This is a genomic window from Limnobacter sp., from assembly GCF_036846585.1.
Lineage (GTDB): Bacteria > Pseudomonadota > Gammaproteobacteria > Burkholderiales > Burkholderiaceae_B > Limnobacter.
This window is the reverse complement of the sequence record NZ_DAIUBR010000009.1, coordinates 1-40,740: the sequence shown is the minus strand read 5'-3', so window position 1 is coordinate 40,740 and position 40,740 is coordinate 1. Positions and strand designations below refer to the sequence as shown.

30 protein-coding genes, 3 tRNA genes, 1 pseudogene and 1 CRISPR repeat array are annotated in these 40,740 nt (G+C 52.5%); of the genes and pseudogenes, 27 read left to right on the top strand and 7 right to left on the bottom strand.

The genetic code is table 11. The annotated features are described in order from the left end of the window. From V7028_RS06170 to V7028_RS06160, 3 genes are all read left to right on the top strand, one after another. On the top strand, positions 1-446 hold a 446-nt coding region (locus V7028_RS06170; RefSeq protein ID WP_442918697.1), incomplete at its 5' end, for a tRNA threonylcarbamoyladenosine biosynthesis protein TsaB. Next, complete coding sequence (gene rimI / locus V7028_RS06165; protein ID WP_334119215.1) at positions 433-891, top strand: ribosomal protein S18-alanine N-acetyltransferase; 459 nt, start codon at positions 433-435, stop codon at positions 889-891. The genes V7028_RS06170 and rimI, both read left to right, overlap by 14 nt. Further along, positions 888-1,562, top strand: a complete 675-nt coding sequence (locus V7028_RS06160; RefSeq protein ID WP_334119214.1) for a uracil-DNA glycosylase — start codon at positions 888-890, stop codon at positions 1,560-1,562. Before rimI ends, V7028_RS06160 begins: the two co-directional genes overlap by 4 nt. A gap of 9 nt (positions 1,563-1,571) precedes the next feature. Here V7028_RS06160 and lplT read toward each other — a convergent pair whose 3' ends face one another. Continuing rightward, positions 1,572-2,849, bottom strand: coding sequence for a lysophospholipid transporter LplT (lplT, locus tag V7028_RS06155; RefSeq protein ID WP_334119213.1), 1,278 nt, complete (start codon positions 2,847-2,849; stop codon positions 1,572-1,574). Between the two features lie 107 nt (positions 2,850-2,956). Here lplT and alr point away from each other — a divergent pair, with 107 nt between their 5' ends. The 4 genes from alr (at position 2,957) to V7028_RS06135 (ending at position 9,756) form a co-directional block, all read left to right on the top strand. Next, positions 2,957-4,105 carry an alanine racemase gene (alr, locus tag V7028_RS06150; protein ID WP_334119212.1) on the top strand — a complete coding sequence of 383 codons (1,149 nt, stop codon included), beginning with the start codon at positions 2,957-2,959 and terminating at the stop codon, positions 4,103-4,105. 22 nt (positions 4,106-4,127) lie between these two features. Beyond that, positions 4,128-5,507 (top strand): DNA repair protein RadA, encoded by a 1,380-nt coding sequence (gene radA, locus V7028_RS06145; protein WP_334119211.1) that lies wholly within the window; start codon positions 4,128-4,130, stop codon positions 5,505-5,507. 74 nt (positions 5,508-5,581) lie between these two features. Next, on the top strand, positions 5,582-6,682 hold the full coding sequence (locus V7028_RS06140) for an efflux RND transporter periplasmic adaptor subunit (RefSeq protein ID WP_334119210.1): 1,101 nt from the start codon (positions 5,582-5,584) through the stop codon (positions 6,680-6,682). After that, the gene (locus V7028_RS06135; RefSeq protein ID WP_334119259.1) at positions 6,682-9,756 is read left to right on the top strand and encodes an efflux RND transporter permease subunit; all 3,075 of its coding nucleotides are present in this window, start codon (positions 6,682-6,684) and stop codon (positions 9,754-9,756) included. The genes V7028_RS06140 and V7028_RS06135 overlap by 1 nt, the downstream gene beginning before the upstream one ends. 13 nt (positions 9,757-9,769) lie before the next feature. Here V7028_RS06135 and V7028_RS06130 read toward each other — a convergent pair whose 3' ends face one another. Then, complete coding sequence (locus tag V7028_RS06130) at positions 9,770-10,615, bottom strand: hypothetical protein (protein ID WP_334119209.1); 846 nt, start codon at positions 10,613-10,615, stop codon at positions 9,770-9,772. An 86-nt stretch (positions 10,616-10,701) separates the two neighbouring features. On the opposite strand from V7028_RS06130, the gene V7028_RS06125 reads away from it, so the two are divergent. From V7028_RS06125 to V7028_RS06085, 9 genes are all read left to right on the top strand, one after another. After that, positions 10,702-10,786, top strand: a tRNA-Leu gene (locus V7028_RS06125). 190 nt (positions 10,787-10,976) lie between these two features. Further along, the gene (gene tig, locus V7028_RS06120) at positions 10,977-12,281 is read left to right on the top strand and encodes a trigger factor (protein WP_334119208.1); all 1,305 of its coding nucleotides are present in this window, start codon (positions 10,977-10,979) and stop codon (positions 12,279-12,281) included. 21 nt (positions 12,282-12,302) lie between these two features. After that, positions 12,303-12,950: an ATP-dependent Clp endopeptidase proteolytic subunit ClpP gene (gene clpP, locus V7028_RS06115; protein ID WP_334119207.1), complete on the top strand. Its 648-nt coding sequence runs from the start codon at positions 12,303-12,305 to the stop codon at positions 12,948-12,950. Between the two features lie 60 nt (positions 12,951-13,010). After that, positions 13,011-14,282 (top strand): ATP-dependent Clp protease ATP-binding subunit ClpX, encoded by a 1,272-nt coding sequence (clpX, locus tag V7028_RS06110; protein ID WP_334119258.1) that lies wholly within the window; start codon positions 13,011-13,013, stop codon positions 14,280-14,282. A 162-nt stretch (positions 14,283-14,444) separates the two neighbouring features. Continuing rightward, a complete protein-coding gene (lon, locus tag V7028_RS06105; protein WP_334119206.1) occupies positions 14,445-16,853 on the top strand; it encodes an endopeptidase La in 2,409 nt (802 codons plus the stop codon). A 214-nt stretch (positions 16,854-17,067) separates the two neighbouring features. Then, positions 17,068-17,340: an HU family DNA-binding protein gene (locus tag V7028_RS06100; protein ID WP_105029303.1), complete on the top strand. Its 273-nt coding sequence runs from the start codon at positions 17,068-17,070 to the stop codon at positions 17,338-17,340. Positions 17,341-17,482: 142 nt separating this feature from the next. Further along, positions 17,483-17,558: transfer RNA gene (locus tag V7028_RS06095), tRNA-Val, on the top strand. A 25-nt stretch (positions 17,559-17,583) separates the two neighbouring features. Beyond that, positions 17,584-17,660 (top strand) — tRNA-Asp (locus V7028_RS06090). Positions 17,661-17,790: 130 nt separating this feature from the next. Next, a complete protein-coding gene (locus V7028_RS06085) occupies positions 17,791-19,695 on the top strand; it encodes a SurA N-terminal domain-containing protein (RefSeq protein WP_334119205.1) in 1,905 nt (634 codons plus the stop codon). A 482-nt stretch (positions 19,696-20,177) separates the two neighbouring features. On the opposite strand, the gene V7028_RS06080 is transcribed toward V7028_RS06085, so the two are convergent. Further along, on the bottom strand, positions 20,178-20,831 hold the full coding sequence (locus V7028_RS06080; RefSeq protein WP_334119204.1) for an arylesterase: 654 nt from the start codon (positions 20,829-20,831) through the stop codon (positions 20,178-20,180). Here V7028_RS06080 and V7028_RS06075 point away from each other — a divergent pair. Further along, a complete protein-coding gene (locus V7028_RS06075; RefSeq protein WP_442918696.1) occupies positions 20,830-21,510 on the top strand; it encodes an ABC transporter ATP-binding protein in 681 nt (226 codons plus the stop codon). The genes V7028_RS06080 and V7028_RS06075 overlap by 2 nt on opposite strands. On the opposite strand, the gene V7028_RS06070 is transcribed toward V7028_RS06075, so the two are convergent. Further along, positions 21,460-23,136 (bottom strand): NAD(P)H-hydrate dehydratase, encoded by a 1,677-nt coding sequence (locus V7028_RS06070; protein WP_334119203.1) that lies wholly within the window; start codon positions 23,134-23,136, stop codon positions 21,460-21,462. The genes V7028_RS06075 and V7028_RS06070 overlap by 51 nt on opposite strands. A 104-nt stretch (positions 23,137-23,240) precedes the next feature. On the opposite strand from V7028_RS06070, the gene purL reads away from it, so the two are divergent. From purL to V7028_RS06030, 9 genes are all read left to right on the top strand, one after another. Beyond that, positions 23,241-27,284 carry a phosphoribosylformylglycinamidine synthase gene (gene purL / locus V7028_RS06065; RefSeq protein ID WP_334119202.1) on the top strand — a complete coding sequence of 1,348 codons (4,044 nt, stop codon included), beginning with the start codon at positions 23,241-23,243 and terminating at the stop codon, positions 27,282-27,284. 18 nt (positions 27,285-27,302) lie between these two features. Then, positions 27,303-28,691 carry an AAA family ATPase gene (locus V7028_RS06060; protein WP_334119201.1) on the top strand — a complete coding sequence of 463 codons (1,389 nt, stop codon included), beginning with the start codon at positions 27,303-27,305 and terminating at the stop codon, positions 28,689-28,691. Next, on the top strand, positions 28,691-29,407 hold the full coding sequence (locus V7028_RS06055) for a retron system putative HNH endonuclease (protein WP_334119200.1): 717 nt from the start codon (positions 28,691-28,693) through the stop codon (positions 29,405-29,407). The genes V7028_RS06060 and V7028_RS06055 overlap by 1 nt, the downstream gene beginning before the upstream one ends. 40 nt (positions 29,408-29,447) lie before the next feature. Then, positions 29,448-30,587 carry a patatin-like phospholipase family protein gene (locus V7028_RS06050; protein WP_334119199.1) on the top strand — a complete coding sequence of 380 codons (1,140 nt, stop codon included), beginning with the start codon at positions 29,448-29,450 and terminating at the stop codon, positions 30,585-30,587. 69 nt (positions 30,588-30,656) lie between these two features. Further along, entirely contained in the window at positions 30,657-30,953 is a 297-nt protein-coding gene (locus V7028_RS06045; protein ID WP_334119198.1) for a helix-turn-helix transcriptional regulator, read from the top strand. Then, positions 30,943-32,199, top strand: a complete 1,257-nt coding sequence (locus V7028_RS06040; protein ID WP_334119197.1) for a type II toxin-antitoxin system HipA family toxin — start codon at positions 30,943-30,945, stop codon at positions 32,197-32,199. Before V7028_RS06045 ends, V7028_RS06040 begins: the two co-directional genes overlap by 11 nt. A gap of 304 nt (positions 32,200-32,503) precedes the next feature. After that, on the top strand, positions 32,504-33,034 hold the full coding sequence (locus V7028_RS06035) for a transposase (protein WP_334119196.1): 531 nt from the start codon (positions 32,504-32,506) through the stop codon (positions 33,032-33,034). An 88-nt stretch (positions 33,035-33,122) separates the two neighbouring features. After that, the gene (locus V7028_RS15300; RefSeq protein WP_442918695.1) at positions 33,123-33,215 is read left to right on the top strand and encodes an IS3 family transposase; all 93 of its coding nucleotides are present in this window, start codon (positions 33,123-33,125) and stop codon (positions 33,213-33,215) included. Between the two features lie 30 nt (positions 33,216-33,245). Then, positions 33,246-33,650 (top strand): DDE-type integrase/transposase/recombinase, encoded by a 405-nt coding sequence (locus tag V7028_RS06030; RefSeq protein WP_334119195.1) that lies wholly within the window; start codon positions 33,246-33,248, stop codon positions 33,648-33,650. Between the two features lie 34 nt (positions 33,651-33,684). On the opposite strand, the gene V7028_RS06025 is transcribed toward V7028_RS06030, so the two are convergent. Further along, the gene (locus tag V7028_RS06025; RefSeq protein ID WP_334119194.1) at positions 33,685-34,725 is read right to left on the bottom strand and encodes an IS481 family transposase; all 1,041 of its coding nucleotides are present in this window, start codon (positions 34,723-34,725) and stop codon (positions 33,685-33,687) included. Positions 34,726-34,841: 116 nt separating this feature from the next. Between V7028_RS06025 and V7028_RS06020 the strand changes: the two are divergent. Next, a pseudogene (locus V7028_RS06020) lies at positions 34,842-35,066 on the top strand (IS3 family transposase); the annotation flags it as partial. 90 nt (positions 35,067-35,156) lie between these two features. Next, a CRISPR array of direct repeats spans positions 35,157-38,844; the repeat unit is 28 nt; unit sequence TTTCTAAGCCGCCTGTGCGGCGGTGAAC. Between the two features lie 143 nt (positions 38,845-38,987). Here V7028_RS06020 and cas6f read toward each other — a convergent pair. After that, on the bottom strand, positions 38,988-39,641 hold the full coding sequence (gene cas6f / locus V7028_RS06015; protein WP_334119193.1) for a type I-F CRISPR-associated endoribonuclease Cas6/Csy4: 654 nt from the start codon (positions 39,639-39,641) through the stop codon (positions 38,988-38,990). A gap of 5 nt (positions 39,642-39,646) precedes the next feature. After that, the gene (gene csy3, locus V7028_RS06010; protein ID WP_334119192.1) at positions 39,647-40,678 is read right to left on the bottom strand and encodes a type I-F CRISPR-associated protein Csy3; all 1,032 of its coding nucleotides are present in this window, start codon (positions 40,676-40,678) and stop codon (positions 39,647-39,649) included. Between the last annotated feature and the right edge of the window lie 62 nt (positions 40,679-40,740).

The window sequence follows — 40,740 nt, the reverse complement described above, 5'->3', positions numbered from 1 at the left end:
GTGGTATTGCGCAGGGTTTGGCCGTGGCCTGGCAAGTGCCTGTGGTCACCATGACCAGTTTTGAATGCATGCTGCCCCAGCTTGAACAAGCCAAGCCGCTTGCGGTCTTGATTGATGCCCGCCTGAACGAAATTTACGCTGCGACACTTCAGCGAACCGCGCAGGGAACACAATGGGTTGAAAGTCCGTATTTGCTGCCCGTGAATGCATTGCCGAATGTGCAAGGCCCTGCGGTTTGTGATGCGCACTTGTTTGCCTTGCTTGCTTCGCCCGCATCGGCAATACAGCAAGGCGAAGCGTCAGCGGTTCAACTGGCATGCCTTGCCTGGCAGGAATTCAATGCGGGGCGTGTTGCCACACCATTTGATTGTCAGCCCCTGTATGTGCGCGACAAAGTGGCCCAAACCACTTCTGAACGATTGGCGTTGAAGCATGGCGCAGTTTAGTATTCGACCCATGACCGAGGCCGATGTGCCCGCCGTAATTCTGGTTGAAAACCAGATTTACGAGTTTCCGTGGACCAACCGGAATTTTCTGGATTCCATGCGGGCGGGGTATCACATGCACTGCATGTGGCTGGATGAGGAACTGGTTGGCTACATTGTCATGATGCATGTGGTGGACGAATTCCATTTGCTGAATTTGTCGATTCGCGCAGACCTGCAGGGAAAGGGCCATGGCAAGCACCTGTTACAGTGGGGAATTGGTCAGGCAAAATTGGCCGATGCCATTGGCATGCTGCTGGAAGTACGTCCCAGCAATGTGTCAGCGAAAGAATTGTATGAAAAAGAAGGATTCAAGTTGATCGGTGCACGAAAAAATTATTACCCGACCCATGCGGGCAGGGAAGATGCATTGGTCATGTTCAAACGTTTCGGAGCACTTGTATGAACCAGCCGCGCAGCAAGGCAGAACTATTTGGTGCGATGGGGTTGGGCCCCGTGTGGGAATTGAGAAACTCCACAACGGCCCCATCAAAAACCGCAGTCCGTGAGGCCGCAAGTTTAAGTGAATTGCGCCAAACCGTTTCAATTTGCACGGCGTGCAGCCTGTGTGAAAGCCGCACCCAAACCGTGTTTTCGGATGGTGTAGAGCACGCACCTTTGATGGTGGTGGGCGAAGCCCCGGGTGCGGACGAAGATGCAATGGGTTTGCCTTTTGTGGGCCGTGCGGGTGTGTTGCTCGATAAAATGCTCCACGCTGTGGGCGCCAGTCGACAAAAGAATGTGTACATCGCCAATGTGCTGAAATGCAGGCCACCTGCCAACCGAAATCCCGAAGCTGGGGAAATTCGACAGTGTTCGCCTTATCTGTTTCAGCAAATTGCAGCGAATCAACCGAAAATACTGTTGTTGGTTGGGCGATTTGCCATTCAAACTTTGTTGAACACCGACAAACCGGTTGGCGAGTTGCGTGGCAAATTGCACCATGTAACAATTGAAGGGCTCAGCATTCCGGCCGTGGTGACTTACCACCCCGCCTACCTGCTGCGCAGGCCCGGGGAAAAAGCCAAAGCGTGGGACGATTTGCTGCTGCTTAAGCAACACCAATCTGTATTGTAAAGAAACCGCTTACAGCGGCACGCCCACCGGGCGGTCTTCGCCGATGCGGGCTTCCACATCGTAAAGCCTTTGGTTTCGGCGGTGCCACAGAATGACCATGAACATGGTGCCCATCACGAAACCGCCGAACATCAAAATAACCGTGTTCACGTGCACATCAAAGCTGATCAACACCGCGTAAATTGCCAGCATGGTCAGCACCGAAATATTTTCGTTGAAGTTTTGAATGGCGATTGATCGGCCCGCGCTCATCAGCACATGGCCGCGATGTTGCAACAAAGCATTCATGGGGACCACAAAAAATCCACTTAGCGCGCCAATCACCGTGATCAGCAAGTAAGCCATGCCCTGGTTGTTCACCAACACCATGGTCATGCAGACTACGCCCATTAGGATGCCCATGGGCAACACCACCATGGATTTTTTCAGTGGAATCATTTTCGCCGCAGCCACAGCACCCGCCGCCACGCCGAATGCGCACACGCCCTGCAAAATGGCGCCTTTGTCCAAAGGCAAACCCAAGGCACTTTCAGCCCACTTCAGCACTATGAATTGAAGGGTTGCACCGGCACCCCAAAACAGGGTGGTTACCGCCAGGGAAATTTGACCCAGTTTGTCGCTCCACAACTGCTTCACGCAGCCATAAAACTTGCGGGTCATGATGATGGGGTGGTTCAGTTGCGGCTCGTAACGCGCACCCGTGTCAGGAATATTGAAATTGAAAACAGCCGCGATCAGATAACCCGATGTGATCACGAAAATGGCTGCTTCTGCCGGCGTGTCCATGTTATCGGTAACACCTGGAATGTGAAGCCGCATCAGGTACTCACTGGTACCCGGGGCAATCAAAATACCCCCCAGCACGGTGCCCATGATGATGGACAAAACCGTCAAGCCCTCGATCCAGCCGTTGGCCTCTACCAGTCTGTCGTGTGGAAGCAGCTCGGTCAGAATGCCGTATTTGGCGGGTGAATAGGCCGCAGCGCCCAAGCCAACCACTGCGTAGGAAAGCAGGGGGTGTACGCCGAAGAACATCATCAGGCAACCCACTACCTTGATTGAATTGGTGATCAGCATCACCTTGCCTTTGGGCAGGGTGTCGGCAAAACCACCCACGAACGGGGCCAGCACCACATATGACACCACAAAAAATAGTTTGAGCAATGGCGTCATCCAGTCGGGCGACTGGATCTGAAAGAGCAATGCGATTGCTGCAATCAAGAGTGCGTTGTCTGCGAGCGACGAGAAAAACTGCGCCGCCATGATGGTATAAAAGCCGGGTTTCATTCAACTGTGAATTGAGCGAAATCCATTTAGTGCGATTTCGCCGTTTCGCTGCTCGTTCAACGGTGTTGTGGCGTTATATCATATCCGGGCGCTTAGCGTGTTACGCAATGCCCGTTTTACGAAGTCAGGCCAACCCCTATAATTCCATTATCCAACCCATGCCGCGACCCATACGTGCAGTGGTCAACCCTGCAGCCATTTCAGACAACATCAATAAAATCAGGCAATTGCTGGGTGATTCCCTTGTTATGCCCGTGGTGAAAGCCAACGCCTATGGCCATGGTCTGGAGCGCGTGTACCCCGGTCTTTTGAATGCAGACGCTTTGGCACTTCTGGAAATTGAAGGCGCTGGCAAGTTGCGTACGCTGGGCTGGACCAAGCCCATCCTGTTGCTTGAAGGCTGTTTTGATCAATCCGATTTGCAACGGGCCGTTGAACTGAATTGCGATTGGGTGGTTCACACCGTTGAACAACTGGATCAACTGGAACGCTTTGCACTTCAAAGCGAGACCTGCAGGCCCAGAATTTTTTTGAAACTGAACACAGGCATGAATCGTCTGGGATTTCAGCCTGATGACGCGGGCAGTGCAATTGCCAGGCTTGAACAACTTGTTTCCCGGCATGCGTGGCCCACGCCCGTGTTGATGACCCACTTTGCCAATGCCGACGAAGCAGATCCGCGCACACGCAAGCCGTTTGCCCAGGAGCAGCATCAAAGCCTGATGCGTGTGAAGCCAACCCATTGGCACAGTTGTTTGGCCAATTCAGCAGGTTCACTGAATTTTCCGGAACTGGCCGGTGACATTGCCCGCCCCGGCATTGCCATTTATGGTGCCACGCCCGGGCCACAAGCGGCCGCAAACTACGGCCTGAAAGCAGCCATGCTGTTTGAAAGCGAGATCATTGCCATTCAACATGTCAACAAAGGTGATCGTGTGGGGTATGGCTCACGGTGGCAAGCCTCGGAAAATGGCCGTATTGCCGTGGTGGCCTGTGGCTATGCCGATGGTTATCCGCGGCATGCACCTGACGGAACACCCACCTTTGTGGAAGGTCAAGTTGCCCCCATCTCAGGGCGCGTGTCAATGGACATGTTGACCATCAACGTCAGCCACATTCCGGATGCAAAGCCCGGCAGCAAAGTTGAATTGTGGGGCGAGAACATTCCGGTGGACATTGTGGCCGATCGAAGTGGCACCATTGGCTATGAATTGTTGTGTGCCATTGCACCCCGTGTGCCGTTTTCAACGGTGTAGTTTTTAAAAGGAATGCGCCATTTTGGCCAAGAACAAAAGTCAATACCAGTGCACCGAATGTGGTTCTGTTTTCCCCAAATGGCAGGGGCAGTGCACCGATTGCAACAGCTGGAATACGCTGGTTGAATCAGCGGTCAGTGCCACACCACCCAAGCACAACCGCTTTGCCGCCCTGGCTGCCCAAAGTAACAGTGTGATCAAACTTGCCGACATTCAGGCGCAAGATCACCCGCGTTTCAGCAGTGGCGTGCCTGAATTTGATCGCGTGTTGGGCGGCGGCATGGTGCCCGGCATGGTGGTGCTGTTGGGGGGCGACCCCGGCATTGGCAAGTCCACCCTGTTGTTGCAATCCATGGTGACCTTGGCCAAAACAGCATCGGCCCTGTATGTCAGCGGCGAAGAATCAGCAGGGCAAATCGCCTTGCGCGCCCAGCGCTTGGGCCTGGAACACACCAACCTGAATGTGCTCACCGAAATTCAGCTGGAGCAAATTGTGGCCCAGCTTGAAATATTGAAGCCCGAAGTGCTGGTGATTGATTCCATTCAAACCATGTACACCAGTGAATTGAGTGCCGCGCCCGGATCGGTCAGCCAGGTGCGCGAATGCGCAAGCCAGCTTACCCGGCTTGCCAAAGCCATGGGCATCACCACCATTCTTGTGGGGCACGTGACCAAAGAAGGAACCTTGGCTGGCCCGCGCGTTCTGGAACACATTGTGGACACCGTGCTGTATTTCGAAGGCGATTCGCAGTCGTCTTTCCGCCTGGTGCGTGCATTCAAAAACCGCTTTGGTGCCGTGAATGAACTGGGCGTGTTCGCCATGACCGACCGTGGCCTTAAAGGTGTCAACAACCCATCGGCCTTGTTTTTATCGCAACAGGCCGAGTGGGTGGCGGGTTCCTGTGTCATGTGCACCCAGGAAGGTGCACGGCCGTTGCTGGTTGAAATTCAGGCGCTTGTGGATTCATCCCACTCGCCCGCCCCACGCAGGTTGTCTGTGGGCCTTGATCAAAACCGCCTGGCCATGTTGTTGGCCGTGATGCATCGCCACGCAGGCCTGCAGTTTTTTGACCAGGACATTTTCATCAACGCCGTGGGTGGTGTCCGAATTTCAGAACCCGCCGCCGACCTGGCCATTGTGCTGGCCATGGTGTCTTCTTTGCGAAACAAACGTTTGCCCAAGGAATTGGTGGTGTTCGGTGAAATTGGTTTGTCAGGCGAACTGCGCCCGGCCCCCCGCGGGCAGGAACGCTTGCGCGAGGCAGCCAAGCTGGGCTTCACCCATGCCATTGTTCCCGCCAGCAATGCGCCAAAGCAGCCTATTGAAGGCATTGAAGTGATTGGCGTGGACCGGGTTGAAAAAGCACTTGCCGCCCTGCGGGACCGGCTGGATTGTTTTTGACTCAATTTTGACTTGGCGTTTGATTGCACCGACAATTGCGCTGATTACAATAAATTCACTCTCTAGAGCGATCCATGTCAAAAAGCCGTTTGTATTTGCCTGCTGTGTGGGCTGCCCTTGCTTTGCTTCTGCTAGCCGCCTGCTCTCGCCCTGAAATCGACACCACCGAGTTGGTTCGACCCGTCCGCGTGATGGAACTTCAAGCCAGTGGCAGCACCTTTGAAGAAAGTTTTTCCGGTCAAATTGAGCCACGCTTTCAGGCCGACTTGAGCTTTCAGGTGGGTGGCAAGTTGATCAGCCGGCTGGTGGATGTGGGCGACAGGGTGAAAAAAGGCCAGGTGCTGGCCAGGCTGGATCCCCAGGATTTAAGCTTTGCGCTGCAGGCCGCGCAGGCCGGTTTTGATGCAGCCAACACTGAACACGCCCAGCTGAAAACAGACCTTGAGCGGGCAAAAACCCTGAAACAACAAAATTTCATCAGTCAGGCTGAACTGGACCGCAGGCAGCTGGCACTTGATGCCGCAGCCAGCCGCCTCAGCCAGGCGCGCGCGCAGCTCAGCACCCAATCAAACCAAAAGCAATATGGCGACTTGCGCGCCCCAAACAATGGTGTGGTGTCGGCCGTGTATGCCCAGGCGGGGCAGGTGGTGCCCCCGGGGCAGCCTGTGGTGCAGTGGGCCGATGAAAATGAAGTACAGGTCAGCATGGCGGTGCCGGAAAGCCGCGTGGCAGACATCAAGGTGGGCGAAGTTGCAACTGTGCTGCTGTGGTCGGGCAAGGAAAGCTTGAAGGCCAAAGTACGGGAAGTGTCGCCAGTTGCCAACCCGCTTACCCGAACATTCGATGTGATGTTGAATGTGAACGACGCAAACAAGGTTGCGCGTTTCGGCATGAGCGCCACCGTTCAATTCAGCAAGGCCGCGCAGCCCGATGTATTCAAACTGCCAATCTCGGCACTGGTGGCACAGCACACCGGCGCGTTTGTCTGGGTGTTTGATGAAGCACAAGGCCTGGTCAGCAAACGTGTGGTGCAACCCTACGATGTATCCGAAAGCGAATTTCTGGTCAAAGACGGATTGAAAAACGGTGAACTGATTGTGACCGCCGGCACGCATGTGCTTAATGAGGGGCAGAAAGTGCGCCGGTTTGTCGAAACAGGCGACCTGACCCGATGATGAGAAAAATCAACCTGTCGCGCTGGGCGCTCGAGAACCAGCCATTGGTTCGTTACCTGTTGGCCGTGTTCATTTTCGCGGGTGTGGCCGCATTTTTCTCGCTGGGGCAAGAAGAGGACCCACCCTTTGTGTTTCGGGGCATGGTGGTTCGCGCCTACTGGCCAGGGGCCACGGCCATGCAAATGGGCCAGCAGGTTGCAGACCCCATCGAGAAGGTGATTCAGGAAATTCCCTACGCCTACAAAATTCGCTCGTATTCCAAGCCAGGCGAAACAGTTATTTTTCTGCAGCTCGATGACAGTGCACCCCCAAAGCAAGTTGCCGACATTTGGTACACCACCCGCAAGCGCGTCAGCGACATGACTGGCAACTTGCCGCGCGGAGTTGCCGGGCCGTTTTTCAATGATGAATTCGGCGACACCTTTGGTGTGTTGCTGGCTTTTTCTGCGGATGGTTTCAAATACGCAGAACTGAAAGACTTTGTCATTCAGGTTCGTCAGGAAATGCTGAAAATACCCGACGTGGGCAAGGTGCAAATGTTCGGTGTTCAACCCGAGAAGGTGTTCATCGATGTCTCGCACTACAAACTGGCGCAACTTGGTATTTCCGCGCAAGACGTGTTCCATCAAATCAACAGCCAGAATGCGGTCACATCGCAAGGTGTGCTCAGTCTGGAAAATCAGAAAGTCTGGTCGCGCGTGCAAGGGCAGTTCGAATCGATTGACGACATTGCCAACAGCCCCGTTCGCGCTGGCAAGAACACCCTGTTGCTCAAAGACATTGCCAAAGTGTACCGGGGCTACCAGGATCCGCCTGTGTCGAAAATGCGGTTCAACGGCAAAGAGGTCATTGGACTGGGCATTTCCATGGTCAATGGTGGCGACATCATTCGACTGGGCGAGCAACTGGAGCAGGTGGAGAAGCGGATTCTGGCCGATCTGCCCTTGGGCATTGAATTGCAGCGCGTGGCCGATCAACCCAAGTCTGTTCGCACCTCGATCAGTGAATTTGTGAAAGTGTTGATTGAAGCGATTGTCATTGTGCTGGCCGTCAGCTTTCTCAGTCTGGGTTTGCACAGCAAACCCTTTCGCATTGACACCCGGCCAGGGCTGGTCGTGGGGTTGACCATTCCGCTGGTGTTGGCGCTCACCTTTCTTGCCATGTCATTTTTCAACATCAACCTGCACAAAATTTCGCTGGGTGCGCTCATCATTGCCCTGGGATTGCTGGTCGACGACGCAATCATTGCCGTGGAAATGATGGTGCGCAAGCTCGAAGAAGGTTATTCCCGTTTTGATGCAGCAATTTTTGCTTACGACTCCACGGCCATTCCCATGTTGACCGGCACGCTGATCACCGCAGCGGGTTTCTTGCCCATTGCTCTGGCGCAATCCGCCGCAGGCGAATACACCTATTCCATTTTTGCGGTCACGGCCATTGCGCTGATTCTGTCCTGGTTTGTGGCGGTCATTTTTGTGCCGTACATCGGTTATTGGTTGCTGAAAAAACCCAAGGACGGGCAGGGGCACGCCGAAGTGTTTGACACACCGTTTTATCAGCGTTTTCGCCGCTGGATTGAAGCCTGTGTAAACCACCGCTGGATCACGATTGGCGTCACCGTGATTGCCTTTGTTGGTGGTACTTATTCTTTCAAGTTCATTGAGCAACAATTTTTTCCGGATTCAAATCGCCTGGAGATCATGGTGAACCTGTGGTTGCCTGAAGGCACTGCTTTCAAGGAAACCGAGAAACAGGCCATCGCGCTTGAAAAGTGGCTGGCCCAGCAAGACGAAGTGGAGGGTTATGCCAGTTTTGTGGGCGATGGTGCGCCACGTTTTTACCTGTCGCTTGATCAAAAGTTTGTGCAAAGCAACCTGGCTGAATTGATCGTGATCCCGAAAAGTTTCGAGGATCGCGAGTTGTTGCGCGTCAAGCTGAAAGAGCACCTCAATACCAACTTTCCGGATATTCGCCCGCGCGTTACCCTGCTGCCCAACGGCCCACCGGTTACCTATCCAGTGCAGTTCGTGGTGCAGGGGCCAGACCCGCGCGTGGTGCGTGCAGTGGCTGACAAGGTGAAAGAGGTAGTGGCCTCCAGTGAGTACACCCGGGGGACCCATGACAATTGGAACGAAAATGTCAAGGTCATGAAAGTGGAGGTGGATCAAGCCCGTGCGCGTGCGCTGGGCGTGAGCAGCCAAAGCATCGCCGAGTCATCGCACGTTATATTGTCGGGCGCCACAATTGGCCAGTACCGTGAAAACAACCGCCTGATTGACATTGTGTTCCGCAATCCCGAAAGCGAGCGCGACACGCTTGCCGAACTGATGAATGCGAATGTGCCCACGGCAAGTGGGGCCTACGTGCCTTTGTCCCAGGTGGGCAAGGTAAACATGAATTTCGAACCGGGTGTTATTTGGCGGCAAGGTGGTGAATTTGCCATCACGGTGCAGGCCGATGTGGTGTCGGGTATTCAGGGCACCACAGTGGCCTTGGCCATGAATGAGTATTTAAAGCCCTTGCGGGCAGAATTGCCTTTCGGCGTCAGCGTGAAACTGGATGGTTTGGCTGCCGATTCCGGCAGGGCACAACAGTCCATCATGGCCAATGTGCCCTTGATGCTGTTCATCGTGCTGACTCTCTTGATGTTGCAGCTTAAAAGCTTTGGTCGAACCCTCTTGGTGTATTTCACAGGCCCGTTGGGCATTATTGGCGCTGCCCTGGCTTTGATCATCACAGCACGGCCTTTTGGTTTCGTGGCGCAACTGGGAGTGATCGCCCTGTTTGGCATGATCATCCGGAATTCAGTGATTCTGGTGGATCAAATTGAACAAGATCGTGATGCCGGGGTTGACCCTTTTGAATCCATCGTGGGTTCCACCATACGCCGTTCGCGCCCCATCTTGCTGACTGCGGCTGCTGCCGTGCTGGCCATGATCCCGCTGATGCGTTCCCAATTCTGGGGTCCCATGGCGGTGGCCATCATGGGTGGCCTGATTGTGGCAACCCTGCTGACCCTGTTCTTCCTGCCGGCTTTGTACGCAGCCGCCTATCGAATTCACAAGCCGAAGTAGCGCAACGCGGTACTTACCACCTCAGCACTTGCGTGGTCCACGCGGTGCTGAATTTTTTCAGTGGCGTAATTCTTTTTTCCTCGGTCAGCAATTTGTAACCGCTTTTTTTGTGCAGGTGCAGTTCAGCCACCCGCATGCGGAACAGGGCCCGCAAGGGGCGTGCAAACAAACGCTGCTCCAGCGGCACAGTTTTCCAGGCCTGCCTGGCCAGCTCAACCAGTTGCCCCGTTGCTTCTGAAAACAAAGCTTGTGTCGAATCGCTGTGTTCGCGCCGCTTTATTTGCTCTGCGGTTACACCGTGTTTGGCCAGCAACTCAACCGGCAAGGGCTGAAAGCCCTGGTCCAGGTACTTGGCCAGCCGCAGCACCTGGCACAGGCGGGTGGTTTCTGTCCAGAAAGTCAGCAGGCCGTTGAAATCGGTGCCAGCGTCGCCAAAACGCGCCTGAACCAGTTTCACCCACGGTTCCATTTCACCGCGCAAGTCCTTGTGCCAGTCCGCCATGCCGTTGTAGCGCTTTGGCTCGCAGCCGCTGGCCACGCGGTTGATTAGCTCACCCCATTGCTCAGCGGGTACTTTGGCCAATACGGGCTTTGAAATGGCCGTCACAACAGGGTGTGGGTTGGTGTTGCTGGCCGCGTCCACCAGGGCACTGTGCCACCAGCCCAGTTTCACCTGGGTCAGGCCAGCGTCCAGCTGTTTCAGGCAAGCCTGGCGCAGTTCATGGTTCAGGGCAAAACAACCCAGCCAATAGGCCTTGAACTCGTCAGTCAGAAACAGGGTGGCGTAGTGCAGGGAAGAGACTTCGCCACACACTTTTTCGCGGCAATACACCAGTGGGTTTTCCAGAGAAACAGCCATGTCACCTTCAATTTTGGGTAATGCGAACAATAAATGACATTGTAAGGGCTTGCGCGTTAAAATCGGGCTATAATGCGCGCCTGCATGCGGATGTGGCGAAATTGGTAGACGCACCAGATTTAGGTTCTGGCGTAGCAATACGTGAAGGTTCGAGTCCTTTCATCCGCACCACCATTCTTGTGCCCCGGGTATATCGCCTGCAGGGCGGTCCAGTTTTACCAACCCCCCGCCAAAGCAGCTTCATACTTGTGTAAGATATCGGCAATTGTAGAACCTTTATGTCATTCACATGGCGACGGTCTCTCACCCATTAACCACCCCTTGGCAAACCCCGCCCAGGCAACCAGTTCAAGAGTTCCAAATGACTGAAACAACCACCACTGCCAGCGCTCTCGAGAAAACCATTTCCTTGAAGCTTTCAGTTGAAAAAATCAATGCTGAGGTTGAAAAGCGCCTTAAAAAGGTGGCTAGCACAGCCCGCATGCCCGGTTTCCGCCCTGGTAAAGTGCCCATGAAAATGGTTGTACAGAACTACGGCCCGCAAGTTCATTCTGAAGTGTTGAGCGACGAAATCGGCCGCACATTCAGCGAAGAAGTTCAAAAGCAGGACCTGCGTGTGGCTGGTCAGCCCCGCATTGAAGCCGCCAAAGACGCCGGTGACGACGCTTTCGAATTCAACGCCACTTTTGAAGTGTTTCCTGAAGTGAAGTTTGGTGAATTCGCTACGCTGGAAATCGAGAAAACAGTGGTTGAAGTGTCGGATGCTGAAGTGGACAAAACCATTGAAATCCTACGCAAGCAACGCGCAAGCTTTGCTGAAACTGACCGTGGCTCTGCTGAAGAAGACAAGGTGACCCTGGATTTCGTGGGCAAAATTGACGATGTACCCTTCGATGGCGGCACAGCAGAAGACTTTTCCTTCGTGATCGGCAAGGGTCAAATGCTGCCCGAATTCGAAGCTGCGGCCAAAGGCCTGAAGAAAGGCGAAGAAAAGACCTTCGACCTGGCCTTCCCTGAGGACTACCATGGCAAAGACGTGGCAGGCAAAACAGCCCAGTTCACCATCACCATCAAGAAAGTGGAAGGCCCACAGTTGCCCGAACTGAACGATGAATTTGCCAGGACCATGGGCATTGCCGATGGTTCACTGGAAAAGCTGCGTGAAGATGTGCGCGTTAACCTGAGCCGTGAAGTGAGCAACCGCACCAAGGCGCAAACCAAAGAAGCCGTGATGAACGCGCTGTTGAAAGTGACTGAATTTGATGTGCCCAAGGCTCTGATCCAGTCCGAAACAACCGAGTTGGCCACCCGTGCCCGTCAGGATCTGAAGGCCCGCGGCATGCAGAACGTGGAAGAAATCCAGTTGCCCGAAGACATCTTCGCTGCACAGGCGGATCGTCGCGTTCGCTTGGGCCTGATCGTGTCAGACTTGGTAAAACAGCACAACCTGCAGGCCAAGCCTGAGCAAGTGCGTGCCTTTATCGAAGAGCAGGCGCAAAGCTATGAAAACCCGGCTGAAGTAATGCAGTGGTATTTTCAGGATCGCGCCCGTTTGGCGGATGTGGAAGCGGTTATTCTGGAAGACAATGTGGTTGAATTCACCTTGGGCAAATCCAAAGTGGTTGAAAAGAAATTGTCCTTTGACGAACTGATGGGAAATAAGTAAATGATCTGGAACCCTCGCTCTATGACGAACAACATGAACAATTCAGGTGCATTGGACACGCAAAGCAATATGTACGTGCCCATGGTGATTGAACAAAGTGGTCGGGGCGAGCGGGCCTATGACATTTATTCACGTCTGCTCAAAGAGCGCGTGATTTTCCTGGTCGGTCCAATCAATGACCAAATGGCCAACGTGATCGTGGCGCAAATGTTGTTCCTTGAAAGCGAAAACCCCGACAAAGACATCGCGCTGTACATCAACAGCCCCGGTGGTTCAGTGTCGGCTGGCATGGCCATTTATGACACCATGCAGTTCATCAAGCCCGATGTGTCTACTTTGTGCACAGGTTTGGCCGCCAGTATGGGTGCATTTTTGTTGTCTTCCGGCACCAAAGGCAAGCGTTTTTCCTTGCCCAACAGCCGCATCATGATTCACCAACCACTGGGTGGCGTACAGGGTCAGGCTTCCGATATTGAAATTCATGCCCGGGAAATCCTGTATTTGCGTGAAAAATTGAACGGCGTGCTGGCTGAGAACACCGGTAAGACGATCGAAGAGATTGCGCGTGACACAGATCGTGATAACTTTATGGGTGCAGACTCAGCGAAAGACTACGGTTTGATCGACGATGTGTTGAAGCACCGCGTGTCGCCGACAGAGAAGAAGTAACGGTAGTAACCAACCTGGATTGCTTGATTGCCCCCTTGGGGGCTTTCCAGAGGATAAATGATGTCAGAAAAGAAAGGCTCCAGCGAAAAGCTGCTCTATTGCTCCTTTTGCGGCAAAAGCCAGCACGAGGTTAAAAAATTGATAGCAGGGCCCTCTGTGTTCATCTGCGATGAATGTATTGAGTTATGCAACGACATCATTCGTGATGAAGCAGCCGAGGCCACGGCCACTGGCGGTGGCGACAAGTTGCCAACCCCCCAGGAAATTCGTGCCATTCTTGACCAGTATGTGATTGGGCAAGACAAAGCCAAGCGCGTGTTGGCTGTAGCGGAATACAACCACTACAAACGCTTGCGCCACATGAGCAAGAAAGACGACATTGAGCTGACGAAAAGCAATATTTTGCTGGTGGGCCCCACAGGTTCAGGCAAAACACTGCTGGCCCAAACACTGGCCCGCCTGTTGAATGTGCCGTTTGTTATTGCAGATGCCACCACGCTGACCGAAGCCGGTTATGTGGGTGAAGACGTTGAAAACATCATTCAGAAGCTGTTGCAGAGCTGCAACTACGAGGTTGAGAAGGCGCAGCGTGGCATCGTTTACATTGATGAAATTGACAAGATTTCCCGCAAATCCGACAACCCCTCCATTACGCGTGATGTGTCGGGTGAAGGCGTGCAGCAAGCCTTGCTGAAATTGATTGAGGGCACGGTTGCTTCCGTTCCCCCACAGGGCGGCCGCAAGCACCCCAACCAGGACTTTGTTCAAATCGACACCACCAATGTACTGTTTATCGTGGGTGGCGCGTTTGAAGGTCTGGACAAGGTTATACGCAATCGTTCCGAGCGTTCCGGTATCGGCTTTGGTGCCACGGTGAAAAGCAAGGAAGAGGGCAACGTGGGCACATTGCTGGCTGAAGTCGAGCCAGAAGATTTGATCAAATTCGGTATCATTCCCGAATTGGTGGGGCGTCTGCCCGTTATCGCCACGCTCGAAGAGCTCGATGAGCCAGCGTTGATTGAAATTCTGACCAAGCCCAAAAATGCCATGGTCAAGCAGTTTGAAAAGCTGCTGGAAATGGACGGTGCAGAACTTGAAGTGCGTCCCTCAGCCTTGAGTGCAATCGCTAAAAAAGCGATTCAGCGGAAAACTGGTGCACGTGGCCTTCGGACTATTCTGGAGCAGGCCTTGCTTGGCATTATGTACGACTTGCCGGGCGACACCAATGTGAAAAAGGTGGTGATTGACGAGAACGCCATCACCGGTGTGGGGCAGCCCTTGTTGATCTACGAAGACCAACCGAAAGTGGCTGGCAGCAAAGACAAATCCTGATACTGCAAACCACCCCAAAACAGATTGCAAAATGATTAAAAAAGCCCAACTTAACGGTTGGGCTTTTTCTTTTCAGTGGTATTGTTTATTTGTCGTGAAATAAAGCTTGAATAAGCGCGTTTTAACCCCACTGTAGGGTTATGCATTTAATAGGTGATTCATATGTCAGCAACTAACGTGCTTCCGGAACAACCCATCGAATTGTCATTGCTCCCTTTGCGAGATGTAGTGGTGTTCCCGCACATGGTCATTCCGCTTTTCGTGGGCCGTCCAAAATCCATCAAAGCGCTGGAAATCGCGATGGAAACAGGCAAAAGCATTCTTCTGGTGGCGCAAAAATCTGCCACCAAAGACGAACCCAGCGACAAAGACATTTACAACATTGGCTGCGTGGCCAATGTGTTGCAAATGCTGAAGCTGCCCGATGGCACCGTGAAGGTGTTGGTCGAAGGTGTTCAGCGTGCCCGCTTGACCAAGGTAACGGATGAAGGAACCCATTTTGCGGCCACAGCCATGCCGCTGTTGCCCGACCCGTCACAAAGCCCCGAAACTGAAGCGATGAAGCGCGCGGTGATGGCGCAGTTCGATTCCTACGTGAAATTGAACAAGAAAATTCCGCCAGAAATTTTGACATCGCTGGCCAGCATTGAAGACATTGGTCGCCTGGCCGACACCATTGTCAGCCACCTGCCGCTGAAGCTGGAACAGAAGCAATCCATTCTGGAAACCTTCAGCATTGCGCAGCGTCTGGAAGCCTTGTTGTCGCAGCTTGAAACCGAGATCGATATTCTTCAGGTTGAAAAGCGTATTCGTGGTCGCGTGAAGCGTCAGATGGAAAAAAGCCAGCGAGAGTACTACCTGAACGAGCAAGTCAAGGCCATCCAGAAAGAACTGGGCGAGGGCGAAGACGGCGCTGACATGGAAGAGCTGGAAAAACGCATCAAGGCAGCACGCATGTCCAAGGAAGCGTTGAAAAAAGCCGAGGCCGAGTTAAAGAAGCTCAAGCTGATGTCGCCCATGTCGGCAGAAGCCACTGTGATTCGCAACTACATTGATGTGCTGGTGGGCTTGCCCTGGAAGAAGAAAACGAAAATCAACAATGATTTGGCCAACGCCGAGAAGGTGCTGGACGAAGACCATTACGGATTGGAAAAAGTCAAAGAGCGCATTGTTGAATACCTCGCGGTGCAACAGCGTGTCGACAAACTGAAAGCGCCCATTCTGTGTCTGGTGGGCCCTCCAGGTGTGGGCAAAACATCGCTGGGTCAGTCAGTGGCCAAGGCAACCAACCGCAAGTTTGTTCGCATGGCCTTGGGTGGTGTGCGCGATGAAGCTGAAATTCGGGGACACAGAAAAACCTACATCGGTTCCATGCCAGGCAAGGTGTTGAACAGCATCACCAAGGTGGGCGTTCGCAACCCGCTGTTCCTGCTCGACGAGATCGACAAGATGGGTCAGGATTTCCGTGGCGATCCGTCTTCTGCATTGCTTGAGGTGCTCGATCCTGAACAGAACAGCACATTTGTAGACCACTACGTGGAAGTGGAATACGACCTGAGCGACGTGATGTTTGTGGCAACCGCCAATTCGCTGAACATTCCACACGCGCTGCTTGATCGCATGGAAGTGATTCGTTTGAGCGGTTACACCGAGGACGAAAAAGTAAGCATTACCTTGAAGTATTTGTTGCCCAAACAGTTGAAGAACAACGGCGTAAAAGACGAAGAATTGAGCGTGTCTGAAGCGGCTGTTCGCGACGTGGTTCGTTACTACACCCGCGAGGCAGGTGTGCGCGGGCTAGAGCGCGAAATGTCCAAGATTTGCCGCAAGGTTGTGCGACAAATGGTGTTGGGCAAAAACGAAAAGAAAGTGTTGGTTACACCGAAAAACCTGGACAAGTTTCTGGGTGTGCGCCGTTTCAGTTTTGGCCTGGCGGAAAAAGAAAACCAGGTGGGGCAGGTTACAGGTTTGGCTTGGACAGAGGTGGGTGGCGAATTGCTCACCATTGAAACTGTGTCCATGCCGGGCAAAGGCAACATTATTCGTACCGGCTCACTTGGCGATGTCATGAAGGAATCGGTTGAGGCGGCGCGTTCTGTTGTTCGTGCCCGCGCAAACCGTTTGGGTATTCGCAATGATGCGTTCGAGAAACGCGACATTCACGTGCACGTGCCCGAGGGTGCAACACCGAAAGACGGCCCCTCTGCGGGCATTGCGATGACCACTGCCCTGGTGTCGACTTTGACCAATATGCCAGTGCGATCCGATGTTGCAATGACAGGTGAAATTACGCTTCGCGGTGAAGTGTTGGGCATCGGCGGCTTGAAAGAAAAGCTGCTTGCTGCCCACCGTGGCGGCATTAAAACAGTGCTGATTCCCGAAGAAAACGTGAAGGATTTGGCTGAAATTCCTGCCAACGTGAAGAACAGTTTGGAGATTATTCCGGTGAGATGGATCGATCAGGTGCTGCAACATGCGCTGGAATCGCTTCCAGAGCCAGTCTCCGAGCCGGCAGAGGTGATTGCGGGAAAAGCTGATGAGTCTGCTGCAAACCCAAGTGTAAAGCACTGATATCAATCGATATTTTAAAGAAGCCTCCGCATGAAAATGTGGAGGCTTTTTTTTGTGCATCGCGGAAAGCCTTTGCTGGCTTGAAAAATAAGGGTTATCCACCCGCAAAATGTGTTGACAGCTAGCTTTCAGGCGTGTCTAAATTAAGTACTGGAAGCAACGTGGTGCCTGAATTCGGGCACTTTTTATTTGTCACCATGAGGGGGCTTTTTACATGAATAAAACTGAACTAATCGATCAAATTGCTGAGTCAGCAGAAATTTCCAAAGCGGCCGCTGGCCGTGCACTGGACGCAATGATTGCTGCTGTTAAAACTACCTTGAAAAAAGGCGGTTCAGTAACTTTGGTTGGTTTTGGAACCTTTGCCGTAGGCAAGCGCGCCGCACGCAGTGGCCGTAACCCACGCACTGGTGCAACCATCAAAATCAAGGCAGCCAAGGTGCCAAAGTTCCGTCCAGGCAAAGCCCTGAAAGACGCTGTAAATTAAATTTAAAATTTTTTTGACAAAAGGTATTGCAGGGTCGCTTAATTTGTATATAATTGCGGTCTTGGCTGATTCGCAACACGACAGTCACTAAGAAAAAGAGCAAAGCTTCACAGCAAAATTCTTCAGAAATAGTGAATACGTCGGGTGCTTAGCTCAGTTGGTAGAGCGGAGCCCTTACAAGGCTTAGGTCGGGAGTTCGAGCCTCTCAGCACCCACCAACATTGCGGAACAGCAACCAACTCTGGAGTGGTAGTTCAGTTGGTTAGAATACCGGCCTGTCACGCCGGGGGTCGCGGGTTCGAGCCCCGTCCACTCCGCCAAACAAAAAAGGGAATCTTCGGATTCCCTTTTTTCATTTCCCGCCTCTCGCCGGGCCGTGCACGGTTTTCCGGTGTGCACCTTCAGGTATAGTATTCGCTTGTCGTTCAACGCTTACACCACTTACAAAACATGTTTGAATTCATTCGCAACAATCAAAAGATCATGCAGTTCGTTTTGCTGCTGTTTATTGCCCCCGCATTTGCCTTGTTTGGCCTTGAGGGCTACAACACGGTCAGCGCCGATGCGAACGCGCTGGCCATTGTTGGCGACCACGCAATCAGTCAGGAAGAATTTGATCAGGTGAAGCGGGAGCGCATTGAAGAAGCACGTGCGCAGTCTGGTGAGAATTTTGATCCCAAGGTGTTTGAGTCCCCTGAGGTTAATCGCCAGCTGCTTGATACACTGGTGCTGCAATACCTGTTGCAGCAGTCTGTTCAGAAGCAGTATTTGACTGCCTCAGACAAAGCCTTGGCCAACGACATTGCCAACACACCACTGTTTCAGGTGGATGGCAAATTTGACCTGGAAACGTATAAGCGTGAGCTGGCTGCGCGTGGTTTGACGCCGACCCAGCACGAGGCCAATGTGCGTTTTGGCTTGGCCCGCAACCAGGTGCTTGATCCGGTGCTGCGTGCATCGTTTTTCCCGAACACACTGAAAACACAGCTGGACGATGTGCAGTTGGCCGGCCGGGTTGTGCGTGTGAAGAACATTGACCTGGCACCGTATGTCGCGAAGGTGAATATTACGGATGAACAGATTTCCGCGTATTACGAACAAAACAAGGCGCAGTTCATGGCGCCGCAGAAAGCAGATGTGGAATATGTGGTGTTGTCGCCCGACACCATCAAATCAAAAATTGAAGTAAGCGACGCAGATGTGGCTGCTTACTACGAACAAAACAAGGCGCGTTTTTCAACGCCTGAGGAGCGCCGTGCGCGCCACATTTTGCTGGATGCAGAGAAGGAAGGTGCTTCCGCGGATGACTTGAAAGCCAAGGCCGACAAAGTGCTTGCTGAACTGAAAGCAAACCCGGGCAAATTTGCCGAACTGGCCAAGCAGCATTCCACTGACACGGGTTCTGCCACGCAAGGCGGCGACCTGGGTTTTTTTGGCAAGGGCGCGATGGTTCCTGAGTTCGAGGAGGCCGTGTTCTCTCAAAAGAAAGGCGAGCTAAGTGGGTTGGTAAAAAGCCAGTTTGGTTATCACATTGTTGAAGTAACAGATGTTCGCGGTGGTGAAGTGCAAACACTTGATGAAGTGAAGGCACAAATTTCCGATGAAATAAAAGGCCAGAAAATGACGGCGCTGTACGCGGATGCGCAGGGTCGGTTTGCTGAGTTGGTGTATGAAGGTGGTCAATCGTTTGACAATGTTGTGAAGGAGCTGGGTGTTACCACGGAAACATTCAAAGGGCTCACGCAGGCAGCACCCAATGCGCCTGCTGCATTGAAAGATGGCAAGGTGATGGCCGAAATTTTTTCAAGCGATTCAATTGACAGCAAGAACAACACCAAAGCTGTGCCGGTGGGTGACGCCATGGTGTCTGCCCGCATTGTGAACTACACCGCTGCCGCAGCGCGTCCTCTTGATGAAGTGAAAGCGGCAATTCAGGCACGCTTGACGCAGGAAGAAGCAAGCAAGGCAGCCATGAAAGATGCAGAGGCGTTGGCTGCGAAACTGGATACTGAAAAACCCAAGGCGGGCTCAGAATTGCTGCTTGAATTCGCAGATGCAAAAACCGTGTCTGCCCTGGGCGCAGAAGGCTTGTCTGGTTTGGTAGCGCAGTCGGTATTGAATACGGGTGTTTCTGAATTACCCAAGGCCAAGGTAATTGGTTTGGGCAACACTGGTTATGCAGTGGCTTGGGTAGAAAGCAGTGCGCCTTCTTCTGATATCAAGGCGAAGGCTGATCCTCAAGTGGTGCAGTACTACGAGAACATTGCAGGGCAGGTGTATCAGGAAGCTTTGTTGCTGGCTGCACGGGATGCGATGAAGAAGCGGGTGGAAGTAGAGATCAAGAAGACATTCTGATTCTGATTCTGGTTCTGGTTTGCAGATTGTCATTCATTCTGCCTTGATCAAGTCGAATTCCCCGTATTGATTCTGGCTCAGGGTATGCGAAACGCAATGGCGTGTTCGCATTGACCTGGCGGTCGCCCCTCGCTGCGAATCAAGCCTGGCGCCTTGATCTTGAATCGGCAGAATGATGCGACAATTCTGCAAACCCTGATGAATCAACTCGCATCCTCGCCAAGTCACCAGCGGTTTTCTGCATGTGCGAAGTTCGCACTGCCGTCATTCCGCCTTCAAGAAAGCCTGCCCGTTTGAGTTCACATGCCACGTTCGGCTGCAAGCCGACACCGAGCCCGGCCATCTGTTTTGCCGGGATCGGTGAGTCAGTGTGAACTTCAAAAAGGGAAATACAGGCTTTCTGGCGGAGGAGGGCATGTAGCCACGTACATGCCAGGCAATAAATAATGTGACTTCGCCAACAACACGAAGTCGCGCATCAGTCACTTCAACGTCGCAGAAAATATCGGCCAGATGTTTTCCAGTATCTTCGGTTGCGCCCCGGCATTTGGATGAATGCCATCGGCCTGAAATGCGTTCGGGTCAAGCGCAAACCCGTCCAGCATAAAAGGCACCAAAGGCACTTTCTGTTTGCGGGCAACTTCCGTGAATGTATTGCCGAACCGGCGTGCATAGGCCGGGCCGTAGTTCGACGGAATCTGCATGCCGATCAACACCGCTTGTGTTTCATTTCTGCGTGCGGCGACCATCATGTTGGTCAGGTTGTCTTTCATGGTGTCAAGCGACAACCCCCGCAACCCGTCGTTTGCGCCCAGTTCCAGAATCATGTGTGTGGGTTGGTGTTGTTTCAGCAGCGCAGGCAAGCGTGTTTTTCCGCCAGCAGTGGTTTCACCTGAAACAGATGCATTCACTACCACGCAGTGCGGGAACTTTTTTTCCAATCGCTTATCCATCAATGCAACCCAGCCTTGCTCCTTGGCCAGACCATAGGCTGCAGACAAGCTGTCACCCATCACCAGAATTTTGCATTCTCCAGATGTCGCCGCTGCAAAGCTGGATACACTGGTGAGCATCCCGAGTGCGATCAGGCCCAGTGTCAAAGCATTTTTAATTTTTTGAGTTGTAAAGGCAATCATGAATCGTGTGATCCTCGATGTCGAAGGTTTAAATCAATTGGTTCAGGACGGGCAAAACAGTCTGTCCATCCTGGACAATATTTCATTCACTATAAATCAAGGCGAAGCGGTTGCCATTGTCGGTGCTTCTGGTTCGGGCAAGTCCACCTTGTTGGGCATGCTTGCAGGTTTGGACATTCCATCTGGCGGTGCGGTTCGCTTTTTGGGTCAAGACTTAACACAACTTAACGAAGACAGGCGTGCAACGCTGCGCGCAGAACATGTAGGCTTTGTTTTTCAGTCGTTTCAACTGCTCGATCATTTGAGTGCCTTGGAAAATGTGATGTTGGCGACCGAACTGACCCCCATGCCCAATCGCGAGAAAGCGTGCCGGGACATGCTTGAACGGGTGGGTTTGGGTGATCGTTTGCGCCACACGCCCAAAACGCTTTCCGGCGGTGAACAACAGCGTGTGGCATTGGCCCGCGCTTTTGTGCGCAAGCCTACCATTGTGTTTGCCGATGAACCTACCGGCAGCCTGGACTATGTGACCGGGCAACGCATTATCGATTTGATGTTTGATCTTCAAAATGAGCAAGGCACCACGCTGATTCTGGTAACCCATGATGAAAAACTGGCCGCCCGTTGCTTACGGCAATTGACCATTGCGGCGGGCGCTTTGGTTCAAGAGGTGGTTTAAACAAACTTTCATGCGCTGGGCAATTTCGCTGGCGTGTGAAATCAGCAGGCCTTCGCGCTCACCTGTTTGCTGTTCAACGGCCAGCCCGTGTAAATGTACTGCCAGCGCTGCGGCATGGAATTCGCCCAGGCCTTGGCCCAACAGTGCGGCTATCGCACCTGCCAGCACATCGCCGCTGCCTGCTGTGCCCAAAGCGGGGCCACCCGTGGTGTTTATTTCCATGTGCTGCGCCTTGCAGATCAGGCTGCCGGTGCCTTTGAGTACCACGGTGCAGTCAAACTGTTTTGAAATGGCTTGCGCCGCGGCAGGGCGATCCATCTGCACCATGTCGGTGGTACTTTGCAACAAGCGCGCTGCTTCCAGCGGGTGCGGGGTGAACACCATGGCCCGCCCGGCATGCTTTTCCCGGTAATGTTTGAAACGGGCCCGCAGTGCGGAACTGGATGCCAGCAAATTCAATGCATCCGCGTCCCACACCATGTGCAGGCCTTTGTCATGTTCAAGCAAGGCGAGAAGCATGTTCACCGCGTCTTCACTTTGCCCAAGCCCGGGGCCAACCACGGCAACATCGGCAAAGGTCAGGTTGTCTTCAATGCCTTTGTTCATGATTTCTGGAAACAACACGTCCAGAAATGGCGTTTGCCCCTGCAGCTGGACATCGGGCAGGTGCAGGTCGGTTTCCGTCAGCAAGCTCAGGGCAACTCGCCCACAGCCCAGCATCAGGGCAGTTCTCGCACTCAGCAGGCAGGCGCCCACCATGCCGCGCTGGCCGCCAAGCACCGCGATGCCTCCAAAGCTGCCTTTGTGGTGCTGGTGGTGTCGCGCGGGTAGTCGATGCGTTAATTCCTGCCTGGAGCGGGCGTGAATGACCGCTCCAAGTTGCGCCGCTTCAAGAAGTTGATGCAACACGGCTTCACAGCCAAGTGCATCAACCCACACATTGCCTGCAAGTGTTTTGCCGTGGCCGGTAAGCAAACCGTGTTTGCACGCCATGTAGCTGAAGGTGGTGTGGGCTTGTATGGCTGCGCCGGGTGCAAGGCCGGTGTCGCAGTTCAGGCCACTGGGGCAGTCCAGGGCGTACACACGCACCGGCTGGCGTTGGGCGTTGACGTGTTTGATCAGTTTTTCAAACAAACCCGATGGGGCGCGGTCGCAGCCAATGCCCAGCAAACCGTCAATCACGATGGTGTTGGGTGCAATGTCGGGCAGTTTGCTGTGTGAATCAAATTCCTGGGGCTGAACGCCATGGGCCAACGCCCACAGCACGGCTTGCATGCGGTCTTTGCTGGCGGCCTTGCCCTCGGTCAGTTGCAGCAGTTCCACCTGCATGCCCTGGCGTTTCAGCTCGCCCGCCACAATGCAGGCATCGCCCCCGTTGTTGCCGGGGCCGGCCAACACCAGGCAGCGCATGGAGCGGGGCTCGCTGTGAACAATTTGATCCACGATTTTCAGGGCAGAACGAATACCGGCAGCTTGCATCAGCAGAAATGAGTCAATCTGGCTGAAGGCGGTTTGCTCGAACATCCGCACCTGCGCCACCGACAATACTGGCAGGGTGTTCAGCCCCGGTTGCTGCCAATTGGCGTGTGTCAGGTTTTCAGGGTGAAGCTTGATCAGTTCAGGCATGCGTATTCCATGGAAATTCAGGGTGGTTTATCAAGGCTTTGGCCTCAGAAAGTGGGCTGTAGCACTTATAATTCAAGATTACCTCAACCACCCCCTCTGCTGTCATGTCTCTTGCCCTGTCTTCGGCTGATCAATTCGATGTTTCTACCTTCCACGGCGCGTCTGCCCTGTCCGCATTCCGTGCCGAAGGCCTGTTGAAGAGGCTGCAAGCCATTGATTCGAATGTGTCGGCTGTTCGCGCCCATTTTGTTCATTTTGTGGCCACACGTGGTGCACTGCAAGGGCAGCAGCGCGATGTAATGGAAGGCCTGCTGGATTACGGCCACGCCGCACTGGCACTGGATCGGGTTGATTCGAGTTGTGTGGTGGTTCCCCGCTTGGGTACGGTCAGCCCATGGGCTTCGAAAGCCACCGACATTGCACACAACGCAGGCTTGGCCAGTGTTGTGCGCATGGAACGCGGCATTGAGTTTCAACTGACTTTCAAGAAAGGTTTGCTGGGTGGAAGCAAATTGCCCGAAGGCCAGGCTTTGCAAGCGCTGAAGGCTGCCCTGTACGACCGAATGACCGAAACCGTGCTACCCGATGAATTCGATGCGAAAAGCCTGTTTTTGCCCCTGCAGGGCAAAAGCCTGCAAATTGTGGAACTCCGCGAGGGCCGCAATTCACTTGTGAAAGCCAACAGCGAACTGGGCTTGGCATTGAGTGAAGATGAAATTGATTACCTGCTGGAAGCCTACACCGCCATGGGCCGTTCGCCTACCGATGTGGAATTGATGATGTTTGCGCAGGCCAACAGCGAGCACTGCCGCCACAAAATTTTCAATGCCACCTGGACCATTGATGGGCAGGCCCAAAGCGAAACCCTGTTCGGCATGATTCGCAACACCCACAAAACCACGCCGCAAGGCACGGTGGTTGCGTATTCCGACAATGCCGCTGTTATTGCCGGTGGCAAGGCGGAACGCTTTTTTGCTGATGCAGATGGTGTTTATCGCCGGCACGAGGAAACCACGCATTTCGTGATCAAGGTTGAAACGCACAACCACCCCACTGCCATTTCGCCCTACGCAGGTGCGGCCACAGGTTCGGGTGGTGAAATTCGCGACGAAGGTGCCACTGGCCGTGGTGCCAAGCCCAAGGCTGGCCTGTGTGGTTTCACCACCTCGCATTTGCGTTTTGAGGGTGGCAAGGAAAGCTGGGAAAGCGGGCAAGACGCTTTGGTGCCGCTGGAACAGCGTGGCGACAAGCCGCAGCCTGTCGGTATTCCCACGCGCATTGCCACACCGGAACAAATCATGATCGATGGCCCCATTGGTGCGGCTGCGTTCAACAATGAATTTGGGCGCCCGAACCTGGGTGGTTATTTCCGTACATTCGAGCAACGCGTGGGTGACCGGATTTATGGTTATCACAAGCCCATCATGATCGCAGGTGGCTTGGGCAATATTCGTGAAGTGCACACCCACAAATGTGATTTGCCTGCGGGCAGTTTGTTGATTCAACTGGGTGGCCCTGGCATGCGCATTGGCATGGGTGGTGGTGCAGCTTCATCGATGAATGCGGGCACCAACACCGAGTCGCTTGACTATGATTCCGTGCAGCGTGCCAACCCTGAAATGGAACGCCGCGCACAGGAAGTGCTTGACCGTTGCTGGACCTTGGGCGTTGCCAATCCGATTTTGAGCATTCACGACGTGGGTGCTGGTGGTATTTCCAATGCCTTCCCAGAATTGGCCGATGCATCGAACAAAGGCGCGGAATTCGATTTGCGCAAAGTAAACCTGGATGAAAGTGGCCTAAGCCCTGCTGAAATTTGGTGCAATGAATCGCAAGAACGGTATGTGATGGGCATTGCCCCTGAATCGCTGGAACTGTTCACGCAACTTTGCGAACGCGAGCGTTGCCCCTTCTGCGTGGTGGGCTTTGTGACTGACGAGCGTCAGCTGAAAGTGCTGGACGCGGAAAGCGCAAGCAGCCCCGTGGACATGCCTATGGAGGTGTTGCTGGGCAAGCCGCCGCGCATGGAACGCAACGACAATCGCGTAGAAACCGTGAAAGCGGAAATGGACATGACCCAAACCGAATTGGGGCAAGCCATTGAGCAAGTGTTGAAATTCCCGGCTGTGGCTTCCAAGCGGTTCCTGATTACGATTGGCGACCGCACCGTGGGTGGCTTCACAGCGCGCGACCAAATGGTAGGCCCGCACCAGGTGCCTGTGGCCGATGTGGCCGTGACCATCGACGATTACACCGGCTACGCAGGCCAAGCCATGGCGATGGGCGAACGCACGCCGCTGGCCATGTTGAATGCACCGGCTTCAGGCCGCATGGCAATTGCTGAAAGCATTACCAACTTGTTGGCTTCGCCTGTTGAAAAACTGGAAGACGTGAAGCTGAGTGCGAACTGGATGGCCGCTTGCGGCACACCGGGGCAAGACGCTGCGCTGTTTGACACAGTAAAAGCCATTGGCATGGACCTGTGCCCGCAATTGGGCTTGGGCATTCCTGTGGGCAAAGATTCGCTTTCCATGCGCACTCGCTGGAACGAGGGCGATGTGCAGAAGGAAGTGTTGTCACCGGTCAGTTTGATTGTTACAGCGTTCTCGAAAATCAATGATGTGCGCGGCACGCTAACGCCTGTGTTGAACACGGCTGAAGACACCGTGCTGGTGCTGGTGGATTTGGCACGCGGCAAAATGCGCATGGGTGCCAGCGTGTTGGCGCAGGTGACCAACCAGTTGGGTACTGATGTGCCCGACGTGGAAGACGCAAGCGACATCAAGAACTTTGCACAGGCTTTGAATGCACTGCGCGAGAAAGGCTTGGTGCACGCTTACCACGACCGTTCCGATGGTGGACTGTTGGCAGCTCTGGCAGAAATGAGTTTTGCAAGCCGCTGTGGTTTGTCGATCAACCTGGATTTGATCACCATCGACCCTTATTCGGCCGATTGGGGCGACTTCAAGATTCGCCCCGAGCAGGTCAGCGTGCAGCGCGGTGAACTGACATTGAAAGCCCTGTTCAACGAAGAACTGGGTGTGGTGTTGCAAGTGCCCGCAGCGCAAAAAAGCGAAGCCATGCAGGTGCTGCGCGACTTCAATTTGAGCAAGCACAGCAATATTATTGGCAAGCCCAATGACCGCGATGTAGTTGAGTTTTACCGCGACGCCAAGTGCATTTATTCCGAAAGCCGCGCCAAGCTGCAAAGCATTTGGGACGACACCAGCTACCAAATTGCCAAGCGCCGCGACAACCCGGCCTGTGCGGAAAGTGAACACAAAGCCGCAGCCGAATTGCCCAATGCCTTGGTGTGGCACCCCGGCTTCAATATCACTGAAAACCCGGCAGCGCCTTTCATTGCCACCGGTGTAAAACCCCGCGTTGCGGTGCTTAGGGAGCAGGGCGTGAACGGTCAGCTTGAAATGGCGGGCGCATTCACCTTGGCAGGTTTTGAAGCAGTGGATGTGCACATGAGCGACCTGCTTACCGGCAAACGCAAGCTTTCTGATTTCCAGGGCTTGGCTGCGTGTGGTGGCTTTAGCTACGGCGACGTGCTGGGTGCCGGCGAAGGTTGGGCCAAAACCATTCGATACAACAGCGTGCTGGCCGATCAGTTTGCAGAATTTTTTGGCCGCAACGACGTGTTCGGTCTGGGCGTGTGCAATGGCTGCCAAATGATGGCCACCCTGGCGGATTTGATTCCCGGTGCGGCGCATTGGCCCAAGCTGATGCGCAATGAAAGTGAGCAGTATGAAGCGCGCTTGGTGAATGTGAAAATCAACAAAACCCCATCGATATTGTTGAGCGGCATGGAAGGGTCGGTCGTGCCCGTGGTGGTTGCGCACGGTGAAGGCCGCGCCGACTTTTCACGCCAGGGCAACCACAGCCAATTGACTACTGAAAGTTTGGTGGCTGTGCAATATGTGAATTCGCAAGGCGAGGCCACACAACAGTACCCGTTCAACCCCAACGGCAGCCCCGAGGCACTGGCTGGTTTCACCACGCCAGACGGCCGCTTTACCATCATGATGCCGCACCCTGAACGTGTGTTCCGCAACGTGCAAATGAGCTGGGCGCCGAAAGACGCTGGCGAGTTTTCGCCGTGGATGCGCCTGTTCTACAACGCACGCAAGGCTTTGGGTTAATTTAAACGAGGGTTCAAAATGAGCGAAGAACCGAGGGTTAGCCTTGTCATACAAAAGCTACGGCTGCGGGATTACCGTTGTTTTGAAAGTATTGATATCGATTTTCACAAACAGCTCACCGTTCTTGTCGCTTCCAACGGTGCGGGTAAAACCTCGATTCTTGATGCCATCGCCGTTGCGTTTGGCCCTTACATCGGCGCATTCGATGAAAGTGTCGGAAAAGGTTTTGAGTCTAGCGATATACGTTTAACAAGAGTTCGCAATACCAAAACCAATGAAATGGAGTATGCAGCGCGCGGAGTAGGACTTGAAGCGACAGGCGTAATTCCTTATAGCCAAATGGACTTGGGTTTTGGTGAGGAGCTCTTTTCTGTTTCTTGGGAAAGAAGCCTTGCGGGTCCAAACAAGAAAACGACAATCAAAGATGCCAAACAATTAATTGATGCGGCTAAGAAATTTCAGAGCGCTGTGCGTACTTCAGGTAGCAATGTGACACTCCCCTTGTTGGCGTACTACGGCACAGGTCGATTGTGGCAGCAAAAAAATCTTACCCAGGCAACTCTGCTCGGAAAATCCCGCACCATTGGATATACAAACTGTCTTGAACCTGGCTCAAGCTACAAATCGTTCGTCGCCTGGTTCAAGTACTGGAGTGAAAACGCTTTCAACGAGCGCTACAAAGCGAATGAGTCCAGCCTTGTTTATGAGCCAACTGAATTTGATCATTTTATTGAAGCTGTAAGCGGTGCGGTGAATATTTGCCTTGAGCCTGCTGAATGGAAAAATATTTCTTACTCACCTTCTCGCAAAGAATTGGTTGTAGACCATGATCAACACGGTCAATTGCCTGTATCGCTGTTGAGCGACGGGATTCGTAACATGATAGGTATGGTGGCTGACATTGCGTTTCGCGCGACCAAGTTAAACCCACACCTTGGTGCAGCGGCAGCGAAAAAAACCGATGGTATTGTGTTGATTGATGAAGTGGATATGCATCTGCATCCGAAGTGGCAACAATGTGTGCTGCAAAGTTTGATGTCGGCTTTTCCTAGCGTGCAATTCATTGTGAGCACCCATAGTCCCCAAGTGTTAAGCACAGTTTCACGCGAAAATATCCGTGTGATCGGGCCTGATATCAGTGGTGAAACTATTGCTGTACCGCCGTTGGCCATGACTTACGGCGAGCCTAGTGGCGATGTAATGTATAGCGTAATGGATGTTGATCCACAACCACCAGTTAAAGAGAAAGTCGACCTTATGCGATTAACCGAATTGGTTGATCAGGGCGACTATCAAAGTGTTCATGCCACCCAGTTGATGCAGAGTTTGCTTACCTCTTTGGGTGACAAGCATCCGCAATTGCTCAAACTCCAACGCAGTATTCAACGCCAAAAGGCGTTGAAATAATGAGGACTATCACCAAGCAAGGCAGCGGTGGTTATCAACTTGGTAAATCCCACGCCAATCCGCCATTGACTGGCGGGCAGGCTACCAGTCGCTGGAGTAGTTTCGTTGACAAAGTCAATGTATTACAGAGCTTGCTTGACGAGCAATACCAACTTTGCTGCTACAGCGAATTGCGTGCAGATGAACTTGGTTTGGGGTACCACATTGAGCATGTTGAAAACAAATCACAGAATCCACTACGCACATTTGATTACATGAATCTTGCTGCCAGTGCACTTGATAGTGAGAACGATTTGAGGGTGTTCGGTTCAGACGCTTTCGGTGGGCACGCACTGGGTAAAAAGAAAGCAGTGGATATGAATCGCTTTGTGTCTTGCCATCAGTCGGATTCCCAGCGTTTTTTTGCTTATCTTTCCGATGGGCGTGTAGTTGCTTCGAAAACACTCGACGAACAAGATACTGACAAAGCAAACTACACCATCGATTTGCTTAACCTGAATAGCCCTTACTTGATTATCAGACGAGGGCAGTGGTGGGCAGAACTTGAGCAGCTTTTTCAAGAGCATCAAGAAAAAGGTTGGAGTCTGGATGACCTTGTTGGTCTTGAGTTGGTGCCCAGTCAAAGCCTTTTAAGAAGTTTTTTCAGTTTGACACGCCAGTTTTTCGGCATGGTGGCCGAAAGAACATTACAGCAACATGCACCAAAACTTTTATGATTATTGATACCTGTTTACAACTCGCACGCAAGGCTTTGACTTGAGTAGAAAACACACACAAAACGAATGGAAAGAAAAATCCGTCCTGGTGCTTCAAGGCGGTGGCGCGCTGGGGTCGTATCAAGCCGGTGCATATGCCGCCCTGCACAAGGCAGATTACGATCCGGACTGGCTGGCAGGCATATCGATCGGTTCTGTCAATGCAGCAATTATTGCTGGCAATCCACCCGATCAACGTGTTGAAAAATTGCGTGCGTTTTGGGAACAGGTTTCTTCAAACCTGCAAATGCCGCAGCTTTTTTTCGGTGATCAAGGGCGCGAGTTTTATAACAGAATCAATGCGGGCCTGGTTGCGACCTGGGGTGTACCGGGGTTTTTCAAGCCGCACAATCCATTCGCTGTGTGGAATCCGTTTTACCCGGCAGGCGATCACAAAATCAGCCTGTATGACACCACACCGCTGAAAGAAACACTGCTTGAACTCATCGATTTTGACCGGCTCAACAACGGGGAAATTCGTGTGAGTGTAGGTGCCGTGAATGTTAAAAGCGGCAATTTCACCTACTTCGATTCACAAAAAATTGAAATCAAACCGGAACACATCATGGCCAGTGGTGCGCTTCCTGAAGGCTTTCCACCCATCGAAATTGATGGGGAATGGTATTGGGATGGCGGCCTTGTTTCGAACACACCGCTGCAGTATGTAATTGACGCACAAAGCCAGGATGACTTGTGCATTTTTCAGGTCGACCTGTTCAGTGCCGAGGGCAAAATGCCGGAAGATTTGTTTGATGTTGCGCAGCGAATCAGTGACATTCGTTATTCCAGCCGAACCCGATTGAACACCAAAATTTTTAAACAGACCCAGGAAGTGCGGCACACCATTGCACGCCTGTTGAAAGAATACCCAGACCAGAACATTTTGACGGACAAGGAACTTCGGCTACTGAGGCACTGGAGCTGTGATTCATCCATCACGATTGCACACTTGATTTATCGGCAAAAAGATTACGAGCTGCATTCAAAAGACTACGAGTTTTCAAGGTTGTCGGTTAATGAACACTGGCAATCGGGAGAGGACGACGTCAACTTCACCCTGCAACAACCAGAATGGATCAATCGGACCAGGCCGACCGATGGTGTGAAGGTGTTCGATTTCAAACGGGAAAGAAGCATATGAGTTGCTAAATTGAGTAAAAGAAACTAGTATGTTTCTTTGGTGCGGTTAAGCAACGAATGTGTTCCATCCATGAATTCAATACTTGAACAACTCAAACAGCGCCGAATTGCACTTGGCCTGAAGCAACAAGACATGCAAGTCCTTGTTGGGGTGTCGCGTCAGCAATACCAGCGCCTGGAATCAAAAGGCAACCCACGGCTTGACACCCTGGAATTGATTGCCTTGGGTTTGAAAGCAGATCTGATGCTGATACCGCGTGAAAAGCTGCGTGACGTGCAAGCGCTTTTGACCGGCGAGCGGTTGACGGAGCGTGAACACAGCGAGTTGGTGGACAACCCGTGGAAGGGGCTTCTGGATGAAGAATGAAATGTCGGTGCTGGAGTTGAATTTGCACGGCCGCGTGGTTGGGCATTTGGCGGGGTTTAGCCATGGCCGGAATGTGCTGATTTTCACGGATGAGTTTCGTAATGACCCATATCGCTCAACCCTCGGGTTGATTACGCATCCGGTGTTTCCGAATTCAAGCAAACTTCTGGGGCAACCTTGGGCAAGAAATCAGAAACTCCATCCGCTTTTGTCGAATCTTTTGCCCGAAGGTGCGTTGCGAGAGCTTCTGGCCCAATCCCTGAAAACCCATGTAGACAATGAATTTCAGATTTTTTCCTGCCTCGGCCAGGATTTGCCCGGGGCCTTGACAGCAACGCTGGTTCCTCCTGAAAAAATCCCAAAGCATGTACTTGATGCACATGGCGATGCCAAGTTGATTGGCCTCAACGTGCCTGTTGATGGAAACAAGTTTTCATTGGCTGGTGTGCAGATGAAATTTTCGATGAAGGAGCGTGATGGGCGCTACAACCTGACGACAGGTAGCGAGCTGGGCGATTGGATCGTGAAGACACCTTCCACCAAATACAAACAGGTGCCTGTGAACGAGTTCACCTCAATGAGTCTGGCTGCATTGGCGGGTATTGATATACCCGAGATCAAACTTATTGAGATGGATCGTTTGAACGCCTTGCCGCAGATCAATTTGCCAGATGAAAAACTGGCATACGCCATTAAACGTTTTGACCGCGATGGAGAAACGCGAATTCACATGGAAGATTTTGCGCAAGTGTTTGTGAAATACGCGCATGAAAAATACGATGCTGCCAATTACGAGCAAATCGGCAGAATTCTTTTTCAGTACTCTGACAATGGATTGGCAGACGTACAGCAATTTGCCAAGCGTTTGTTGGTGAATATTTTGCTTGCAAATGGCGATGCTCATTTGAAGAACTGGAGCTTGATTTATCCAGACCGGTTTATGCCGAGCCTGTCCCCTGCCTATGACATTGTGTTTACCCGAGCGTATATTCCGAATGAAGCAGGTTTTGCACTGAATCTTGCAAGAACCAAGGAATGGTATTCAGTGACCACTGAGCATTTTCAGCGGTGGTCTGAGAAATGTGGCGTGTCTTGGCGCGCCATCAAACCGCATCTTGATGAGGTGATGGAGCGGGCCCGTACACTGTGGCCTGGTGCACTAAGCGACTTGCCGATGGATGAAGTGCACAAGGCTGATTTGAAAGCGCATTGGGGTAAGCTGCAAGCTGATTTCAGGATTGAGTGAGGGGGCCATTCAACGCCGACTCTAAGTGCGAGAAGTTTTAACTTCTTTCTGGAAGCGTTGGTACGCCTCCACGTGTTGGTTGAACAGGCGCAGGTTGAGTTTGCGGATGGGCGATGGGAGGTGGTATTTCACGTAGTCATGGCGCCAAAGAAGGCGTTTTTCGAAATCGTACAGCTTGAATGAACCACGACCCATTAAGCGTTCTAGCTCGATTAAACGGATGGCCTCCCCAAGAGCAATACCCACTGAACCGCCCCGGATTTGAACTGACCCACCAGAAGTTGGACAAATTTCAAGGGGTCACATGAGAAAGTACAGAACTGAATTCAAGCTCGAAGTCGTTCAGAGCTTCTTGGCAGGTAAAGGCGGTGCAAAACTGTTGGCTCGCCAGTGGTCGGTGCCAGAGGATAAGATCCGCACTTGGGTTAGCCACTATCGAATGCATGGCATCGACGGGTTACGCCCCAAGCGTAGCGCGTACAGTGCGCAATTCAAGCTGCAGGTACTGTCCCATCAAGACCGCGAACAGCTCTCAAACTGCCAAGTAGCGGCGATCTATGACATACGAAACCCTAACCAAGTCGTGGTCTGGCGACGTAATCTGGATCAAGACGGTATAGTGGCTCTCGAAAGTGGGAAACAAGGGCGTACCAGCTTGAAGACAGAACAACACAGCCAAGCGCCGTCAAACAGTGGCACCATTGACTCGGAACAGACGCTGCGTGAAGAGAATGAGCGATTGCGTGCGGAGGTCGCATACCTAAAAAAGTTGCAAGCCTTGATCCGGGCGAAGAGATCAGCTGCGCGGACAAAGCGCGTCTGGTTGCCGGGTTGAGGCATCACCATAAATTGGTCGACCTACTCCATGTAGCAGACTTGGCGAGCAGTACGTTCTACTACCAGTGCCAGGCAAGCAAAGCGCCATGGAGGCCAGGATCCGTGCTGTATATGACGAGCACAAGGGGCGCTACGGATACAGACGAATCACTGCCGCGCTGTGCAATTCAACGGCGTAACCGATCAACCACAAATGCGTACAACGTTTGATGCAAAAGATGGAGCTGCGTGCATTGATCCGCGCAAGAAAACGATCCCGGCATGTTTCCGGTGTTATCGATGCACACGTGCCCAACGTACTACAGCGAGACTTTGGCGCAACGGCGCCAAACCAGAAGTGGGTGACTGATGTGACAGAGTTCAATGTGGACGGCCAGAAGCTCTACTTGTCGGCCTGCATGGACCTTTATAATGGCGAGATCATCGCACACCGTATGGCAAGACGCCCCATCTTCGAGTTGGTTTCCCACACTCTGCAGGAGGCGCTTTCGCGCACTGGCTGCATATCAGAACTGATTGTGCATTCAGACCAAGGCTGGCACTGCAAGATGCAGCCCTATCAAGCAATGCTGGCAACCCATGGAGTAACGTGTAGTGGTTACGATCTGATCTGACAGTCTCCGTTTTTCTGAAGGCGCGGCTGTCAGGTTAGTTCAAAGCTTTCACTTTCTCATCGTAGGCCTCCTTTCCATCAATCATAGTTTGCATCGGTGTACGTCCGCAACACACCTTGCCCTGATGTGTTCGGTCCTGGTTGTAGTATCGAATCCAGTCATCCAGATCGGCCTGTAACTCGTCCAGCGTGGTGTACAGCTTGCGCCTGAACGTGACCCTGTAAAACTCATCGAGAATCGTTTTGTGAAACCGTTCACAGATGCCGTTTGTTTGTGGGTGAAACGCCTTGGTTTTGGTGTGCTCAATGTCGTTGAGCGCCAGGTACAACTGGTAATCATGCGTCTCTGGTTTGCCGCAGTATTCCGTGCCCCGATCAGTGAGGATTCGAATGACCGACATGCCTTGTTCAGCAAATGCTGGCAGCACCTTGTCATTAAGCAAATCCGCGCCTGTAATTGGGGTCTTGGTGGTGTACAGCTTGGCCGCAGCCCATTTGGAATAGGTGTCCACAAAGGTCTGCTGGTAAATACGTCCAACGCCTTTGAGGGTACCCACGTAGAAGGTGTCCTGAGAACCCAGATAGCCTGGGTGGTGAGTTTCTATTTCACCGTGAACAATGTCGTCCTCTTTCTTCTTCTCCAGGGCGGCCAACTGGGCTTCGGTGAGCAATATGCCTTCCTCGGCTACCTTGGCTTCCAGTGCCTTTAATCGTTTTTTGAAGCTTTCCAGATCATGGCGCAACCACACGCAACGAACACCTGCGGGCGAGATGAACAGGCCTTCTTTGCGAAGTTCGTTGGAAACCCGCGTTTGGCCAAACGCGGGTTGATCCAAAGCCATTTTGCACACAGCATCTTCAACATGTTGTTCAACTCGATTTCGAACGTTGGGTTTGCGTCGATTGGCTTCAAACAAAGCCTCCACACCACCTTCTTCTTTGGCGTGCTGGTAACGGTAAAAAGTGTCGCGAGAAAAGCCCATCATCTTGCAGGCTTTGGAAACATTGCCCAGTTCTTGGGCCAGGTTCAGCAATCCGATCTTGTGTTTGATTGCACTTTGATTCACAGTGTTCATGGGGTTACTCCTTTGGCGATTACTCGCCGTTTTTGATGAAGATTCGCACCTACATCAAAACGGAGAACCCCACCTTTTGGCAAGGTTTGTGTCAGATCAAGTCGGAACTACTGCAAGTAACGCAAAGTATGAGCCGCAAGGGCAACTGTCTTGATAACGCAGTAATCGAAAGTTTCTTCGGTACACTCAAAGCTGGGTATTACCACCTTGCAAAGCTTGACGGCATTGACACGCTCGAAGTCGGGGTTCTCGATTACATCCACTACTACAACCACAAGCGTATAAAGCTCGGATTGCAAGGGCTCAGCCCGGTGGAATATCGGCTGAGAAACACCGTCTAACTGGCGGAACGGCAACCGTCCAACTTCTGGGGGTCAGTTCAAATCCGGGGCGGTTCACTTCCCACAGTGCGCCGGTGGCAAAGTCCACCATTTCTAAGCCGCCTGTGCGGCGGTGAACATTCATATAATCAACGTGATACACGATCAGGTTTTCTAAGCCGCCTGTGCGGCGGTGAACGCAGAACCTTGCAAATTGGCAAGCGCCAGAACTTTCTAAGCCGCCTGTGCGGCGGTGAACTTGAGTCCGTTCCATCGCTTAAGCCTCGTATTTTTCTAAGCCGCCTGTGCGGCGGTGAACGTACGGAAGAGGAGAACTTGCCGGATACATCGTTTCTAAGCCGCCTGTGCGGCGGTGAACGTGTGTTGGTCGGACATCCACCCTGTTTCCGGTTTCTAAGCCGCCTGTGCGGCGGTGAACACACCAGTCAAAGCGGATTCTGAATTGACCAATTTCTAAGCCGCCTGTGCGGCGGTGAACACCAATGTCAAGCAGATCCCGGATGCGGCCAATTTCTAAGCCGCCTGTGCGGCGGTGAACTGGCTGGCACAGTGCGCCCCGTGGCCACGGGCTTTCTAAGCCGCCTGTGCGGCGGTGAACGACTGTCCCGATAACCTTCCCGATCAACCAGATTTCTAAGCCGCCTGTGCGGCGGTGAACCCACGTTGTTAACGGGCAATGAGAACCAGCCATTTCTAAGCCGCCTGTGCGGCGGTGAACCACTGCCCAGAGCAGTTTGTTTTGATGCTAAATTTCTAAGCCGCCTGTGCGGCGGTGAACTTCTGATCGGCCTGACGGCGCATAAAGTTTTGTTTCTAAGCCGCCTGTGCGGCGGTGAACCCTGCTCATCCGCTCTAACTACAATTTCACCTTTTCTAAGCCGCCTGTGCGGCGGTGAACCTTGAAGCGCCGGGCACACCGATTGCCACGCTTTTCTAAGCCGCCTGTGCGGCGGTGAACATCCAGGCGCACGCGCACGTCAAACACTTCACTTTCTAAGCCGCCTGTGCGGCGGTGAACTTCAACTTGAAACCGATACGCCTGTTTTGGGTTTTCTAAGCCGCCTGTGCGGCGGTGAACCTTACCTGTATTGACGGCACCAAGGTATCCATTTTCTAAGCCGCCTGTGCGGCGGTGAACGTATCAGGGTCGGACTTCAATTCTTCCCACATTTTCTAAGCCGCCTGTGCGGCGGTGAACATTTGAAGGGGGGTACAATTCCCCCCTCGATTTTTCTAAGCCGCCTGTGCGGCGGTGAACGAGCATGTATTATGACTTGAAAGACGGCCACGTTTCTAAGCCGCCTGTGCGGCGGTGAACTACCACGAGTAGCGACGCGCCCCGAGAGTTGCTTTCTAAGCCGCCTGTGCGGCGGTGAACGCACACTTTGCCTGGTATCGGGTTAACAACTTTTTCTAAGCCGCCTGTGCGGCGGTGAACCGCACCAGCGAATTCAAATTGCGCGATGTAATTTTCTAAGCCGCCTGTGCGGCGGTGAACAATATCGGCGCGATTGTTGCCGCCATTGCTACTTTCTAAGCCGCCTGTGCGGCGGTGAACTTTGTTGTCAACTGGCGCCCAAGTTACAAAAATTTCTAAGCCGCCTGTGCGGCGGTGAACGGCATCCAACTGCATGCCTTCAGGTGCTTTCATTTCTAAGCCGCCTGTGCGGCGGTGAACCGGTTGTTTTATCAAGGTCATTAGCCCAGAACTTTCTAAGCCGCCTGTGCGGCGGTGAACAATAACCCGCACTAGGCGGGTTTAAGTCCCTTTTTCTAAGCCGCCTGTGCGGCGGTGAACGATCACCGGTTGTTGATCGTCGGGTTTTGATATTTCTAAGCCGCCTGTGCGGCGGTGAACGAAGAGGCAGAACTACGCGAGCAAATCGCCAATTTCTAAGCCGCCTGTGCGGCGGTGAACGTTACCTCAATCGTTGCACTGGTCATGGTAACTTTCTAAGCCGCCTGTGCGGCGGTGAACTGCATGACAGGCTCATATCCGATTTGCTGGGATTTCTAAGCCGCCTGTGCGGCGGTGAACTATAAAACCGCTTGGCTCAGCCGGTTTTTGTATTTCTAAGCCGCCTGTGCGGCGGTGAACTTCAATGGGTCGGATGATCTTACTGTGGGCGTTTTCTAAGCCGCCTGTGCGGCGGTGAACAAAGAATTGCAACATCTGCTCAAGCGCATCTTTTTCTAAGCCGCCTGTGCGGCGGTGAACGTCAGTACGAAAAAGACAAGTACAAGTATCAATTTCTAAGCCGCCTGTGCGGCGGTGAACTAACACATTGTCGCAGCATTGGTTAACATTATTTTCTAAGCCGCCTGTGCGGCGGTGAACCGAACTCCTTGACGGCGCAATTGACACCGTTTTTTCTAAGCCGCCTGTGCGGCGGTGAACGTCAGCGTCCTGATGATATGGCTCGGGTTTCTTTTCTAAGCCGCCTGTGCGGCGGTGAACTCTCTACCGTCAGTGGCGTGATTTTTAAAGATTTTCTAAGCCGCCTGTGCGGCGGTGAACTTTACTTCATCAAGGCGTTTGTCCCGCCATGTTTTCTAAGCCGCCTGTGCGGCGGTGAACGAGGGTATGCGGGCAAGGCAAAACGGCGAAATTTTCTAAGCCGCCTGTGCGGCGGTGAACGTGGTGGGAATTTGCGTACTCAGTACCTTGCCTTTCTAAGCCGCCTGTGCGGCGGTGAACCCACAAGTGTGGCCACGGCTCCGATTTTGTAATTTCTAAGCCGCCTGTGCGGCGGTGAACCTTGCGCTACGCACTGCAGCCTTGCTGCCTCGTTTCTAAGCCGCCTGTGCGGCGGTGAACGGAATGGTCGGGCTTTGTCCAACACCAGTCAATTTCTAAGCCGCCTGTGCGGCGGTGAACTTCCTTCGTCACACATTGCATAGACTCCATGCTTTCTAAGCCGCCTGTGCGGCGGTGAACTCCCACGAAGCAATAACCTTGTCGAATTTAGCTTTCTAAGCCGCCTGTGCGGCGGTGAACATCTAAGCGCACACGCACATCGAACACTTCTCTTTCTAAGCCGCCTGTGCGGCGGTGAACGTCAGGCTGTTGAGTTCGGCTTCACTGAGTATTTTCTAAGCCGCCTGTGCGGCGGTGAACCGGATCAGGAACCACCATTTATGCCTATGACGTTTCTAAGCCGCCTGTGCGGCGGTGAACGTCTACGGCGTTCAGCACAATTCATGGAGTATTTTCTAAGCCGCCTGTGCGGCGGTGAACGGCTGGAACAAAACCCCGGAACTTTTTGGGCTTTTCTAAGCCGCCTGTGCGGCGGTGAACAACGGCTGGAACCGTTGTGTCCAGCTTCAACGTTTCTAAGCCGCCTGTGCGGCGGTGAACGTGTAAGTTTTGAAATCGTTTCGCCTTGTTTGTTTCTAAGCCGCCTGTGCGGCGGTGAACTTATGCACACGGGGTTTTCGATTGCAATTCTCTTTCTAAGCCGCCTGTGCGGCGGTGAACTCAATCTAGGGTTTGTGAACCCAGAACAATAATTTCTAAGCCGCCTGTGCGGCGGTGAACGACTGTTCCGATAACCTTCCCGATCACCCAAATTTCTAAGCCGCCTGTGCGGCGGTGAACCCTTACAGCCTCGATGCCGAGCAGATTTTCATTTTCTAAGCCGCCTGTGCGGCGGTGAACCCTGTCCATCCATACTCGCACGGGTCGATTCATTTCTAAGCCGCCTGTGCGGCGGTGAACAGTTTTCCTTCAAATTCCAGTTTCATTCGCTCTTTCTAAGCCGCCTGTGCGGCGGTGAACAACAGATTTTAGCGAAAAAAATATTCAAAATCATCACGATAGTGCAATTTGGCGAGATTGCACCATCGTGAATGTGGCCGTGTCTAACCACATGAATTCATTGCGAATTGTTAAAGATCAAAAAAGATGGGTGGCAGTAACACTCACCAATGTGGAACGGTGCTGCTGCTGCTTAAACCATAGGTCGAAAATTTTCCTTCGATCATTTGGTCGGTATAAGTTTGTTTAATCGCAAGGCTGAAAGCATGATCACCGCTCAAACTTTTGATTTCAATGTACGGGGATCTAAGTGTTTTAACCTCCATCCTCTTGGCCTGTTCGCTACCGGTATTTTGAATAGCATCTAAAATGATGACATTTTTTTTGTTCCATTTCTCAAGTGCCTTGTCGAAAGATATGTTGTGTCGCTTTGCATGTCGTCTTGCCCATTTTTCTGGACTAGGTTCTTCGCGCTGTCTATTGACTACAAGGTATCGAGTAGCCTTTTCAACAGGTTTAACTCCTTTCATGTGAATGTAGTCTTCAAGACGTTCAAGCCACTTTTTCAAATTAAGACTGTGCAATTTTTCAGGTGTGTCAGCAAATATTCTCGCTCTGGCACCTAAGCTACATGCAACTTTCTTCTCGACTGTCATTTGATTCACATAGTCTGGAAAGCTAATTCCGTATTCCACCTGTTCATTCGAGTCTTTTTGTTCAACAAATGCCAAGTGCAGCTGCATGTACACCTTGCTCCATAGAAAGTAGAGCGGTATTTCCTGACCTGGTAGCAAAGTGATCTCAATGTAGTGTTTCATGGTGTTCAGTCCTTTTCTTTGTCCGAACTTTTACCGAAAACACCACCTCGAACCAAAACTGCCATCACATAATGTTCTTCGTCTTGGCTAGCTAAAGGCTCACCCAATGCAAATCGATCAAACAAACTATAGAAGTCTGCTTTGTCTTTCGGGCTTCTAAACGCTTTTCCCAAATTGGTCACCGCGCCATAGGGCTCGACTGCGATTGGCAATCGATCATTCTCAGCATAGCTTGGATACCATGTGTCAATGGTGCGAATTGCGTTGCCAATTTTTTGTGAATGCATGGCCGCTGTGTCATTGACATGGTACAAAATTTTGCTTTTCTGACCCTTTCCTTTGTCCAGCACCAGTTCTTCACTGGGATACACTTCTTGAGCTTTGCCAACCAAAGCAAATGCTTCAACTTCAAGAAGCAAGAACGGCATTTTCCCGCTCAATGCAGATGAAATTAGAGTGGCCAGTTCTTGAACTTCCGAATTGGTTTGATGAAAGTCGCGCAACGAGAATTCCCGTGCATTGAACTTCCACTGCTTGCCATCAGCGCGTACATGAACTTCAATTTTTTCCGCGCCCACACGGTTACGCCACAAATACCGGGCATTTGCAATGTTCAGCGCGTAGCGATTTGCCAATTCTATAAATCCAGATTTTTCCGTGTATTGCCGAACCACGTCTGGGAAAACTTTGTTGAAACCGTCGCCATTACTTGCAGAGGGTTTGTCAACGCCTCCTAGTACTTTTAGAGTGAAGGTCAACTTCAGTGTGTCCAGGTGTTCCGGCAATGCACAATTGTCCACAGTTTGTAGGTTGGGTTTTTCAACTTCGGCATTGAGTTTCAGCGGATCACTTTGTAGTGCTGGCTTAAGACGATTAGAAATTGTTCCCCGAACAGATTTCTCAATCAGTTTCACGGGCTTGGTCGAAGATTTTTCTAGTCTTTCTTCCCAGCTTGTACCGTATAGAAAACCATCCGATGCAACCAGTTTTTTCTCGAATGCAAGTACGCTTGGAATTACGTCATTTTTCTTAGCCATGTTTATTCTCCTGAGTATTCTGGCTGCGCCAGTGTTTTGCAAAGGTACAAATCGTGATCAAT

Bases quoted from the DNA above. Each gene is read 5' to 3' on its own strand.
- csy3 (WP_334119192.1), bottom strand. From the start codon at position 40,678: ATGGCTAAGAAAAATGACGTAATTCCAAGCGTACTTGCATTCGAGAAA.
- V7028_RS06130 (WP_334119209.1), bottom strand. From the start codon at position 10,615: ATGGCTGTTTCTCTGGAAAACCCACTGGTGTATTGCCGCGAAAAAGTG.
- V7028_RS06025 (WP_334119194.1), bottom strand. From the start codon at position 34,725: ATGAACACTGTGAATCAAAGTGCAATCAAACACAAGATCGGATTGCTG.
- V7028_RS06140 (WP_334119210.1), top strand. From the start codon at position 5,582: ATGTCAAAAAGCCGTTTGTATTTGCCTGCTGTGTGGGCTGCCCTTGCT.
- V7028_RS06045 (WP_334119198.1), top strand. From the start codon at position 30,657: ATGAATTCAATACTTGAACAACTCAAACAGCGCCGAATTGCACTTGGC.
- purL (WP_334119202.1), top strand. From the start codon at position 23,241: ATGTCTCTTGCCCTGTCTTCGGCTGATCAATTCGATGTTTCTACCTTC.
- lon (WP_334119206.1), top strand. From the start codon at position 14,445: ATGTCAGCAACTAACGTGCTTCCGGAACAACCCATCGAATTGTCATTG.
- V7028_RS06035 (WP_334119196.1), top strand. From the start codon at position 32,504: ATGAGAAAGTACAGAACTGAATTCAAGCTCGAAGTCGTTCAGAGCTTC.
- V7028_RS06160 (WP_334119214.1), top strand. From the start codon at position 888: ATGAACCAGCCGCGCAGCAAGGCAGAACTATTTGGTGCGATGGGGTTG.
- V7028_RS06100 (WP_105029303.1), top strand. From the start codon at position 17,068: ATGAATAAAACTGAACTAATCGATCAAATTGCTGAGTCAGCAGAAATT.
- clpX (WP_334119258.1), top strand. From the start codon at position 13,011: ATGTCAGAAAAGAAAGGCTCCAGCGAAAAGCTGCTCTATTGCTCCTTT.
- V7028_RS06080 (WP_334119204.1), bottom strand. From the start codon at position 20,831: ATGATTGCCTTTACAACTCAAAAAATTAAAAATGCTTTGACACTGGGC.
- V7028_RS06030 (WP_334119195.1), top strand. From the start codon at position 33,246: ATGCAAAAGATGGAGCTGCGTGCATTGATCCGCGCAAGAAAACGATCC.
- alr (WP_334119212.1), top strand. From the start codon at position 2,957: ATGCCCGTTTTACGAAGTCAGGCCAACCCCTATAATTCCATTATCCAA.
- V7028_RS06075 (WP_442918696.1), top strand. From the start codon at position 20,830: ATGAATCGTGTGATCCTCGATGTCGAAGGTTTAAATCAATTGGTTCAG.
- V7028_RS06085 (WP_334119205.1), top strand. From the start codon at position 17,791: ATGTTTGAATTCATTCGCAACAATCAAAAGATCATGCAGTTCGTTTTG.
- cas6f (WP_334119193.1), bottom strand. From the start codon at position 39,641: ATGAAACACTACATTGAGATCACTTTGCTACCAGGTCAGGAAATACCG.
- V7028_RS06070 (WP_334119203.1), bottom strand. From the start codon at position 23,136: ATGCCTGAACTGATCAAGCTTCACCCTGAAAACCTGACACACGCCAAT.
- V7028_RS06060 (WP_334119201.1), top strand. From the start codon at position 27,303: ATGAGCGAAGAACCGAGGGTTAGCCTTGTCATACAAAAGCTACGGCTG.
- clpP (WP_334119207.1), top strand. From the start codon at position 12,303: ATGACGAACAACATGAACAATTCAGGTGCATTGGACACGCAAAGCAAT.
- V7028_RS06040 (WP_334119197.1), top strand. From the start codon at position 30,943: ATGAAGAATGAAATGTCGGTGCTGGAGTTGAATTTGCACGGCCGCGTG.
- lplT (WP_334119213.1), bottom strand. From the start codon at position 2,849: ATGAAACCCGGCTTTTATACCATCATGGCGGCGCAGTTTTTCTCGTCG.
- V7028_RS06135 (WP_334119259.1), top strand. From the start codon at position 6,682: ATGAGAAAAATCAACCTGTCGCGCTGGGCGCTCGAGAACCAGCCATTG.
- rimI (WP_334119215.1), top strand. From the start codon at position 433: ATGGCGCAGTTTAGTATTCGACCCATGACCGAGGCCGATGTGCCCGCC.
- tig (WP_334119208.1), top strand. From the start codon at position 10,977: ATGACTGAAACAACCACCACTGCCAGCGCTCTCGAGAAAACCATTTCC.
- V7028_RS06055 (WP_334119200.1), top strand. From the start codon at position 28,691: ATGAGGACTATCACCAAGCAAGGCAGCGGTGGTTATCAACTTGGTAAA.
- V7028_RS15300 (WP_442918695.1), top strand. From the start codon at position 33,123: ATGGAGGCCAGGATCCGTGCTGTATATGACGAGCACAAGGGGCGCTAC.